We start from the raw sequence: 57,671 nt of genomic DNA on the forward strand, positions 1-57,671 counted from the left end.
CTGGTGATCGGTGTCAAGCGCCGCAGCCCGCTCGGTAAGGCGGTGCTCGGCTCGGTCAGCCAGCGCCTGCTGCTGCACAGCCCGATCCCGGTCCTCGCCGTCAAGCTCGACGACGACGAAGAATAGGTCCGGACGGCCGGGATGGTCGGTACGGGTGCGTCAGTACACGGCGGCGAGGAGCCCGATGCAGCCGATGACGACGCCCGTACCGATCACGCCCGCCGACAACAGGGCCTCGGCGGCGGCGTGCGCGGGCGATCCCTGGCGCGGCCTCGACAGCCGACAGGTGACGGGGAAGGCGACGGCCGCTATCGCGAGTAGGACGAGCGTCCAGAAGACCTGCACCGTCGCCTACTTCAGCCGATCCCGCTCTTCCCGCTCGAGGCGATCCTTCTCCTCCTGGCGGCTCTTCTCCTCATGCTCGATCGCTTCCTCGCGGGCGCTCTTGTTGCTCATCGGATCTCCGTTCCGTCGTGGGTGTCCCCCAGGCTAGCCGTTGCGTCGAAGCGGCCGATGGATCGGGATCGTCGAGGCCGGAATGTCCCGCCGTGCGCCGGATCCGTCCCGACGCGCGGCGGGTCACCGTCACCCGAACGGATTCGGCGTGAGCGTGTACTTGGTCTGCAGGTACTCATGAATGCCCTCGGCACCGCCCTCGCGACCCAGCCCAGACATCTTCCAACCGCCGAACGGCGCGGCAGCGTTGGAGACGACACCCATGTTGAGGCCCATCATCCCCGTCGCCAGGCGCTCGATCATCCGCTGCCCGCGCGCCAGATCCTCGGTGTAGACGTACGACACCAACCCGTACTCGGTGTCGTTCGCCAAAGCCACCGCCTCGTCCTCGGTGTCGAACGTCGCGATCGCGAGCACGGGGCCGAAGATCTCCTCGCGCAGGATGTCGCTGCCCGCCGCCACGCCCGTCAGGACGGTGGGCGCGAAGAACGTGCCGGGTCGGTCGATCCGCGCGCCGCCGAAGGCGACCGTCGCGCCACGCTCGACCGCGTCGCCGACCAGCGTGGTGGCCTTCGCGATCGCGTCCTCGTCGATCAGCGGGCCGATGGTCACGCCGTCCTCGGTGCCACGGCCGATCCCGAAGCCCGCGACGGTCTCTGTCACGCGGCGCGCGAACTCGTCGGCCACCGAGCTGTGCACGATGAACCGGTTGGCCGCGGTGCACGCCTGCCCGATGTTGCGGAACTTCGCGGCCAGTGCGCCCTGCACCGCCTTGTCGAGGTCGGCGTCGTCGAAGACCACGAACGGCGCGTTGCCGCCGAGCTCCATCGAGGTGCGGAGCACGCCCTTGGCCGCCTGCTCGAGCAGGTGCTGTCCCACCGCCGTCGACCCGGTGAACGACAGCTTCCGCAGGCGCGGGTCGGCGATGATCGGGCCGGACAGCGCCGACGACTTCGACGTCGTGACGATGTTGACGACACCGTCGGGCAACCCCGCCTCCTGCAGCACCTGGCCGAGCAGCAGGGTGGTGAGCGGCGTCAGCGCCGCCGGCTTGATCACCACGGTGTTGCCGGCCGCGAGCGCGGGCCCGATCTTGCGGGTCGCCATGGCCAGCGGGAAGTTCCACGGCGTGATGAGGAAGCACGGGCCGACCGGGTGCTGGGACACGATGATCCGGCCGGTGCCCTCGGGGTTCGCTCCGTACCGGCCGTGGATCCGGGTGGTCTCCTCGCTGAACCAACGCAGGAACTCGCCGCCGTACGCGACCTCGCCCCGTGCCTCGGCGAGCGGCTTGCCCATCTCGATCGTCATCAACAGCGCGAAGTCCTCCTTGCGCGCCTGGACGATGTCGAAGGTGCGGCGCAGGATGTCGGCCCGCACGCGTGCGGGCGTCGCGGCCCAGGACGCCGCGGCGTCGACGGCGGCGTCGAGCGCGGCCATGCCGTCGGCGGGCGTGGCGTCGGCGATCGACTTGACGACGGCGCCGGTGGCCGGGTCCGCGACGTCGAACGTCGTTCCGGACGTCGACGATCGCCAGACGCCGCCGATGAGCAGGCCGTCTGGTACAGCGGCGAGCAGGTCGGTCTCGGTCTGTGACCTCGGTGTGGTGTCGGTCATGCCATGGCTCCCGTTCTCGGATCGGTGGTCGTGCTGGAATCGGTGGTACCGGCGGCCTTCCGGCGCAGCGTGTTCCGCGCGAAGAACGCCGCCAGCTCGGCGGTTGCGTCGAGCGGCAGGACGCCGGCGACGTACTGGTCCGGCCGGACGATCACGACTGCGCCGCCGCGATCGATGCCGCGCTCCTCGAAGATATCGGTCCCGGCGTCGGCAGCGTAGACCTTCTCGTAATCGATCAACTGGAACGGGCCTACGCGTGGCAGGAAGATCGCCGGGACCGCGCCGAGGGCGACGTCGGTATGCGGCACCTGGTAGATGACCTTGACGTCGAAGAACTCGTCGGCGTCGGCACCGTCGGGCGTATAGGCAACGACGGGCGACTCGGGCGCCGTTGCGAGCCACTCGGCGAGCGCGGCGACTTGCGAATCCGCGCCCGGTTCCGGCGCGTCGGCGAATGCGTAGACGCGCCACCGGCCGTCGGCGCGATGGTGGTGGCCGAGCTCCATCGGGACACCGTCGCACACCCGCAGGACCGCGGAGGACTTGAACCGCTTGCCGACCGGGAATCCGCTGGCCAGGTGCTGGTGGTCGTCGGAGCCGACGATCATCGACTGCGTGTACTGCGTCATGAAGCCGGCGGGGAACTCGGCGGTCTTGACATAGAAGTCCTCGAGCTCGGACGGCGACTCGAACTCCTCGGGGCGTTTGGCCATCATCGACGACCACTCGCGGTCGAAGTCGATCAGGTTCTGCGCGATCACCTGACGCTCGGCGGTGTAGGTGGCCAGCAGCGACTCGGGCGCCCGGCCCGACAGCACGTGACCGAGCTTCCAGCCGATGTTGAAGCCGTCCTGCATCGAGACGTTCATACCCTGGCCGGCCTTCGCGCTGTGCGTGTGGCAGGCGTCGCCGGTGATGAAGACACGCGGCGTGCGGGTTCCCACCGACTCGGTGGGAACGTCGTCGAACCGGTCCGTGACCCGGTGTCCCACCTCGTACACGCTGTGCCAGGCGACGTCCCGCACGTCGAGGGTGTACGGCGCGAGGATCGCGTTCGCGTGTTCCACGATCTGGTCGATGGTGGTGGATCGGACGTGGCCGTGATCGTTCTCGGGTACCTCGCCGAGGTCGACGTACATGCGGAACAGGTAGCCGCCCTCGCGGGGGATGAGCAGGATGCTGCCACCGGAGCCGGACTGGATGGCGCACTTGGTGCGGATGTCGGGGAAGTCTGTGACGGCCAGGACATCCATCACGCCCCAGGCGTGGAACGCCTTGTCCCCCGACGTGGCGGCGCCGATGGACGCGCGGACCGCGCTGCGGGCACCGTCGGACCCCACGACGTACTTCGCGCGCACCGTACGGGTGGCGCCCTCGTCGGGACCCGACGTGCGGGTCAGGGTGACGGTCACGGGGTACTCGGCGCCGACGTCCCCGGGTGCGACCGCGAGGGCGGTGAACTCGTAGCCGTAGTCGGGCTTCATGCGGGTAGGGGCGTCGGCCATGGATTCGGCGAAGTAGTCGAGCACGCGAGCCTGGTTGACGATCAGATGTGGGAACTCGCTGATGCCGGTCGGGTCGTCGGGGGCCAGGGCGGCCCGGACGATCGTCGACGGGTCGGCGGGATCCGGCTTCCAGAACGCCATCTCGGTGATCTGGTACGCCTCCTCGATGATCCGGTTCGCGAACCCGAACGCCTGGAAGGTCTCGACGCTGCGCGCCTGGATTCCGTCCGCCTGGCCGATCGCGAGGCGCCCGGAGCGTCGTTCGACGATCCGTGTGACGACATCGGGGAACTGCGCGAGCTGTGCCGCGGTGATCATCCCGGCGGGCCCGGTGCCCACGATCAGGACATCGACCTCCGGCGGGAGCTCGTCGGGCCGATCGATGCCGACGCCCGCGGCGGGTTGCACGCGCGGATCGCCGGACACGTAGCCGTAGTGGTGGAACTGCATTCGTTCGGCCCTCGTCTCTCACCATCGAGTACTTCAAAGTCCGCGGGCACCCGCCCCTGCTCGGGACGTTCGGGCTCGGCAGCCTCGACTCTATGCCGCACTGCACAGCCGCGGAATGGTGCGATCCACGTCACGTTGAATGATATATGATCAAAGATACGATGCGCTAGGCCGTGTTATCAGGTGTGCTGTCAAGCGGGGTCGTACCAGGCCGGAAGCGGCTGCGGCTGCAGATCGGTCGGGTCGCCCGGGCGGGTGAGCGTCAACACCGCTCGCGCGATATCGGGCCGGGCGTGGAGGCTGTCCTCGATCTCCGCGAGCCGCAGGGCCACCTCCGATTCCGGCCGGTCACCCACGATGTCCACGGCTGCGACGAGGAAGATCCGGTCGGCGCCCACCCACTCCATGTTCAGGAAGCTCACCCGCGCGATCTCCGAATACGACAGGAGCGCACGCAAGGCCGTGTTCCGGGACAGCGGAGTGACCGCCTGCCCGGTGAGGAAGTCCATGTTGCGGCGGATCAGGAACAGGGCCACGAATGCCAGAAGAGCGCCCACGACGATCGATCCGACGGCGTCCCACATCGGGTCGCCGGTCGCCTGGTGGAGTGCCATCGCGACCGCGGCGATGACGATGCCGATCAGAGCCGAGAAGTCCTCGGCGAACACCGCGCGCAACATGGGGTTGGACGTCAGATGGACGTAGCGGAGCGGATGGATGCGGCGCTTGATCGCGCCGGTCCGCGCCTGGCGGAGCGCCTGCAGAAACGACGTGCCCTCCAGCACGAACGAGAGGGCGAGCACGCCGTACCCCCAGATGTAGTCGCCGCCCACCTCGTGGGACGACAGCGAGGTGATGCCGTGCCACACCGACACGGCGGCTCCCACGGAGAACAATCCGAAGGCCGCGAACATCGACCAGATGTAGCCGACCCGCCCGAATCCGAGCGGGTGCTCGGGATCGGCCGGCCGCGCCGCCTGGCGGGTGCCGATCAAGAGGAAGATCTCGTTACCGGTGTCGGCCCACGAATGCGCAGCCTCGGCAAGCATCGCCGCCGATCCGGTCACCGCGGCCGCGGCCGTCTTCGCGACGGCGATCAGGATGTTGGCCGCGAACGCGACCAATACGGTGGTGAGGCTCTCGCCTGAGTGGGCTGCGGGGTCGTCTTTGGGCACATCGGGCATGCTACGGGCGGGCGGCGCGATGCGTAGGCTGACCGAGTGCTTCGCGGGCGTCGGACGGTCTAGAATGCGGCGGTCGGTGCGCCCGCTGCGCCAAGCATCCTCGCCGTGCAGTCGAAGAAGGAGCCGTCATGGACCGCAACCGAATCCACGCCGCGTCACCCCTGGCCGTCGCGGTACCGCTGGTCGCCGCACTCGCACTGAGCGGCTGTTCCTCGGCCGTCACCGACCACCCTGCTCTGAGCTCCGGCGCCGCTGGGATGTCGATGCCGAACGGGATGGCGATGCCCGGTGGTTCGGGCGTGCCGGCGCCCGCCGGCGCCTCGTCGGCCCCGTCGTCGCCCGACCGTCACGACTCTGCCGATATCGCCTTCGCGAGCATGATGTACCCGCATCACGCGCAGGCGATCGAGATGGCGAAGATGGTGGCGGGCAAGGGCGCCCGGCCCGAGGTCGGCGCGCTCGCAGCGTCGATCGAGAAGTCCCAGCAGCCCCAGATGGACGCGTTCACCCGCCTGCTACGCGCGTGGGGCGCACCGGCGCCGTCGGCGACGATGTCCCACCCGATGGACGGGATCATGACCGACGCCCAGATGCAGAACCTGCAGAAGCTGCGTGGCGCAGCCTTCGACCACGAGTGGCTGACCATGATGATCGAGCACCACCAGGGCGCGATCGCCATGTCGGACACCGAACTCGCCCAGGGGGTGAACCCCGAGGCGCTGCGCATCGCCGGTGACATCAAGACCGGGCAGCAGCGCGAGATCGATCAGATGCGGGCGCTCCTCGGCTGAACAGGCGGAGCGCCCGCGCGTCGCGGCCGGAGCGGCGACTCGGCCGAGCGGCGTGGATGGGCGCCCGAAAGCCGTGCGGTTCAACGAACTACTGTGGGCCGGTGAGTCTTCTGGAGCTGGCACTCGTCGCGGTCGCCGGATTCGCCGCCGGGTTGGTGGGATTCGTCACGGGCCTGGCGTCGATCGTGTCCTACCCGGCGTTGCTCGCGGTCGGGATCCCGCCGGTGGCCGCGAACGTGACCAACACCGTGGCGATGGTCGCGGCGGGCGCCGGCTCGGTGACGAACTCCGCATCGGCGCTCGCGAAGGATCGGCGCGCGCTGGTGCCGCAGGCGGCGATCTGCGTAGCGGGCGGCGCCGTCGGCGCGGCGATCCTGCTGGCCGCCCCCGCCGCGAGCTTCGCCGCCGTGGTGCCGGTGCTGATCGTGATCGCCTCCGTGGCGCTACTGCTCCAGCCGCGGCTGCGAGAACACGCCGGCGACCGGACCTTTCCCGTCCTCTACCCGATCGGGCTGTTCCTCGTCTCGGTGTACGGCGGCTATTTCGGCGCCGGCGCGGGGGTGATGGTCCTCGCGCTCAACCTGATCTGCACCAGCCAGAGCTTCTGGCGCGCCAGCATTCTCAAGAGCTTTCTGCTGGGGCTTGCCAACCTCGTCGCCGCGATCGGCTTCGCGTTCTTCGGGCCGGTGCACTGGATCGCCGGCCTGGTGATGGGCGTCGGAGCCTTCGCCGGGGGCTGGTGCGGGCCGCCGGTCGTCCGCCGCGTCGACCAGCGTTACCTGCGAATCGCGGTGGCACTGTGTGGTTTCGGATTGGCGGCCTGGCTCGCGATACGGTGAGGCCATGGACCGCACACGCCGACCGCTGATCCTGATCGCCGCCGTGCCCCGCCTGCTGATCTCGGTGATCGTCGGCGTGGCGGTCGGATTCGGCGTGGGACTCGCCGCCCGCCCGAGCCTCGGGCCGCTGGTGGGGGTCGCCGTGACCGCAGGCCTGTTCGTCGCGCTGGGCTGGGCGACGCTCTGGTCGTTCGACGCCGACCAGACGCGCCGCAACGTCCACCGCGAGGACTTCCGCCCGCTCGTCGACGAGACTGTGGTGGTGGTCGCCGCGCTGGGTGGGGTCGCCACTCTCGGCGCGCTATTGGCGCTCGGCGGCTCGAAGGCGGGCACCGTGGACGCCGCGATCACCCTGGTCGGGGTGTTCCTGTCGTGGGCCGCGGTCCACCTGATGTACGCCACCCGCTACGCCTCGGAGTATTACGCCACCGACGGTGGGTCGGGCATCGACTTCAATTCCGATGTCCCGCCGAGCTATCGGGACTTCTTCTACTTCAGCTACAACCTGGGCATGACCTACCAGGTGTCGGACACCAGCGTCGGCAGCACCGCGATCAGGTCCGTCGTCCTGCGGCATTGCCTGATCAGCTACATGTTCGGTGCGGTGATCCTGGCGAGCACCGTGAACCTCGTGGCGGGGATCATCTCGGGCTGAGTATCAGGCTGCGGTCCTGCGCCCGGGTCGCCTGCTCGGAGCGGATCGGTCACCGTCAGCGCCCGACCCGGGAGAGGATCGCCGCCATCGCGGCGCGCACACCGGTGGCGAGCGTCGGCTCGATGACCGGCGCGAAGAACGGCGAGTGGTTCCCGGGTACCGGCTCGCCGTTCGCCAGGCGCTCGGCGGGGTGTCCGCCGAACATCCAGAACACCGACGGGACGCCGATCGCCTCCGCGAGGAGCCCGAAGTCCTCCGATCCCATCATCGGCGGCGCCCACACCACGTCGTCCTCACCCAGCACGCCGCGCAGCGCCTCGGCGGCGGCCTCGGTGGCGTGCGGGTCGTTGTAGTTGCGCGGGAACGTGTACAACTCCTCGATCAGCGGCTCGGGAGCCCCCGACGCGGCCGCCTCGGCGTTGATGATCCGGCGCAGTGACGTGTTGACGAGCTTGCGCACGCCGGGATCCAGGGTGCGGATATTGACGGTGAACTCCGCCGAGTCGGCGATGATGTTCTCCTTGAGTCCCGCATGGAAGGTGGCGACGGTGACGACGGCCGGCTGCAGCGGTGGTACCTCCCGCGACACGATGGTCTGGATCCGGTTGATCATGTTCACGCCCAAGATGATCGGGTCGATCGAGTCCTGCGGCGAGGAGCCGTGCGCGCCGCGCCCGCGGACGGTGACCTTCAGCGAGTCCGCCATCGCCATCGCATCGCCCTTGGTCAGCTCCACCGTGCCGGTGCGCATCGGCCCCACGTGCTGCCCGAACACCACCTCGGGGCGAGGCGCGCGATCCCACAGGCCGTCGGCGAGCATCGCCCGGGCACCCGCCGCGGTCTCCTCCCCCGGCTGGAAGATCAGGACGACGGTGCCGGCCCATGCGTCGCGCGCACCCACGAGCAGCTCCGCGACGGCGAGGAGCACCGCGACGTGCGAATCGTGCCCGCAGCCGTGCATGACGGGTACGTCGGTCCCGTCGGCCAGGGTGCCGCGTGCGCTGCTCGCGTATTCGACGCCGCTGGCCTCGGCGATCGGGAGGCCGTCGTGGTCGGCGCGGAACGCCACCGTCGGGCCCGCACCGTTCGCCAGCACGCCCACCACTCCGGTTCCGCCGCAAACGAACGTCTCGATCCTCAACGCGTGCAGGCGTTCTCCGATCAGCTCCGCCGTCGCGTGCTCCTGCATCGACAGCTCGGGGTGTGCGTGCAGGTGACGGTAGGTGTCCTCCATGGTGGCGCGGACGGCGTCGGTCAGCGTGATGGCGAGGTCGGTCATGGTTGCCTCCTCCGACGGGATGGGTTCGCTGCGGACCGAGGATATTCCTGCGCTCGATGCGGTGGTCGGGTGACCTCGTGCGCCGGCTCGATCGAACGACCCGCCGTGATGCGACGCGGTACGCAGCGTAGAGTTCGCGCCCGGCGCCGAGGACTCCGAGGCCAGCAGCAGATGTCGGGCGCCGTCGCATCCTGCAGATGACCCAGACGACGCGGACGGGGTACACCACATGAACAGCAGCCTGTTTCTCTCCCGCCGTCGGCTGTTCGGCGTCGCGGGGCTCCTGGCCGCGTCCGGCCTCGCCGCCGCGTGCGGCGCCAGTGGTACCGGGTCGAGCGCCGGTTCCTCCGCCTCCTCCGCGCGCGCGAGCGAGGCCGATGATCCGACTGCCATCGCCACCGACGCGTACGTGTTCGGGTATCCCCTGGTCTTGATGGACGCAACCCGCGCCGCCGCGGCGCCGGCCAACACGCTGTTGCGGTACACGACGACGCCCAGCCCCGACGACAAGATCGTGGTCACGCCCAACGTCGACACCCTCTATTGCCAGACCTGGTTGGATCTCTCCCACGAGCCGCAGGTCATCCAGATCCCGGACGTCAAGGATCGGTATTGGTTGGCGCAGGTGATGGACATGTGGACCAACACGGTCCATGACCCGAGCAGCGTATCGCCACAGCTGGCCGCGGGCGCTCCCGCCGGGCCGTTCACGTACGCGGTGACGGGCCCGCGATGGAGCGGCGACCTGCCGGCCGGCGTCACTCGACTCTCGGTACCGACCGATAGCGCCTGGATCATCGTGCGGGTCGCGCTCAACGGCGCCAACGACGTTCCGGCCGTGGTCGACATCGAGAATCAGATCCGGTTGATGCCGCTCAGCCGCTACCGCACCGACCCGACCGCTCAGACCCCGTCATCGGTACCGCAGAACCTCACCGCGGCACCGGCGAGGATCGTCGCCGGGATGGACGGCACGGCGTTCTTCACCAAGTTGGCTGCCCTGCTCACCCGGTACCCGGCCACGCAGGCCGACGGGGCAGCGATGACCCGGTTCGCGTCGATCGGCATCAAGCCGGGGGCGAACGTCGCGGCGCTGACTGCCTCGGTACTCGATGCGGGCGCCACGGCGGGCAAGCGAGCCATCGCCGCATACCAGAATCCCGGTGCGAAGAACCTGAACGGGTGGGTATACGCGACCAACCTCGGCACCTACGACACCGATTACCAGCTGCGAGCCAACACCGCACTCACGACGCTCGCCGCGAACCTTCCGGGCGACTCGCTCTACCCGATGCTCAACGATGTGCCGGCGAAGCCGAACGGATACCGCCTCCACTTTCCGGCGGGCCTGCTTCCGCCTGCGGGGGCCTTCTGGTCGATCACGGCCTACACCGCAGACCACTTCCTCGTGCCCAACCCGGACCGGATCTACGCGATCGGCCATTCACCGGATCCGGTAGCCAATCCGGACGGCTCGGTCGATCTCACGCTGGCGCCGAACAAGCCCGGCCCCCAGGTCCCCGAAGGGAACTGGCTGCCCGTCCCGGGTAACGGCACGTTCAATCTCGCGATGCGGATCTACGCCCCGAAGCCGGCCGCAGTGTCGGGCGGATGGAAGCCGCCGGCGCTGACACCGATCGGCTGAACCCCACCCACAGCGGTCGGGACGTCCGCCTATCATTTCCGAGTGCCCTCGAATCACTCGGTCCACCGCCGCACGATGCTGATCGGGATGAGCGCCGCCGCGGTCGGCGCGGCCGCCGCAGCGTGCGGGACCTCGTCGAACTCCGCGGCGGGAGGCTCCTCTGCCTCGCCGTCGTCCGGGTCGAGCGGTCCCGACGGAATCGCCTCCGATGCCTACGTCTTCGGCTACCCGCTGGTACTCATGGACGCCACCCGGGCCGCGGCGGCACCCGCGAATCGCTTCAGCCACGCCCCCACCATCCCCGGCTCCGCCGACCGTACCGTGGTCCGGCTCAACCAGGACACGCTGTACTCGCAGGCCTGGCTGGATCTGTCCGCCGAGCCCGTCGTGGTTCAGGTGCCCGACATGGGAAGCCGCTACTGGCTGCTGCCCGTTCTGGATGCCTGGACCAACGTTGTGCACAATCCGTCCAGCGTGCGCCCGCAGCTGCAGTCGGGCGCCACCCGGGGGCCGTTCACCTACGCGTTCACCGGACCGTCCTGGAAGGGCACGCTGCCCGTCGACGTGACCCCGATGCCGGTTCCGACGAACATGGCGTGGATTCTCGGCCGCGTGCAGGTCGACGGCGAACACGATCTGTCGGCGGTCCATGCTGTCCAGGCGCAGATCACGATCGCCCCACTGAGCGCGTGGACCCGTACGCCCGGCACCTCGAACCCGCCCGCGAGTGCTTCTGCCGGCGCAGAGCCGGTCAAGACGGTTGCCGACATGTCCGGCACGGCGTACTTCGAGAAGCTCAATGCCCTCATGGTGGCGAACCCGGCGGCCGCAGCGGCCGCGCCCGCGCTCGCGCGGTTCGCCACCGTCGGTATCAAGCCCGGTAGCCCCGGGGCGGCCCTTCCGGCCGATCGGCTCGACACCGCCGTCGAGGCCGCGCAGAAGCGTTTCGTCGGCTACAAGAGTCCCACCGCGAAGTTCGAGAACGGGTGGAGATTCGATCTCGAGACCGGCCGATACGGCACCGACTACCTGCAGCGGGCATTCATAGCGAGGATCGGTCTGGGGGCCAACCTCCCGGAGGACTCCCTGTATCCGACGTACTTCGGTCAGGCCGACTCCGGCGGCACGCCCAGGAGGTTCCTGATTCGGTTCGCCCCGGGGCAATTGCCGCCGGTGGACGCTTTCTGGTCGATCACGGCCTACGACGCACAGAGCTTCTTCTACCCGAACCCGGACGAGATCTTCTCCGTCGGCCACCAGACGCCGCCGCTGAAGAATCCCGACGGAAGCGTCGACATCTACATCCAGAATGCTCGACCAGAGCAGAAGTACGTCGCCGGGAACTGGCTACCGATCCCACCCGCAGGGGCGTTCAGCCTGACGCTGCGGCTGTACGCCCCGAAGACTTCCGCGTCGACCGGGAGATGGCAGCCTCCTGCGGTGCAGCCTCAGGCGTGAGTCCCGGACGGCGCTGGAGTTCGATCCCGCAGTATTCAGGAACGGTCGGTCATGGCCCGGTAGGTCTGGATGAGCGCGGACTTCTGTGCCTCCGACAGGGCGTCGTCCCCGATGATCGCGTCGATGACGCCGCCGAATGAGGGCTGCGCGGTGGGCGGGAGCCAGCCGAGGCGGCGGAAGATCTGATCCGGCGCCAAGCCGAGACCATCGGCGATCGCGCGGAGAACCTCAGGGGACGGTTGATAGAGCCCACGCTCGACCTGACTGAGGTAGGAGTCGGACACGTTCGTCATGCGCGCCAGCGCTCGCAACGAGACCTGAGCGATCTGCCGCTGCGCCCGGAGATAGGTGCCCAGGTCGTCGAGCGGGCTGTCGTCGGCGTCGGTCATGCCCTCGTCCTCTGACGTGCGTGTTCCTTCACGTGGGGAAGCATCGCTGGGTCTGCTTGGTTCGTCAAGCCGGAGCGTGGTGGCCGGCCCGGTGGTCCGATGTGCGGCTCGACCGCGTCTGTGATGCATCCATCGAACTCGATGGTGCACGTATCGAGCTTAGTCGTGCAAAGCATGGAGGGGCCGAAGGACGTCGGTCCTTCGGCCCCTCCATGCATTGCCTACGGCGTTGCTATCAGGCGTCTGCTGCGGCCTTGTCCGCCTGAGTGGCGGCATCGTTCAGCAGTCGCAGCGCCAGGTCGCGCTGGGCGGTCAGCAGGCGGTTGGTGAACTCGTAGTTCGCCTCGACGATCTCGATGGGCTTCGGCAGGTTGTCGACCACGATCTCGGCGAACTTCTCCGCCGGGCCGAAGGTGGGGATGGCGGCGGTGATCCGCTGCGTTCCGTCGGCGACGCTGCGAACGGCCTTCTCGGCTGCCTCCATCGCGGCGATGTACTGGTCAGCGACCTGCGCGGTGAGCTCTCGGTAGGTAGTCATCGACTGTTCCTTTCACGGGGGTCTGGGCACGTGGTTCCGGAGTGTTGTCCTCGCGATGCCCGTTGCCTTGCTTGGCACACCAAGCATGACTCAGTCTGCTTGGTATGTCAAGCGGATGGAGTGTGTGCCATGCATCGACGTGTGGGATGTCGTGGCCGGCGGGCGGATTCGCGACGCTCCGGCCGCCGTACGGTGCGCCCATCTCATCGCTGGATGAATGATCGTCGTCGCACACGCCGGTCTTACTGGTCCAGCCGGCCGGCCGCCAGTCGAGGCCGCTGTACTGCACCCGGGCGAACGACGCAGACGCCTACCGAACGGGGGAAGCGGAAACGCCACGCGGACAAGGGAAGGACGCAGGACCCCGACGCGCCGTGACGACGGCACCTCGGGATCCTGCGTCTACCGGTGGAGCAGGCGCTGCCTGCGAGGCCTAGTGTCCCTCGGCCGGCGGCGGGTACACGTCACGGACATACTGGTCGACCTTCGCGGGCGAGATCCGCGTCCGCAGGGCGGCGTAGTAGATCACCACGCTGAACACGGCCAGTACCAGCATGTCCCAGCCGAAGGGGAGATCGCCGTTGCCTCCGACGAGCACCTTGCCGAACGGTCCGACTCCGCCGATGATGCCGCCCTGGCCGAACCCGCCCAGGTAGGAGATGATGCCCATGCCCACGAGGTACGGCACCACCCAGACCGCCGCGGTCCAATCCATCTGGGGCGTGTTCGGATTGAGCTTGAACACTATCGAGATGCCCATCAGCAGCGCGCCGATCACCATCACCACCATCAGCGTCGAGTAGGTCTGCCAGCCCGCCCAGAACACGATGAAGTTGGCGAAGATGAACGACACCGGCGCCAGCACGGGACCTGCGGGCAGCCTGAACGCGCGCGGCAGTTCGGGCTTCTGGTACCGCAGCGCGCCGAGCGCGAGCGGTGCGCCCGCGTACATGAGTACCGATGCGCTGGTGACCACGCCGACGAGCTTGCCCCAGCTGGGGAACGGCAGCAGGAACAGCAGCCCGATCAGAGCGGTGACGATGATTCCGATCGCCGGTACGCGGGCGCGGCCCGCGGTGCGCTCGAAGGCCTGCGGAATGTAGCCGTTGCGGGACAGGCCGAAGCTGAGGCGGGACGATGAGGTGAGATAGATCAGGCCGGTGCCGCCGGGGGACACGACCGCGTCGATGCGGAGGATGATGGCCAGCCAGCCGAGCCCCGCGAGAGTCGCCACTTCGTAGAACGGTGCCTTGTTCAATGCCAGAAGATCAGCGTTCTTGCCCGGCGTCGCGATGTCGACCCAGGTGTGCGCCTCGGTGAGCAGCTTGGGGTCGAGGGCACCGATGAACGCCACCTGGACCAGGGTGTAGATCAACGCGCCCAACAAGATCGAGGAGATCACGGCGAGCGGCAGGTCGCGCTTGGGATTCTTGCTCTCGCCGCCCAGCTGCACGGCCTGCTCGAAGCCGAGGAGCGCGAACACGATCCCGCCGCTGGGGATGGCGATCAGGATCGACTTGAACTCGGCGCCGTGGATGAAGAAGCCGCCCGCGGCGCTGAAGTTGCCCGAGTGGAAGTGGGTCGCCATCAGCACCACGATCGCGAGTACCGGGACAAGCACTTTCCAGGTGGTCAGCGCGTTGTTGACGCGCGCCAGCCAGCGCACGCCCACGAGGTTGACGCAGACGAAGACGACCATCAGGATCACGGCGACGATGATGCCCGAGCCGCTCAATTTGACCGAGCCGTCGGGCGACGAGATCACGTAGCCCTTGGCCCAGGAAGCGGACGACAGGTACTGGATCGCTGCCAGCACCTCGATCGGTGCCACCGTCGCCGCCTGGATGTACGAGAACCAGCCGAACGTCGCGCCGGCGAAGCTACCGAAGGCGTAGTGCGGATACCGGCTCGTGCCGCCGCTCACGGGGAACAGCCCGCCCAGCTCCGCGTGTACAAGCGCCAGCAGGATCACGATGACCGACGCGATGATCCACGCGATGATCGCGGAGGGCCCGGCGATGGATGCGGCGGTCAGTGCGCCGAACAGCCAGCCGGACCCGATGATCGATCCCTCCGAGGCCCACAGCAGCCCCCAGAAGCCGACGCCGCGGTCCAACCCCTCGGCGTCCAATTGCATCTCGCCCGGGGGCGGATTCCCGATTCCCGTAGTCATATCGCGAGTGTGGGCGTAGCGCGTTGCGCGCGTCCGCTGTTCGGATGTCAAACAGATCATCGTTAGGTAACGCGATCCGACATTATGGGGTGAAGTGGCGGATATCCCCCGACCGAAAGGTCTGCCCAGTCCAAGTATAGACATCAGGACATGCGGCGTGCAGACTTCCAACCGACAAGCCCGGTCGACAGCGCCGGGCAAGGTCCGGTACGGGAGGGTCACAGGCGATGGTCGACGATGGCGGGCAGTGGGATCCGACCCGGCTCGAGAGGTTCGGGCGCAGGCTGCGGATCGCGATGGTGGGTGGCGGCCTCGGGTCGTTCATCGGTGAGGCGCACCGGATCGCGTTCCGGGTCGACGGTATGTGGGAGCTGGTCGCGGGGGCGTTCTCTCGGAACCCGGCGACGTCGGCCGCCACCGGTCGCGCCCTGCTTCTCGACCCCGAGCGCGTGTACCCGGACTACCGCGCCCTCATCGCCGCCGAGGCGAGCCGGCCCGACCGGCCCGACGCGGTGCTGGTCGCGACACTCCCCGATACCCACGAGGAGATCTGCTCGGCGCTGCTCGAGGCCGGCTTCCACGTGATCGCGGAGAAGCCACTGACGTCGACGGTCGACCAGGCCGAGCGAGTGGTCGACGCGGTCGGGCGGACGGGGCGGCGCCTGCTGCTGACGCACTGTGACAGCGGCTATCCCATGGTCCGGCAAGCGCGGGACATGGTTGCCGACGGAAGCCTGGGGCGCGTCACCGTCGTCGACACGGAGTTCAGCAACGGCTCCCAGACCGTCCCCGGCGCCGGCGGAGCGTGGCGCGTCGACGCCACGCAGGTCGGTGAGGCGGGGATGCTGCTCGATGTCGGGACGCATGCCCTGCACCTCGTGACCTATGTGACGGGCGTACGGATCGACACGGTGTCCGCACGGCTGCACCGACTCGATCCGCGGCACACCGTCTTCGACAACGCCTTCCTCGACCTCGGTCTGGCGGGCGGCGCCGTGGGACGGTGCTGGAGCACGTTCCAGGCGGCCGGTTCGGTCCACGGCCTCCGGATATCCGTCGTCGGCGAGCTCGGCTCGGTGCACTGGGTCCAGACCGACCCGGAGGTGCTCTGGTGGCGCCCCGCGAACGAACCCGCCCAGCTGCTCACCCGGGCCGGCACAGGCGCGACGGCGGGCGCGGTCGAGGCGAGCCGCTTCGCGCCCGGCCACCCGGACGGCTACGGTCTGGCGTTCGCGAACCTCTACCGAGACTTCGGCGAGGCGCTCCTGGCCGAGGCACTGGGCGAGGACCCCACACCGCTGTTGGCCGGCGTCCCGGACCAGTTCGACGGTCTGCACACCCTGGAGGTGGTGGACGCGGCGCTGCGCTCCGCCGCCGCGGAGGGCCGATCGGTCACGGTGCGGGATCCGGCTCTCCGCGCTCGTCGATGACGAACAAGACCAGGCTCAGTACCAGAGCCGCCGCCGGCACCCACACCGCACGGCCGCCGAGCCACTCGGTGACCACGGCGCCGACCACCGCTCCCCCGGCGAACATCCCGACCACCGCGCCGTAGGTGCGGAACGCGCGCCGCGCCCCGGTCTCGCGGTCGATGAGCACGCGATACCCGGCCTCGACGAGACGCATCAGGTTGCCGGTGGTGGCGATCGCCATGTAGTTGAGGTCGCCGATGCTGCGGAACAGTTCCATCTGGACCGATGCGAGGAATGCGATCGGGATGGTGGACGCCGCGTACGGCCACGACGGCGGGATGAAGCCGATCGCCAGCAGGATGGCGGCCTGGATCAGCAGGGTCCACCGGATCGGGTGCGAGAACACCGTGTCCAACCGGCCGATCTTGACGTGCATCGCGAAGGCGATCCCCACCACGAACGCGAGGATGGGGTACGCGCGGGTCGATGCGAGCGCCCAGTGTAGGTGGGCCACGTCGAGTGCGCACAGGATCACGTTGCCGGTCTGTGCGTTGGCGAACACCCTGCCCTTCGCCACATAGGTGTAGGCGTCGAGGAACCCACTCGACGCGGTGACGAGCAGCGCGAACGGCAACGACGACGACGTGGATCGCACGCGAGGATCCTCGCACGCGCGCCGGCTCAGCGCGGTGTGAACACGACCTCGCGTCGGGCGGGCCGCAGTGTGGCGCGCTCCACCAGTTCCAGTGGCCCGCCGTCGGGGTCGGTGATGTCGAACGCCGACGTCAGCCGGGCCAGCGCGAAGGTCGCCTCGTGGGTGGCGAACGCCCGCCCGATGCAGTCGCGTGGTCCGGTGCCGAACGGCCGGTAGAAGCCCAGCCGGCGGCCGCGCGCGAAGTGCTCGGGGTCGAACACGTCTGCGTCGTCACCCCACGCGGCCCGGTCGCGCTGCGCGGCCAGGGCCAACACGAAGGCGACGGTGCCGCGGCGGATCGCGTAGTCGCCCAGGCGGGTGTCGGCCGTTGCGATCCGGAAGAAGCCCGGCAGCGACGGGACCAGGCGCAGGCATTCGCGCAGGAACCGGCCGGTGGCGCGGTGCCGGGCGATGTCCTCGTATCGCGACTGCGCCGGGGCACCGTCGGGCGCGTCGGCGCGCAGCGGCCCCTGCCGTGCCGGGTCCTCGGTGGCGTAGAACAATGCCACCTCGAGCAGTGCGGCCGTCGTCTCGTGGCCGGCGATGATGAATGTCACCGCCTGGTCCACGAGGACCGCGTCGGGCAGGTCGGTGGGGATCAGCGCGGAGAGCAGGTCCGGCGTATCGGTGTCGCCGTCGCGCCGGCGTCGGGCGACCAGCTCGATCAGTGGCGCCTGCACGGCATCCAGCGCCGCGAACGCGTCGGCGCGCCGGGCACCGGCGCCGATCCGCCCGACCAGCGGGAGGCGGTTCGGCTCCTTCGAGGACCACTCGAGCACGGTCGCGATCGCCCTCAGGTACTGGTCGGCGTCGACGGGTACATCGAATCCCGCTGAGCGGTAACCGAACCCGGCGATCGCGATGATCTCGAGGGTGAGCCGCGTCATCAGGTCGTGCGTCGAGACGCGCTCCCCTGCGCGGCCGCGGAGGTGCTCCACCATCTCGTCGATCACCGTGGCCATACCGGCGTGGTAGCGGCGCATCGCCTCCTGTGTGAACGCCGGCTGCAGCGCCGTGCGCACCTGTGACCACGCCGGGTCGGACGACCGCACGGTGAACAGGCCCGTCGGCGCCAGCTCCCGCAGGTACAGCCCCGGTCCCGGGAGGATGCGGCTGAATGTGGTCTCGTCGCAGGCCTGTTCGGCGGCGTCGGCGGCTCCGACCACGACCATCGAACTGCCGCCCAACCGTCGCTCGTAAACGCCGCCGAGTTCCCGCGCCACCCGGGCCTCGTGTTGCGTCGGCGTCGTCCAGTCGAGCCCGATCACGTCCCCGAGCACGGGGATCCGAAAGCGCGGGTGCGGGATCGTCGTCACGGCCTGCCTCCGGAGCTCAGCCCAGTGCGGCGCGCTCGGCGCCGATGGTCGTGTCGTCACCGTGACCGGTGTGGACGACGGTGTCGTCGGGCAGCACGAACAGCTTCTCCCGGATCGACGCCTCGATCGTGGGCCGGTCCGAGAAGGAGCGACCCGTGGCGCCTGGACCGCCGTGGAACAGGGTGTCGCCCGAGAACACGGCCCCGAGGTCGGGCACGTACAGGCACACCGCGCCCGGCGCGTGGCCGGGCGTGTGCAGCACGGTGAGGGTGGTGCCGCCGACGGTGATCTCCTGCCCGTCGGCGAGGTCTGCGTCCCACGTCGCGTCCGCGTGCGTGAGCTCCCACAGCGGCCGATCGTCGGGGTGCAGCAGAATCGGCGCGCCGGTCGCCTGGCGCAGCGCGGGGGCGAACCGACTGTGGTCGTCGTGCGCATGGGTGAGCACGATCGCCTTCACCGTGCGGCCGTCGACCAGTGTCAGGATGTCGTCGACGGAGTGCGGGGCGTCGAGCACGATCACCTCGGCGTCGTCGCCGATCACCCAGACGTTGTTGTCGACGTCGTAGGTCTGTCCGTCGAGGGTGAATGTTCCGGACGTCACGGTGTGATCGATGCGTGCGCTCATAGACGTCGATCGTGCCATTCCCGACTGCGCGGCGGGCTCACAGTCCGCATCCAGAATCCGAACTCAGGATGGCCTCATGACCAGTACGCTCACGGTCGGCCCCGTCGCCGACGCCATCGCCCGCCTCTACCACGACGCGCAGCGGCAGTCCGCAGCCGCTCCCAGGGCGGACGCCGAGGTACGTCGGCGCCGCCGTGCAGAGGAGAGCGCCATGTCGGCGCAGGAGCGGGCAGACGCCAGTGCCGAGCGGTACATGCCGGTCAGCCCGGACACGGGCCGGCTGCTGTACGCGCTGGTCCGCGCAGCGCGCCCCGCCGTGGTCGTCGAATTCGGCACGTCCTACGGCATCTCGACCCTGCACCTCGCAGCGGCGGTGCGGGACAACGGAATCGGACACATCTATACCAGCGAGCTGAGCGTCACCAAGATCGCGGCCGCCCGAGCCACGTTCGTCGAGGCCGGCGTCGCCGACCTGGTCACCGTCCTCGCGGGCGACGCATGCGAGACGCTGGCCGGCGTGTCCGGCCCCGTCGGACTCGTGCTGCTGGACGGCTGGAAGGACCTGTATGTCCCGGTTCTGCAGGTGCTGCAGGACAAGCTCGCGCCGGGCGCGACCGTCGTCGCCGACAACGCCTCGAAGGCCGATGCTCGGCCCTACCTCGATCACGTGCGGGACGGCGCCAACGGCTACGTCTCGGTGAACTTTCCCGCGAAGCATGACGACAGCATCGAGATCAGCTGCCGGGTGTGACGCGTCAGCGCGGCCGATCGCGGACGACGGTGGCGGGCGGCAGGCCCCACTCCGTGCGGCCGAGGCGGCTCGGCGGGGCGAGGCGCGCGAAATCGGGCAGGCCATCGTCGGCGAGCACCGATGCCGCGATCGAGACGTGCTGCACCGCACCGAGGATCACCGCGCAGTTGCCGACGTCGAGGATGAGGTGGCGGGTGCACTCGATGGAGATCGGGGCCTCGAGCACCCGTGGCGGCGCCACCGTGGCGCTCGGCTGCGCGGTGAGCCCGGCCAGGTCGAACTCGTCGACCGATGCCTCCACGGACGCGGACGTGTGGTTCATCTCGTCGATCAGCGTCTCGGTGCCGATGTTGATCACGAACTCGCCCGTGTCGAGGATGTTGCGCCACGAGTCCTTGTGGCCGACCGACGTGAACTGCACGATCGGCGGCGCAGTGGACGCGACCGTGAAGAAGCTGTACGGCGCCAGGTTCAGGGTGCCGTCCGCGGCCCGCGTCGACACCCAGGCGATGGGGCGCGGCACGATCGACGCGGTGAGCAGCTGGTAGAACCGGCCTGCGCTGATGTCAGCGGGCTCGAACGGTGTGGGATCGGTGGGCACCCGGCCACGGTAGCCAATCCCGTACTCAGTCGACGGGTCGCCGCCCGGCGAGCAGGCGGAGCTCCTCGAGGTCGAGCGCCGACAGCCTCCTCCGGTACACGGCGTCGTCGATCCGGCGCTCGCTGCGCATCCGGGTCAGGGTCGCCCGCTTGTGGGCCAGCGCGGCCTTCCGCAGGCGTGCAGCCTGCGTGTACTGCGACATGTCGGCGGGACCGCTCGCGTCGCCGCCGGCGGCTCGGTCGGCGTTGTCGTCGAGGTCCTGCAGGTGCCGCTCGTACTCGCGTCGGAAGCGCTCCACGGTCTCGGTCTCGGCGCCCGCCTTGTCGGCGAGTTCGTCGAGGGCCGCGAGCACGGCCTCGGTGGCCTCGTGGTCGGCGAGCCGGGACTGCTCCCGCAGCGTGGTGTCGCGCGGCAGGTGGGCCCAGCGCACGAGCGCGGGCAGGAACAGGCCCTGGGCCAGCGACACCACGATCACGCCCGCGGTCACGAAGACGATCACGTCGCGGTACGGGAAGTGCGCCCCGGACCCGGTCGTCTCGGGGATGGACAGCGCGATCGCCAGGGAGACCGCGCCGCGGAAGCCCGCGAACCCGCTGACGATCCGGTAGCGGTTGCCGACCAGCCGGCCGCGTTGCGACGGCCTGCGATCGAGCAGCCGGATCGTGTACGCCGACGCGAGCAGGAACCCGATCCGGCTGGCGACCAGGGTGGCCGCGGCAGCCGCCACCAGCCCGAGTGCCGGCCCGAGCCGGCTGGACGTCAGCCCCGACACCGTCGCCGGCAGCTGCAGGCCGACCAGCACGAACAGGGCGCCGTTGAGCCAGAACGTCAGCAGGCCCCACACCACCTCGGTCTGGTGCCGGGTCACCGCGCGGCCGCGCCACGGGCTGGCCTGGCTGATCCACAGGCCGGCCGTCACGACGGCCAGCACCCCGGACGCGCCGGCCGACTCCGCGAGCAGGTACGCCGCGAACGGGATCAGCGCGGTGGCGGTGGACGACAGCATCGGGTCCGCGATGCGCCGGCGCAGTTGCAGGCCTGGGTAGGCGATCACGATGCCCGCCGCGACGCCGCCGCCGTACGAGCGCAGCAGGTCGAGGCCCACATCGAGTGGTCCCACGTGGCGGCCGAGCGAGTACGCGAGCGCCACGCCGTACACGACCAGCGCCGTGCCGTCGTTGACGAGGCTCTCCGCGCGCAGCACCGTCATGTTGCGATACGGCAGGAGCCGCCCGAGGATCCCGATCGCCGTAGCGTCGGTCGGCGCGAGCGCGGCGCCGAGCACCCACGCCGGCCCCCACGGCACCCCGAACCCGTGGGCGACCGCCGCGACCGCGCCGGCGGTGATGACCACGAGCAGGGTGCTGGCCAGCACGATGCCCCGCAGGTTGCGCCGGATCTCCTGCAGCGAGGTGGTGAGGCTGTCCCAGAACAGCAGCGCCGGCAGGAACAGCAGCAGCACGGTCTCGGGCGGCATCTTCGCGCCGTGCAGCGGCGGCAGGAATCCGAGGAGCAGGCCGGCCCCGAGCAGCGCCAGCGGCGGCGTGAGGTGAAGCCGCCGAGCCGCGAGCGAACCGAACAGCAGCGCGGCCCCGACGGCGACCACGATCTCGAGCCCGTACATGTGCGCAGATTCTGCCCGCGTTCACGCAGGCGTGCTCCGGCACGCAGGTGAATCCCAGGCGTGCGGTGGGAGGCGGGGGCAGGGCTTGCGGTCGATGGGGATCACATTTATTGTTTGTTGTACAACAACTTGGAGGTGGCGGTGCCGACATCGGTTCCCGCGCGGCGTGCATCGCGTGCGGCGGGACAGCAGACCCGCTCCGCGCTGCTGCACGCGGCGACCGAGCTGTTCGTGTCCGACGGTGACGCCGTGCCCCTGAGTCGCATCTGTGCGCAGGCGGGCGCCCACCCGAACCAGGTGACCTATTACTTCGGGTCCAAGGAGGCGCTGTTCGTCGAGGTCGCGTGCGCCGCGGTCCTCCGCGCCGGGCGGCACGCCGAGGAGGCGGCCCTGCGTGCCGACACCGTCCGCGCCTATACACACGCGCTGGTCGCCACACTGTTCGACCGCGAGGTGGACGGGGTGCGGCTGTTCGTCGAGGCGATGCTGCTCGCCGGGCGCCGGCCCGAGCATCAGCCCGCGATCGACGCCGCGCTCGGGACGCTCTACGCCGCGGGCGAGCGTGCCCTGATGGACACCCTGGTCCGCACCGGCTGGGAGCTGCGGGCCCACGCGGCGATTGAGGCCCGCGCGTTCTGGTCGGCGGTGTTCGGCGTCGTCGTGCAGAAGCACGCGACCGCCGGCGCGATCGGCACCTCGCTCGAGGACGCCGTCACCGTCGTCTTCACCAGCCTGCAGATCCCGGAATCCGTCCTCGACGCACCCGTCCCCCACGCCTGAACCCGTCCGACCGGAGAGAACATGACCACCATCGAGCAGACCGTCCATCCCGCGTCCCACGTCACCCATCAGGTGATGAACCAGGCCGCCCCGCGCGAGGACGTCAACGAGTACACCCTCAACACGGTTCTCGACGAGGCCGTCCGCCGGCACGATGCGGCCTGGGCCACCGACTCCCTCACGGAGATCGGCGCGCTGGTCGGCACCGCCGAGTTCCAGCACGATGCGGAGCTGGCGAACACCGTGACACCGGTGCTGCACGCGTTCGACCGCTGGGGACGCCGGATCGACGAGGTCGAGTACCACCCCGCCTACCACCGGATCATGTCCGCCGCGATCGCGCACGGCGTGCACACCTCGGCGTGGGCCGACCCGCGGCCCGGGGCCACGGTCGCCCGCGCCGCCGGGTTCATGCTGTTCGGACAGATCGAGCCCGGCCACGCCTGCCCGGTCTCGATGACCAACGCCGTCATCCCCTCCCTCGATCTGCAGCCCGATGTCGCCGCGGTCTGGCGGCCGCGTGCACTGTCCCGCTCGTACTCCCCCGACCTCGGCGGCCCCGACAAGGTCTCGGCGATCTTCGGCATGTCCATGACGGAGAAGCAGGGCGGCTCGGACGTGCGTGCGAACACGACCGTCGCGGTGCCCGCGGGCCGCGGCGGCCCGGGCACCGAGTACCTGCTCACGGGGCACAAGTGGTTCTGCTCGGCGCCGATGTCGGACGCGTTCCTAGTGCTGGCGCAGGCGACCGGGGCGGCCGGTGAGGGACTCTCGTGCTTCCTGCTCCCCCGCGTGTTGCCCGACGGCGAGCGCAACGTGTTCCGCATCCAGCGCCTCAAGGACAAGCTGGGCAACAAGTCGAACGCGTCGTCGGAGATCGAGCTCGACGGCACCGTCGGCGTCATGATCGGCGAGCCCGGACGCGGCGTCCGCACCATCATCGAGATGGTGGCCCGCACACGTCTCGACTGCATCCTCGGCTCCGCCGCGGGCATGCGCCAGTCCGTCGCCGAGGCGCTCTGGCACGCCCGCCACCGTGCGGCTTTCGGCGCCGCGCTGATCGACCAGCCGGCGATGACGTCGGTGCTGGCCGACCTCGCCCTCGAGTCCGAGGCGGCGACGGTGACGGCGATGCGGCTGGCGCGGGCCCACGACGACGACGCCGACGAGACCGAGCGCGCGTTCCGGCGACTCGCCACCGCCGTCGCCAAGTACTGGATCTGCAAGCGTGGCCCGCACCACGCCTACGAGGCGCTCGAATGTCTCGGCGGCAACGGCTACACCGAGGCGTTCCCGCTCGCGCGGCGATACCGGGAACAGCCGGTCATGGCGGTGTGGGAGGGCTCCGGCAACGTCATCGCGCTGGACGTGCTGCGCGCCATGACCCGCGAGCCCGAGTCGGTGGCCGCGTTCGACGCCGAGGTGAACCTGGCGCGCGGCGCGAACTCGACGCTCGACGCCCACCTCGACGCGGTGCGTCGGGGCCTGGCCGCCCTGGCGACGGCCGACGCGAACACAGCGCAGCTGCGGGCCCGCGGCGTCGTCGAGGCCATGGCCCTCGCGCTCGAGGCGTCGCTGCTGGTGCGGTTCTCCCCAGCGCCGGTCGCCGACGCGTTCGTCGCCGCCCGGCTCGGCGCCGACCGCGGCTTCGAATACGGGAGCCTGCCCGTCGGCGCCGATCTGGGCGCGATCCTGGCCCGCCACTGAGGCCCTGTAGTGCTGCGCCCACGCCCGCACCGACGCCCTGCGCACGCCCCGAGCCGATGTCGAGGCGGAGTAGTGCATCGTGCGACGCGCCGGCGCGATAGTGTTCTCGCACAGGGGTGAAACATGTTCTGCCCCGTGACCTGCGAGACGGAGGCGACCATGGCATCAGCCGACCCGGCGGGCGCCGCGGCGGTGACCCGCGAGGAACTGGACTCGACCGCGCAGCGCGAACGACGCCGCCGGATCGTCGACGCAACCCTGTCTCTGGCGCGCAAGGGTGGATACGACGCGGTGCAGATGCGGGCCGTCGCGAAGAAGGCCGATGTGGCGCTGGGGACCTTGTATCGCTACTTCCCCTCCAAGATCCACCTGCTGGTCGCGGGGCTGGTCCGCGAGTTCGAGCGCGCCGAGGAACGCCTGGACAAGGCGCCGATCCCGGGTGACACGGCCAAGGAGCGCCTGCTGTTCGTGCTCGAGCGCAACACGCAGATGATGCAGCGTGCGCCGCTGCTCACGGAGGCGATGGTGCGCGCGTTCATGTTCGCCGACGCGACGGCCGCCAGCGAGGTCGAAACCGTCGGGCGCCTGCTCGAGTCGATGTTCGCGCGCGCGATCGGCGACGCCGAGCCGACACCGCGGCAGCGCGACGCCTTCCACCTGATCGCCGATGTGTGGATGGCGAACCTGGTCGCGTGGGTGACCCATCGCGCCTCCGCCGCGGACGTACAGAAGCGGCTGGCCATCACCGTCGACCTGGTGATCGACGATTGACGTTGCCGCGCAGCGCGATCCCGGTGACCTCTCCGGGCGCACCGCGACTGGGGTGACACGGCGCTGATCTGCGAAAATCAGCCAATCCGGCGTCGCCCAACCAAACCCTTGCTAGGCTCCGTTCGCGCCCTGAAAGGAGGCCCACGGTGCCGGTGAGCGATTCTTCTACCACAGGTTGCAGTGCGGGGCGGCCCCGCGCGTGAGCTCCGCGGTCGTCTATTACGGTACGCGAATGGTGACGTCGAGTCTGTCGACCATCGGCCGGTCCGTCCTGCTGATGCGCGCGGTGACGGTGGCGATCGTCCGCGGCATCCTGCGACGCGACTTCGCGGTCGGCGAGATGGTCGGCCAGGCGGTCGCCCTGCTGCGCGTCACCACCATCCCCGCGCTGCTCGTGGCCGTCCCGTTCGGCGCCGTGGTCTCGGTCCAGGTCGGCGCGCTGGTCGACCAGGTCGGTGCCAACTCACTGGTGGGCGCCGCGAGCGGTATGGGCATCATCCGGCAGGGCGCCCCGCTGGCCACCGGCGTGCTGATCGGCGGCGTGTGCGCGTCGGCCATCGCCGCCGACCTCGGTTCGCGGGCGATCCGCGAGGAGCTCGACGCGATGCGCGTCATGGGCGTCGACCCCGTCGCCCGGCTGATCGCGCCGCGCCTGCTGGCCCTCGTGCTGATCGCGCCGATGCTGCTGATCGCGATCGTCGCGGTCGCCATGCTCATCGCGCTGGTCGTGTCGCTGGCGAAGTTCGGCGTCTCGGCGGGCGGTTTCTGGTCGTCGTTCGGCGCCTTCAGCTCCACCGCCGACCTCGCCTTCGCGGTGCTCAAGGCCGAGTCGGGCGCGGTCATCGTCGCCGTCGTCGCCGGGCTGCGCGGGCTCGAGGCCCGCGGCGGCCCCCGCGGCGTCGCCGACGCGGTGAACTCGTCGGTCGTCCTGTCGATCACCCTGATCTTCCTGTCCACGCTCGCCCTCACCCAGGTCGAGACCATGTTCTTCCCGAGCAACGTCGCATGACCGCAGTGCCCGCGTCCGGGGCGCCGGTGCCCGCCGAACCCGAACCGCACGGGCTCGCGGAGCCCGGCGCGCCGGTCCGTGCCGTCGCGCACTTCGGCGAGGCGCTCGTATTCGTCGCGCAGGCCTTCTACCTGCTGCCGGTCACCGTCCGTAAGTACCGCGGCGAGACGATGCGCGTGCTCAACGGCCTCGCGTGGGGCAGCCGCTCGCTGATCGTCGACGGCGGCGTGGTGATGATGATGCTGGTGCTGGGAGCGGCCGGTGGTGCAGCCGTCGCGATCGAGGCGTACGCCGGCCTCGACCTGATCGGTTTCGGCCCGCTCACCGGCGTCGTCGGCGGCCTGGCGAACATCCGCGAGATGATCCCCATCTCGGCCGGGATCGGGTTCGCCGCCCAGGCCGGGTGCCGCATGACCGCACAGATCGGATCCATGCGCATCGCCGAGGAGATCGACGCCATCGAGGCGCTCGGCATCCGGTCGGTGCCGTACGTCGTGGGCACCCGGCTCATCGCCGGCATGCTGTGCGTGATCCCCGCGTATCTGGTGACGATGCTGGTCAGCTTCGTCACCTGCCGGCTCATCGTCACCGTCTTCCACTCCCAGGCGGCGGGCACCTACAACCACTACTTCGACCAGTTCCTCGACCCCACCGACATCGTGCTGTCCACGCTCAAGGTCGTCGTGTTCTGCGCCGCGGTGACGTTGATCCACTGCTACTACGGCTTCTACGCCTCCGGCGGCCCCGAGGGCGTCGGCCTGGCCAGCGGTCGAGCCGTGCGCGCGAGCCTCGTCACCGTGCTCACCCTGGATTTCATCCTCACCGTCGCGATGTGGGGCATCACTCCCACGATCAGATTCGTCGGGTAGCGGCCGTGTCGTCACTCCTGATCGGAACACCGCAGCGGCAGCGCCGGATCTTCGTCACCGTCGGCCTGGTCGCGCTCGCGGTCATCGTGGTCGTCGCGGCGGTGCTGACGACCCTGTCCTCGATCCACCGCGACAACCGGCTGCATCTGACGCTGTCCGCCCCGGACATCGGCGCCGGCGTGCAGGCCGGCACCGTCGTCACCATGCGGGGCGTGCCCGTAGGCACGGTCGCCTCCGTCGCGCCCGACGGTGCCGGGCGCGTCCTGGTGGGCATCGGGCTCGACCGCGGCGACATCGATGGGCTCACCGACTCGTTCGGCATCCGGTATCAGCCGGGCAACTACTTCGGTGTCACCGAGCTCGCGATCCTGCCTGCGGCGGGCGGCAACCCGTTGCGGGCCGGGCAGCTGCTGACGCCGGCGCAGAGCACCGACACGATCTCCGACCTGCTGAACAACAGCTCGGTGCTGGTGAACGGGATCATCACGCAGCACATGGTGGACGTGGTCCGCAAGGCGACGTCGTACGCTCAGGCCCTGACCCCGCTGCTGCAGCTCGGCTTCTCGGTGGAGCAGCAGGTGGCGCTCACTCAGAAGATGCCGATCGGGCCGCAGATCGCGCTGCTGCGTCGGACGGTCGACGGCGTGCCCGGCGTCATCGACGCCGCGTTCGGGTCGATGGTCGAGCTGCTGCACATCCCGTTGTCGTCGGACACCGTCTACGACTTCACCCCGATCGACCAGACGACGCAGCTGCTCGGCAGCGGCTTCTTCGGGCCGCTCGGGGCGATGCTCGGCTCGCACCGTGACGACTTCACGCCGGGGACGCTGATCATCCGGTCCATCACCGACACCGCCACGTCCGTGTTCGGCACGGTGAGCATCCGGCGGCAGGTGCTGCCGCTCATCGACCGCCTGAACGGCTCCTTCACCACCCGCGGCGGCCATCAAGCCCTCAACGTGCGACTGATCGTGGACCGGCTTCCGGTGACCGCATCGGTGCTGGGGACGGGGAGGTAGCCGTGCGGCGTGCACAGATCAAGAACACGGTGATCCTCGCGGTGGCCGTGCTCGTCGCCATCGCGATCACCGTGGGGGTACTCGCGGCGCTGCACAACCCGGTGTCGGGCAGCACGCGCAGCTACACCGCGAGCTTCTCCGACGCCTCCGGTCTGCACTCCGGCAGCGACGTGCGGCTGCGCGGCGTGCTCGTCGGGAAGGTCTCCAAGGTGCAGGTGCAGCGGGTCGGTGACGGCAACGACGCCGATGTCGCGTTCACGGTCGCCGCCGCGCATCCGCTGACCTCGACGACCAGGCTCGCCATCAAGTATCTGAACCTCACCGGCGAGCGATTCGTCGAGATCGAGCCCGGCACCGGGGCCGACGGTTCCGGTGGCACGCCCGTGTCCCACGTCCCGATGTCGCACACCACCCCGTCGTTCGACATCACGTCGCTGTTCAACGGGCTAGGCCCCGTGCTCACCGCGATGAATCCGGAGGACGTCAACCAGCTCACGCGGAACCTGGTGTCGCTACTGCAGGGCGGCGGCGTGGGGGCCGACGACATGTTCCGCGACCTCGACCGCGTCACCGCGAACCTGCAGAACCGCCAGCAGGTGATCTCCACCCTGATCGACAACGTGGCCAGCGTCGCGAACACGATCGACGACTACAACCCCCAGGTCGTCGAGTTCATCACCAACTTCAACCTGCTCCTCGACAAGACCCTGGCCAGCCTGAACAACTTCCGCCTCACCGCCCAGTACGGCCCAGGCTTCGTCGATGCCACGAACCGACTGCTGCAGGACTTCGGGCTCGCGCCCAACATGAACCTGGACTCGATGCTCGACTCGGTGCTGAAGAACCCCGCATCCGCTGCCGACGCGCTGCGCAGACTGCCCGGCGTGTTCTCCGCTCTCGCGGCGCTCATCGGCAACCCCGGCCCGTCGGCCTGCTCGAAGGGCCCGGCGGCGCTGCCGGCCTCCACGAAGGTGTTCTTCGGCGGCGCCGACCTGGTGGTCTGCGCACGATGACCGAGGGAAGGCAGCGCCGTATGGTCCCGTGGGGCCGACACTGGCAGCAGCTCGGCGACCGCACGACCTGGATCGGCCTCGTCGCCGTGATCGTGGCGGTGATCATCGGGATGGTTCTCGCCGGCCTCTACCTGCGCCCCATCGGCCAACGCGAGGTGGTCTTCCTGACCACCGACGCCGCGCTGGTGAAGCCGGGCAACGAGGTCCGGGTCTCCGGGATCGACGTCGGCACCGTCCACAAGGTGGCGCTCGGATCGCAGAACGTCGCCGTCACCCTCAAGGTCGACGACGGTGTCTACCTCGGCGATCGCACCTCCGTCGCCGTCCGCATGCTGACGGTGGCGGGCGGCTTCTATGTGGCACTCACCTCAGCCGGCGCGAACGCGCTCGGGCACTCCGTCATCCCGACCGACCGGGTGAACCTGCCGTACACGATCTCCGACATGATGCAGCAGCTCCCGACCAAGATCCAGCCGCTCGACGAGAACCAGCTGTCCGATTCCCTCGCGCAGCTCACCCACGGCCTCGACGCGAACCCCACCAGCCTCATCACGCTGGCGCGCGGCGTCGACTCCCTGGTCGGCCAGCTCACCGAGCAGCGCGAGATGGTGGGCAAGATCGCGAAGGTCGCCTCCGACTACTCGCAGAGCTTCGACCACAGCCGGCTACTGCTGTTCGACATGCTGCGCAAGGCCTCGATCGCCGTGACCGTGCTCGACGAGACCCACGTCGGCTTCGCCAACGCCTACAGCGGCCTCGGCGAGCTGTTCGGCCGGATCTCCACGATCACGACGTTCTACAACAACCACCGCGACCAGATCTACGCGGCGGTGCAGCAGCTCGAGGCCGCGATGAAGAAGATGAACGTCACGTTTCCCGGCATGATCGACCAGTTCCACGGCCTCGTCGACACCCTGCAGAAGATGGTCGACAAGGCGGGCCGGCCGGCCGGCGCGAACGAGGTGCTCGCCAAGGATCTCTGCTTCCCGTCCGCGGGGGTGACCTGCTGATGCGCATCTCCAGAGGTCCCCGGGGCCGGACGTTCACGGCGGCGGCGGTCGGGGTCGCGGCCGCGGTGACGGTCGCGGCGTCGGGATGCTCGCTGCTCGGTGGCTCCGGTGGCGGCGACCTGTGCGCGATCATGCCGGACGCGATCGGTCTGTATCCCGGCAACGACGTCACCCAGATGGGCGTGCGGATCGGCCGGGTCACCTCGGTCGCGCCCCGCGGCGACTCCGTCAAGGTCTCGTTCTCGGTGTCCGACCGCCGCCTGCCCGCCTCGGTCAAGGCGGTCACCCGCTCCACGAGCATCCTCGCCGACCGTGCGCTCGAACTGGTCGGCAACTACACGTCCGGCCCGACGCTGAACCCTGGGACATGCATCGCGCGCGCCGACACGGCCACACCCCGCTCCATCACCCAGACCACCGAGGCCGCCACCAAGCTGGTCGACAGCCTCACCCGCGGCGGTGCGTCCGGCGACATCGCCCAACTCACCAGGATCCTCGACGCCCAGACCACGCCGGCCGTCTCGACGCACGCGAACTCCGCCCTCACCGACACGTCGACGCTGCTGTCCGACCCGGCCGGGTTCGTCGGGGACGTGTCGTCGATCCTCGCCGACCTGCGGCCCCTCCTCGGGAGCACCGCGGCGCAGTGGGGACAGCTGCTCACGTCGCTGGATCACGGGCCGGCGGTCCTGCAGGCGTACGGCCAGACGGTGTTCCCGGCGGTCACCGCGATCTACACGGGACTGCCCGGTGCGATCAACATGTCGGCCGACATGGTGCTGCGCTACGGCGACATCCTCTCGCCTACGCTCGACACCGCCGCTGCGGCGATTCATCTCGCCGCCACGTCGGTGCACTCCATCGACGGTCTCGTGAAGATGCTGCCGGTGTTCGGCGACTCCCTCGCGGCCCTCGCCGGCCGCGGCGGCGCGGCCGGTGGCTACCAGATCACGATGCCGCAGGTGCAGGTGCCGGTAGCTGATCCGCAGGCGCTGTGCGGTCGGTTGAACGGACGCCGGCCGGGCAGCTGCACCGTGGCCGGCGCCGGAGCGCAGCTGGCGACGATCGACCTCCTGCAGTCCGTGTATCAGGGGGCACAGCGATGATGTGGAACCCGCTCGCGCGCCTGCCCCGCCTGGTCACCGGGGCGGCGCTCGCCACCGTCGCCGCCACCGCGACGGCGTGCTCGGTCAGCCCCGCCACTATGGACTTCTCCAACCCGCTGTCGTCCCGCCACGACTACCGCGTGGAGTTGCAGTTCGCGGACGCCCTCAACCTGCCCATCGGTGCCCAGGTGACCTACACCGGACTGCGCGTGGGCCGGGTCGCCGCGGTGACGCTGACGCCGAACGCCGCCACCGTCACCGCCCGCATCCAGCAGGGCACGCAGCTGCCCGCGGCGGTACAGGCGTCGATCGTCCAGGACACCCTCCTCGGTGAGTCGTACGTGCGGCTGGCCCGGCCCGCCGGAGCGCCCGAGTCGCCGCTGCTGCACGCGGGATCGGTGCTGCCGGTCTCGCAGACCACGCCGCCGCGATCCGTCGAGGGCACCCTCACGGTGCTCGCCAACTACTTCGGCACCGGGTCGCTGCAGCAGGTGAGCGCCACCATCGCCAAGGTCGACACGGCGCTGCCGCCGGACACCGCCCGCCTCGGGCGGCTCAGCACGCAGATCGGCCGGGACGTGAGCGGCGTCGCGGGTGCTGCTACCGAGGTCGACCGGCTGCTCGACTCGCTGAACACCACCGCACGAACGATGCGGAGCCACAACGCCGACTTCCAGTGGGTGCTCACGCCCTACCACATGCGGTACTGGCACAACCAGGGCGAGTTGATGTCCAACGTCGGCAGCCTGCTGCCCGCGGTGCAGTCCCTGTTCACCGGCGGCTACTGGATGATCCCCATGATGGACTCGATCTCGGACCTGCTGGACCTGGTCACCGTGGACGGCGTCACGCTGGGCGATGCGATCCACGGCGGGTCCACACTGCTGACCGACCACGTCGCGCCGATGGCGGCGGACCCCCAGGTCGTGGTCCAGTCGATCGTGTCCGACGACGGCCGCGACCTCGGCGCCGGGCTGACGGACATCCTGCGGATGCTGGGGGGGACGCGATGAGACGCCCGACGCTCGCGACCCGCCGGAACACCGTGTCGCTGGTCGGTCTCGTCGCCCTCGCCGTGGTGTCCGCGATCCTGCTGGGCGGCCAGGGGGTGCAGTGGATCGGCGCCCACGGACAGAAGACGGCGACGGTGGCGGTCACCGACGCCAACGGACTCATCGTGGGCTCGCGAGTGCTCGATCGGGGCGTCCAGATCGGCCGCGTGACCGGCATCGGCGTCGACGCGCAGCAGGTGGAGCTCAGCCTGAGCTACGACCCCGGCATCGAGATCCCGCAGGACGCGACCATGCGGATCGAGAACCTGTCCGGCCTCGGTGAGGCATATCTGGCGATCCTGCCGACCGCGTCCACCGGCCCGTATCTCGCCGACGGTGCCCGCGTGACCGGCGTCCTCGACACCTCCGACTCGACGGTCGGCGCGCTGAGCGCCGCGCTGTCGACGCTCATGCGCCGCCTCGACCCCGATGCTGTCAACCGCATCCTCGACCGCGTCGATGCTGCGTTGCCCGGCGGCGACACCGGGACCGGCGCGAGCACGGTCGCCACCATCGAGTCCGGCGCGAACCTCGTCTCCGTCGCGCTGCTGCGACAGATGCCCGACGTCGAGGCGATCCTCGCGTCGACCCAGACGATCGCACCGCAGGCCGACACCGTCGGGCCCCAGCTGAAGGCGATGGCCGCGCCGCTGCGACTCGCCGGGCACACGTACTCGGTGATGGCCGAGTCGACCCTGGCCCTGATGCACACCAACACCTTCCCGGCCATCATCCAGAAGGGCCCGCTGGCGCTGTTCAAGCTGATCCAGACCTTCGAGGACAGGGTCGGATCGGATGTCAAGTACATGAGCGTCCTGTTCCTGCCCGGCATACAGGCCGCGGCGGCACCGATCGCGACGATCAACCTCGGCAACCTCCTCGACACCGCCCTCGGCGTGACCCGCGGCAGCCGCGGCGGGGCCGTCACACTGCACCTAGCCCCGCCCGCCCCGGCCCCGGCACCCGTCCAGTCCTCCGCGGCGGTGGCCCCGTCCGCGCCACGCTGATCGAGAGGTGTGCCCGTGCCGATCGCGCTGAACGACGCGCAACGGATGCTCGTCGACTCGCTCACCGCCTGGGCCGAGCGCGCGCGGCCGATCGATGAGGTGCGCCGGGCCGCCGACGCGGGTGTACCCGTGTCCCCCGCCGCCTCCCCCGCGTGGCGCGGCGCTGCGGAGATCGGCGTCCCCGGCATCTGCGTCCCCGAGAGATTCGGTGGCGCGGACGGTCTCGTCGCCGACGTGGTGGTCGGCGTCGCCACCCTCGCCGGGGCGCTGACCCCGGGGCCGGTGGCATCCACCGCCGCGGTCACAGCGCTCCTGGCGTGCTGTCCCGGCCCCGTCGCCGAGGCCGTACTGCCGGTCCTGGCGGAGGGGCGCGCCTACGCGGCGATCGCACTGGGTGGCGCCGGGGTCTACGGCTCCGACGCGTCGGCGGGTGATCTGCGCGCCGACGGTGGCGCGGGGCTCGCCGCCGGCGCCGACAAGTCGGATCGTAGCCATGTCGTTCTGTGAGCCAAGGAGTTGGGACTAGTGGTTGTCTTCCTAAGACCGCTTGGCCTCCGACTTCGCGGCGCCCTCGTCGTCGTCCTGGCCCGAATCGTCCTGTGCAGACTGCTCGGTCCCGCCCTCCGCCGGCGCGGGTACCTCGGCGGTGGGCCGGGCGGGCTCGGTGGTCTGCCGGGCGGGCTCAGTGGCAGCGCGGGCGGGACGGTCCGGCTCGGCAGCCGGCCGCGCGGGGCGTTCCGGCTCGACAGCCGGCTCCCGGCGCCGTGCGGGCTCCTTCGGGAGCACCACCTGTTCGGGCTGTAGAAACAGCGGGACAGCGGCTGCCGACCCCGACGGCTCGACCGGCGGGGCCACGGGCTGCGCCACATCGAGTGCCGAGAAGAGCCCCGCTGCCGCCTGCGGCGCGGTGGCCTCGACTGCGGCAGGCTCGGGCTCGGCGGCGGTCTCAGTAGACGGGGGCGCCGCACCCTCCGCGCCCGCGGCGCCGTCGTCACCCGCGTCGGACGGGCGCACCGCGTCGCGCACCCGCTCGGCCGCGCTGCGGTCGATGCTGGAATGCGCGCTGCGCGCGACGAATCCGAGGTCCGCGAGGTGCGCCAGCGCCTGTTTGCTGGTGATCCCGAGCAGTCTCGCGAGCGCATGCACCCGCAGCTTCTGCGGGAACTCCTCCGCGCTCTCCCCGCCTGCGGCGGGTGCATTCAGTTCTCTATCAGGCGACTTGTTGTCGGCCACTCACATCTCCTACCGGCAACCGGGCGCGATCGATATCGCGGCCACACGGGCACCGTCTTCTGTTATGTGGTGGTGCGGATGCTCCGCCCACCTCTGTCAAGGTCTCACGCCTGACGCCCACTCGCCGCCATGGCGAGGACGTCCTCCCGGTAGGGAGCGCTTCCTCGTCAGGCGCCGCGCGGACACGGCGGCTGCACGGGGCCGAGGGTCTGGCCGCGTGGGCTGCGCCGTCTCCGGCGCCAGCCCAGCCAGTATCCCACACCCCCGTGATGATTCGGGCCCGTGTCCGCGCGATGAGCGCGGGCACGGGCCCTGCTGTGGTGGAGCGCCGGATCGCGGCGCAGGTCGAAGCGGTCGGCTACCGGTCGAGGCCGGGGAACCAGAGGGCGATCTCGCGGGCGGCGGACTCGGGCGAGTCGGACCCGTGCACGAGGTTCTCCTGCGTCTCGAGCCCGTAATCGCCGCGGATGGTGCCGGGCACAGCCTTCGCAACGGGGTCGGTGCCGCCGGCGAGCTGCCGCCAAGCGGCGACGGCGCGCGGCCCCTCGATGACGGCCGCGACCACCGGGCCGGACGTGATGAACTCGAGCAGCGAGCCGAAGAACGGCTTGTCCGCGTGCTCGGCGTAGTGGCCCTCGGCCAGCTCGGTGGTCACCGTCTTCAGCTCGAGCGCGACCAGGGACAGACCCTTGTCCTCGATCCGCTTGATGATGTCGCCGATGAGGCCGCGGCGCACGCCGTCGGGCTTGATCAGAACCAGAGTCCGCTCAGTCACGCGTACAGGGTAGCGGCACCGCCGCGAGCTCCGTGGCCGCCCCGGCGACACCCGATAGGGGGCCTGCATCGCGACACGGACATGCTCACGGGGGGTCGAGCGGCTCCTGCCCCGGCAGACGTCCCTCTTCCATCCGCTTCCGCACGTCCCGCTCGAGGTAGTAGATGTAGGCCCACACCACGCCGAACACGATGCCCACCATGCCGATACCGGGGTGCACGAACCACCCCGCGATCAGCAGCAGCTGCAGCCCGCAGAACGCCGGCAGCGCCCACGGCCGCTTGACCACCATGCAGCCGAGGAACAGCAGCACCGCGATCACCAGCACATACAGCGCCTTCAGCAGCGTGAGGCCGTGCGTCAGCTTGAACACCACCGGCAGCGCCAGCAGCACCACGATCACCTCGAGGATCAGCGTGCCGGAGAGGATCCCGCGGAAGCTGCGCCACGGGTCCTTGGTGGGCGGGGTGAACCGCACCGCATGCGAATCGGTCACTGTGGTTCCTTTCCGAACAGGGAACGGGCGACCCCGGCGGTCACCACAGACCCGGTGATCACCACGCCGGTGCCCGACAGCGCGCCCGGGTCGGCGGAGTCGGCGTCCTCGTCGGCCATCGCGACAGCGGTCTCGACGGCGTCCAACATCGTGGGGGCGGTGGCGACCCGGTCCTCGCCGAACACCTCCTCGGCCAGCGGCCCGAGCACATCGATCTCGAGCGCACGGGGCGAGCCGTTGTGCGTCACCACTACGGCGTCGAGGACGGGCTCGAGCGCGGCGAGGATGCCGGCGGCATCCTTCTCCGCCAGAACCGACACCACGCCGATGAGCCGGCGGAAGCCGAACTCGTCTGTGAGGGTCTGCGCGAGCGCCCGTGCCCCGTGCGGATTGTGAGCCGCGTCGATCAGCACCGTGGGCGCGCTGCGCACCCGCTCCAGGCGCCCGGGCGACGCGGCGTCCGCGAAGCCCGCGCGCACGGTGTCCAGGTCGAGCTGCCGGTCGGCGCCGGCGCCGAAGAACGCCTCGACCGCGGCCAGCGCGACCGCCGCGTTGTGCGCCTGGTGTTCGCCGTGCAGTGGGAGGAAGATCTCGTCGTACACCCCGCCTAGGCCCTGCAGCGTCAGCTGCTGACCGCCGACGGCCACCCGCCGCTCGAGGACCGCGAACTCTGCGCCTTCGCGGGCCACCGCGGCGTCGGCCTCGACCGCCTGCCGTAGCAGCACATCCATCGCGGCCGGCTCCTGCGCGGCGATCACGGCGACGGTGTCGTGCGGCACCAGCCGCTCCCGGGCCCGCTTGATGATCCCCGCCTTCTCACTCGCGATCGACGCCAGGTCGGTGCCCAGGTACTCCGTGTGGTCCAGGCCGATCGGGGTCACCACGGCGACGTCGGCAGTGATCACGTTGGTCGCGTCCCAGCGGCCGCCGAGCCCCACCTCGATCACCGCGACGTCCACCGGCGCCTCCGCGAACGCGGCGTACGCCATGGCCGTGAGCACCTCGAACTTGCTCATGCGCGGCCCGCCCGCGGCGCTCGACTGCTGGTCCACCAGGTCGATGAACGGCTCGAGCTCCCGGTACACCTCGACGTACCGAGCCGCGCTGATCGGCCGGCCGTCGATCGCGATCCGCTCGGTCGCGAGCTGCAGGTGCGGGCTGGTGACTCGGCCGGTCCGGCGGGAGAAGGCGATCAGCAGGGCGTCGATCATCCGGGTGGTGGACGACTTGCCGTTGGTACCCGCCACGTGGATCGCCGGGTACGCGTCCTGGGGCGAGCCGAGCAGCTGCATGAGCGCCGCGATGCGGGTCAGCGACGGCTCGATCTTGGTCTCGGGCCAGCGCTCGTCGAGGGCGGCCTCGACCGCCCGCAGTTCCTCGAGGTCGTCCGGGTCTGCGGCGAAGGCCGGCAGGATCGACCCCCCATCGCTCTCGTCGGCCGTCAGCCGCCTGTCGGCCACTACTGCGCCGCGCCGCTCAGCGCCGCGATCCGTCCGGAGATCCGCTCGACCTCGGTCTGCGCCAACTCGCGCCGGGCGCGGATCTTCGCCACCACTGGTTCGGGCGCCTTCGCGAGGAACGCCTCGTTGCCCAGCTTGGCACCCGTCTGCTCGAGCTCCTTCTGCGCGGCCTTGAGGTCCTTCTCGAGCCGCGCCCGCTCCGCCGCGAGGTCGACGGTGCCGGAGGTGTCGATCTCGACGTGCACGGTGCCACCGGCCAGCGGGATCTCCAGCGCGGCCGTCGCCGCGAAGCCGTCCTCGTCAGGGGTCAGACGCGCGAGACTGCGGACCGCGCCGGCCAACGGGGCGAGCCCGGCACCGTCGACGCCCACGAGCCGCGCGGCCACGCGCTGGCCCGGTTTCAGCTGCTGATCGCTGCGGAACCGGCGGATCTCGGTGACCAGCCGCTGGAAGTCCGCGAACTGGACGCCGGCCTCCTCGTCCACCGAGCACGGTGCCCACCCGCTGGACGGCCACGACGCCACCACCAGCGACTCCCCGCCGGTGAGCGCCTTCCACAGCACCTCGGTGACGAACGGCATCGCCGGGTGCAGCAGGCGCAACACGATGTCCAGGCAGTGGCCGAGCACCAGCCGAGTGTCGTCGGCCCGCTCGGAGTCCGGGTCGGCGAGCTGCAATTTGGCGACCTCGAGGTACCAGTCACACAGTTCGTCCCACGCGAAGTGGTACAGCGCCTCGCACGCCCGGCCGAGCTCGTGCGCCTCGAACGCGGCGTCCGCCTCGCGCTGCACCTGCGCGAGGCGATCCAGGATCCACCGGTCTGAGACGGTGAGGCGCGCACGGCCGGGCAGATCACCGACACGGGCGTGGTTCATCAGCGCCAGCTTGGTGGCATTGAACAGTTTGGTGGCGAACTTCCGGCTGCTCGCGGCGGCGTCGGCGCCCACGTTGAGGTCGCTGCCGGGGATCGTGCCACGGGCCAGCGTGAACCGCAGTGCGTCGGCACCGTATTCGTCGACCCACTCCAGCGGGTCGATGCCGTTGCCCTTGGACTTGCTCATCTTGCGCCCGAACTCGTCGCGCACGAGGCCGTGCAGAAGCACCTCACGGAACGGCACCTCACCGGGAGCGTTCTCACCGTGGGCGACGAACGTGCCGAACATCATCATCCGGGCCACCCAGAAGAAGATGATGTCGTAGCCGGTGACCAGGGTGGACGTGGGATAGAACGCGTCCAGGTCGGGCGTCTTGTCCGGCCAGCCCATCGTCGAGAACGGGAACAGCCCCGAGCTGAACCAGGTGTCGAGAACGTCCGGGTCCTGCTCGTAGCCGGCGGGCGGGGCATCGTCGGGGCCGCAGCACACCACGTCCCGGTTGCCGTCGGCGTCCTCGGGGCCATACCAGACCGGGATCCGGTGGCCCCACCACAGCTGCCGCGAGATGCACCAGTCGTGCATGTCATCGACCCAGGCGAAGTACCGCGGCGACATCGACTCCGGGACGATCCGGGTGTCGCCGCTGCGGACGGCGTCACCCGCCGTACGCGCGATGTCCTCGACCTTGACCCACCACTGCATCGACAGTCGCGGCTCGATCGGCTCGCCGCTGCGCTCGCTATGGCCGACGCTGTGCCGGTACGGGCGGACCTCACCGGCGATGCGCCCCTCCTCGGCGAGGGCGTCGCGGATCGCCTTACGCGCCTCGAACCGGTCGAGGCCGTCGAAAACGGTTCCGGTACCCGCGATATGGGCGGTCTCGTCCATGATCGTCGGCATCGGCAGCGAGTGTCGCTGCCCCAGCGCGAAGTCGTTGGGGTCGTGGGCGGGAGTGATCTTGACTGCGCCGGAACCGAATTCGGGGTCCACGTAATCGTCGGCCACGATCGGGATGTCCCGGTCGACGAACGGGTGCCGGATCGTGGTACCCACCAGGTGTCGATAGCGCTCGTCGTCCGGGTGCACGGCGATCGCCGTGTCGCCCAGCATCGTCTCCAGACGCGTTGTCGCACAGACGATGTGCGGCTCGTCGTCGTTGAGGCTGCCGTACCGGAACGAGACCAGCTCGCCGTCGATCTCCTCGTGGTTGACCTCGATGTCGCTGATCGCGGTCTGCAGCACCGGGGACCAGTTGACCAGCCGTTCGGCGCGGTAGATGAGGCCCTCGTCGTACATCCGCTTGAAGATGGTCTGGACGGCCCGGGACATTCCCTCGTCCATCGTGAATCGCTCGCGGGACCAGTCGACGCCCGCGCCGATGCGGCGCATCTGACCCGTGATGTTCTCGTGCGAGGCGTCCTTGAAGGCCCAGGCGCGCTCGAGGAACCGCTCACGCCCGATCTCCCGGCGCGATGTACCCTCCTTCACCAGTTCCTTCTCGACGAGCGACTGCGTGGCGATGCCGGCGTGGTCGGTGCCGGGCAGCCAGAGCACCTCGTAGCCCTGCATCCTGCGGCGGCGGCAGAGGGCGTCCGAGATCGTCTGGTCCAGCGCGTGCCCGAGGTGCAGGCTTCCCGTCACGTTGGGTGGGGGCAGGACGATCGAGAACGGAGGCTTCGCGCCGGTCGCGACGACGGCGGCGTCGGCGGTGAAGTAACCGGCGTCTACCCACCCCTGGTAGATCTCCGCCTCGACCGCGGCCGGGTCCCAGGACTTGGGGAGGCGGTCGGCGGGTGTGGGTGGGGTCAGGGGGGACGGGGCAGAAGTCACCAGCCGATTCTACTGACCGGCCCTCGCCGCCCCGCTCCCCCGCCCAGCCCGGCTCCCGCCGCCCCATGATCGAGCCGAAGAGCGGCGCGTCCACGCGGCGACGTCGCGCTCACGGGCGGACTACCCTATGAGGTATGGGAGGAGCCGCGCGAATCATCCGGCCAGGAGGTGCCGAATGGGCCGGTTGACCGACCGCCGGCGGATCGTCCGGATCCGGCCGGACGGGACGAGCGCCCCACGCGAGGACACCTTGATCGTCGAGGAGCCGCTCGAGCTGCGGGTCGGTGGCGAGGTACTGACGGTCACGATGCGCACCCCAGGCCACGACGTGGAGCTGGCGCACGGGTTGCTGCTGTCCGAGGGGCTGATCGGCGGCCGCGACGATGTCGCGGGCGCGCGGTTCTGCTCGGACGATCCGGTCAACCTGTACAACACCCTCGATGTGACGCTGCGGAACGTGCTCGCACGCCCCGCGATCGCGCTCCGCCGCAACCTCGCCGCGAGCAGTTCGTGCGGCCTCTGCGGCAAGGAGTCCGCGGACGCTGTGCGCACGTCCACACGGTTCCCACTCGATCCGGGCGACGGGGTGCGGGCGCCGGCCGCGCTGGTCGCCGGGTTGCCCGATGAACTGCGGCGCCGGCAGCGCCTGTTCGACCGCACCGGAGGCGTGCACGCGGCGGGCCTCTTCGACACCGACGGCACGTTCCGAGTCGCGATGGAGGACATCGGCCGGCACAACGCGGTCGACAAGGTGCTCGGCTGGGCGCTGATGAACGACTCTGTGCCGCTGCGCGAGTCTGTCCTGGTCCTGTCGGGGCGCGTCTCGTTCGAGCTCGCCCAGAAGGCCGTCATGGCGGGTGTGCCGATGATCGCGGCGGTGTCGGCCCCCTCCGCGCTGGCCGTGACGCTCGCCGACGATGCGGGCCTGACGGTGGCGGGCTTCGTTCGTGGTGGCGGCATGAACGTCTACACGCATCCCCAGCGAATCACCTTGTAGGACCGAGCTTCAGGGCAGACCGCGGCGGGCCGCGACGAGATCTTCGCACCCTGGACGATAGACCGAAACGCCGGTTATGCCGACTACTGCGTGGATCCTCCTGGAATGCAAGCCGATCCGCGATGCATCGGGCAATACGCGGGTAATTTAGGCCCGCTACGACCCGGCGGTCAGCCTGCCGAGGTCGCCCGCTCGTCTGCCGAGGAGGCCACTCTTGACTGCCGCTCAAAGCCTTTCGCTTGTCCTGCTGGTGCTGTGTCTCGTGCTCGCGATCTGGCAGCGGATGAATATCGGGGTGCTCGCGCTGGCCGCCGCGCTACCGGTACTCGCGCTGTCGCACCTCGATCCGACCGTGATGTACGACACGTTCCCGGGCAGCATCTTCGTACTCATCGCCGGGGTGTCACTGCTGTTCGCCCACCTGGAGCGCAGCGGCGCGCTGGGCCTGTTCGTCGACAAGGTCTACGCGGCGATCGGCCCTCGACACTGGCTGCTGCCATGGGCGGGGTTCCTGATCGGCGGCGCCCTCACCACGGCCGGCGCGTTCTCGACCGCACCCATCGCGTTTCTGGTGCCGATCGTCGCGCACGTGGGCGTGCGCTCGCGCAAGACCTTCCTGCTCTGTGAACTCGCCGTTATCATCGGCGCCAACACCGCCGGTCTGTCGCCACTCAATCCCACCGGTGCCGTCGTCCGCTCGGCAGCAGCGAAGTTCGGCGTCACGTACTCCGGCTGGGGGCTCTGGGCGGTGTCGGTCGCGGTCGCAGTCGTGGTGGTCGCACTCCTGCAGATCCTGTCCGCTGTCACGGCGCGACGGGGCCATCCGTTCGAGGTGACGCCCGCGCCGGCCGCCGCGCACGACGACGCCGGCCCGCCGAACGTCAAGTACATGGTGTGCTCAGGCCTCGCGCTGCTCGCGTTCCTGCTGCTCGTCGTGATCGCGAAGACCGACGTCGGCGTCACCGCGATGTGTCTCGCGGCGCTGCTGCAGATCACCTTCCGCCCGGTCGAACGCCAGCTCCTCTCCCGGATCCCATGGCATTCGATCCTGCTGCTCTGCGGGTTGCTGACCTACCTGGGGCTGATGCAGAAGATCGGGACCATGGACTCGATCGCCCACATCCTCCGACACCTCGGGGCCGGCGCGCTGCTCATCCTGGTCATCGCGTACCTGACGGCCCTGCTCTGCAACATCGAGAGCTCCACGTTGGGCGTCCTCGGACTGGTCATGCCGATCGCGTTCGGCACGTTCGGCCACACCGGGATCGCGTTCTGGGTCGCTGCCGCGGTGTGCGTGCCAGCCGCGCTGATGGTGATGAATCCGATCCACGTGGCGGGCGTCTTGATCATCGGCAACAGCTCGGTGGAGAACCAGGACGTGCTGTTCCGGTGGCTGCTCGGCCTCGCCGCCTGCCTCGCGGTGATCGCCCCGGGCCTGATGGCGATCATCCCGATCGCCCTGCAGTAGGTGCGGCTGAAGCGCGCTCACCACCGCTGCAGCCCCCTACCGGAAGTGCCGACGCGTACCGACCGTTCGGACGCTCATCGAGGAGCGCCTCCTCGGTGAGCGTCCGGGCCGGACAGACGAACGCCGCCGGGCGTCCACATCGGGACGCCCGGCGGCGGAATGCTGAGCCCCTCAGGGGCGGATCAGGCGCTCCTGTCACGCCGCTCGTCGCGAGACCGCTTGCGCGGCACCACCGTCGGGAGAACGTTGTCGCGCACCGTCTCCCCCGTGACGACCACCTTCGCGACGTCGTCGCGCGACGGGATGTCGAACATCACGGGGTTGAGGACCTCTTCCATGATGGCGCGTAGGCCGCGTGCGCCGGTGCCGCGGAGGATCGCCTGGTCAGCGACGGCCTCAAGCGCGTCCTCGCTGAATTCGAGCTCCACGCCGTCCATCTCGAACAACCGCGCGTACTGCTTGACGAGTGCGTTCTTCGGCTCGGAGAGGATCGAGACCAGCGACTCCTTGTCCAGGTTCGAGACCGACGCGATGACCGGCAGGCGGCCGATGAACTCGGGAATCAGGCCGAACTTGATCAGATCCTCGGGCAGCACGTCGGCGAAGTGGTCGGCTGTGTCGAGGTCCTTCTTCGACCGCACCTCTGTACCGAAACCGATGCCACGCTTGCCGATCCGGTCGGAGACGATCTTCTCGAGCCCCGCGAACGCGCCGGCCACGATGAACAGCACGTTGGTGGTGTCGATCTGGATGAACTCCTGGTGCGGGTGCTTGCGGCCACCCTGCGGCGGCACCGACGCCTGCGTGCCCTCCAGGATCTTCAGCAACGCCTGCTGCACGCCCTCACCCGACACGTCGCGCGTGATCGACGGGTTCTCGCTCTTGCGGGCGATCTTGTCGACCTCGTCGATGTAGATGATGCCGGTCTCGGCGCGCTTGACGTCGTAGTCGGCGGCCTGGATCAGCTTGAGCAGGATGTTCTCGACGTCCTCACCCACGTACCCGGCCTCGGTGAGGGCGGTGGCGTCGGCGATGGCGAACGGCACGTTGAGCATCTTGGCGAGCGTCTGCGCCAGGTAGGTCTTGCCGCAACCGGTGGGTCCGAGCATCAGGATGTTGGACTTGGCCAACTCGACGCTCTCTCCACGGGCATCCTTGCGCTCCCCGGCCTGGATGCGCTTGTAGTGGTTGTACACCGCAACGGCCAACGTCCGCTTCGCGTTGTCCTGACCGATGACGTAGTTCTCCAGGAAGTCCCGGATCTCCGTCGGCTTGGGCAACTCGTCGAGCTTGACCTCGGAGGACTCGGCGAGTTCCTCCTCGATGATCTCGTTGCAGAGGTCGATGCACTCGTCGCAGATATACACGCCAGGACCAGCGATGAGCTTCTTGACCTGCTTCTGGCTCTTCCCGCAGAACGAGCATTTCAGCAGGTCCGCGCCGTCACCGATCCGTGCCATAGTCCTGGAGTCCCACTTCCTTGCGTGTGCGCGCCGCGCCCGGGGGCCGCGATGCCTGCTTACGACGGTACCCGTACAGCGGAGTCCCGGCGACCGATATGGATAGCTTGCGATAGCCCCCTCCGGGCGCCGCGTATCCCGCTCGCGCGGCGTGTCGCGGCTGCCCCGGGGGCGTCCGGCGCGGGCGTCGAACGCCACGCCGGACCGATGTGTCAGCGTCTGGCCGAAGCCTTGCGGTAGGGGAACACCGTGTCGATGATCCCGTACTCCTTGGCCTCCTGGGCCGTGAGGATCTTGTCCCGATCGGTGTCCTTGCGCACCTGCTCCGGGTCCTTGCCGGTGTGCCGCGCAAGCACCTCGTCCATCAGCCGGCGCATGCGCTCGACCTCTTTGGCCTGGATCTCGAGGTCCGAGACCTGACCCTGCATCGAGCCTCCGGTGCGCGGCTGGTGGATCAGGATCCGCGAGTTGGGCAGCGCGGCCCGCTTGCCCGGCGTACCACCTGCGAGCAGCACCGCAGCCGCCGAAGCCGCCTCACCGAGGCAGACGGTGGCGATGTCCGAGTGCACGTACTGCATCGTGTCGTAGATCGCCATCAGCGAGGTGAACGAACCACCGGGCGAGTTGATGTACATCGTGATGTCGCGGTCGGGGTCCTGCGACTCGAGCACCAGCAGCTGTGCCATCACATCGTTCGCGGACGCGTCGTCGATCTGCGTGCCGAGGAAGACGATGCGCTCCTCGAACAGCTTGGCGTACGGGTTGTACTCACGGACGCCGTTGGGCGTGTGCTCGATGAACGAGGGCAGGATGTACCGCGATTGCGGTGGGGTGTACGACATGAGGTCTCCAGTTCGAGGTTCGTAGGTCAGTTCGTGGTCACGGACACCGGCCGCGTGATCACGTGGTCGACGAACCCGTACTCGAGGGCCTCCTGGGCGGTGAACCAGTTGTCCCGATCGGCGTCGGTCTCGATCTTCTCGAGCGACTGACCGGTGAACTCGGCGTTCAGCCGGTTCATCTCCTTCTTGGTGGCGGCGAACTGCTCGGCCTGGATGGCGATGTCCGACGCGGTACCGCCGATGCCCGCCGAGGGCTGGTGCATCATGATCCGCGCGTGCGGCAGGGCGTAGCGCTTGCCCTTGGTGCCGGCAGCGAGCAGGAACTGGCCCATCGAGGCGGCCAGGCCCATGGCGTACGTGGCGATGTCGCACTCCGAGAACTGCATCGTGTCGAAGATCGCCATGCCCGCCGTGACCGAGCCACCGGGCGAGTTGATGTAGAGGTTGATGTCCCGGGTCGGATCCTCCGCCGACAGCAGCAGGATCTGGGCGCACAGCTTATTGGCGATATCGTCGTCGACCTGGCTGCCCAGGAAGATGATCCGCTCCTGCAGCAGGCGCTCGTACACCGAATCGGTGAGGTTCAGACCGGGCGTGTTCGCCCGCATCGCGGGGGTCTGGATGGTCAAAGCTTCCTACCCTTTCGTACCTGACAGCTTGTCACTGACACCGACACTAACCAATGGCGCACCGCCGAACGTCCCGCCACGGCGTACATACGCTGACAGCAGAAGCGGCACGGCCCTGTGTCGAAGACACCGCGCGCCCCGTAGCCGGTCGGCTGCGGGGCGCGCGGTGGTGTGAACTACTTCTCCGCGTCGCTCTGCTCTGCGTCGCCCTGCTCTACGACGTCCCCCTCGGGTGCGTCCGCTGCAGCCTCGACGTCCGCTGCAGCCTCGACCGCCGCGGAGTCCTCGGCGTCCTCACGGTCGAACATCGCCTTGGTATCGACGACGTTGCCCTCCGAGTCGGTCACCGTGGCCTCGAGCACCACGTTGGCGAGGCCCTTGCCTCGACGGACCTCCTGGAACAGGGCCGGAAGCTGGTTGGCCTGCTGCACCTGCTGGATGAACTCGCCGGGGTTCATGCCGTAGCGCTGCGCCTGGAACAGGATGTGCTCCTGCAGCTCCTGCTGGTCCACCGAGACCTCCTCGGCGTCCGCGATCGCGTCGAGCAGCAGCTGCACGCGCACCTGCTTCTCGGCCGACTCGCGGGCCTGGGCCTCGAACTCCTCGCGCGTGGTGCCCTGCGCCTCGAGCGCCTTGGCGAGCAGGTCGTCGTCGTGGCCCAGCTGGTGCACCACCTCGTGGATCTGCTCGTCGGCCTGTGCCTGTACGAGCTGCTCCGGGACCGGGATCTCGGTCAACTCGAGCAGCCGCTCGAGGACGCCGTCGCGGATCTCCGACGCCTGACCCATCTTCTTGCTCGTCTCGACGCGGGTGCGAAGGTCGGCCTTCAGCTCGTCCACGGTGTCGAACTCGCTCGCCAGCTGCGCGAAGTCGTCGTCCAGCTCGGGGAGCTCCCGCTCCTTCACGGATCCGACGGTGACGGTGACGACCGCCTCCTCACCCGCGTGCTCGCCGGCGAGCAGCGTGGTCGTGAAGTCCTTGGTCTCGCCCGACGCCATGCCGACGAGGGCCTCGTCCAGACCGTCGATGAGCTCACCGTTGCCCACCTCGTGCGACAGGCCCGTGGTCTTGGCGTCCTCGACGTCCTCACCGTTCACGGTGGCGGACAGGTCGACGGTGACGAAGTCGCCGTTCTGTACCGCGCGCTCGACGCCCTTGAGGGTGCCGAACCGCTCGCGCAGGCTCTTCAGCTGCTCGTCGACGTCCTCGTCGGTCACCGTCAGGGGCTCGACGGTGACGTCGATGTCGCCGTACGGCGGCAGGGCGATCTCGGGGCGGACATCAACCTCGGCGGTGAACGCGAAGGTCTCGCCGTACTCGAGCTTGGTGATGTCGATCTCCGGCTGACCGAGGGCCTTGACATCGTTCTCCGTCACGGCCTGCGAGTACTTGCCCGGCAGGGTGTCGTTGACCACCTCGGACAGCACCGCGTCGCGGCCCACACGGGCCTCGATCAGCTTCGCGGGCGCCTTGCCCTTACGGAAACCGGGGATGTTGACCTGCTGCGCCAGCGACTTGTATGCGCGATCGAAGTCCGGGGTGAGCTCGTCGAAGGGAACCTCGACGCTCAGACGGACGCGTGTCGGGCTCAGCTGCTCGACGGTGCTCTTCACTCAACTTCTCCTCGGGTAGACATGGCGGAATCCCTACTTCGCATGCGACGGAATCCTGCTGCAGGCGCGGGGCCGGGTGGGCCCACGAGCGTCCGAGCCAGCGTACCGAACCCCGCAAGCGCGGTGTCGCGCGGGCGGGGCGCCGCGGCTGGCCGCTGTCGCCGGGACCCGACGATCTCGGGCGGCAGTGCACGACAATGACCCACATGATCATCGTGGGCCTCGTGTTCGCCGCCGTCGCGGCTGTCATCCATTGCTACATCTTCTATATGGAGTCGATCGCGTGGACGAGCGCGCGGGTACGCGCCACGTTCGGCACCACACTCGACGAGGCCGAGACGACGAAGCCGTTGGCGTTGAACCAGGGCTTCTACAACCTGTTCCTCGCGATCTCGATCGCCGTCGGCATCGTGGTCGCGGCTGCCGGCGACCGGGCCGTCGGCGCCACGCTGGTGTTCGCCGGCGCCGGCTCCGTGGTCGCCGCGGGGCTGGTACTGCTGCTGTCGGACCGCAGCAAGGCCCGCCCCGCCCTCATCCAGCTCGTGCCGCCGCTGATCGGTGTCGTGGCGCTCGCCGTCGGCGTCGCCTGACCGAGCGGTCAGAGGACCTGCGACAAGAACGTGCGCAGACGCTCGGACTCGGCCGCCTCGAACACCTTCTCCGGCTTGCCGGTCTCCACGACCACGCCGCGGTCCATGAACAGCACATTGTCGGACACGGTGCGCGCATAGCCCATCTCGTGGGTCACGACCACCATCGTCATGCCCTCAGACGCGAGGTCCGTCATCAGCGCCAGAACGCCCTTGACCAGCTCCGGATCCAGCGCCGACGTCGCCTCGTCGAAGAACATCACCTCGGGTTTCATCGCCAGCGCCCGCGCGATCGCGACCCGCTGCTGCTGGCCGCCGGACAGGCTGCCGGGCCGTGCGTCGGCCTTCTGCGCCAGCCCCACCACCTCGAGCTGCTCGACCGCGAGCGTCCGTGCCGCGTCCTTGTCGAGCCCACGTAACTTCCGCGGGCCGAGTGCGATGTTCTGCGCCACGGTCATGTGGGGAAACAGGTTGAACTGCTGGAACACCATCCCGATGCGCCGGCGGAGCTGATCGGGGTTGTCCTCGAGGACCGACCGACCATCGAGCGCGATGTCGCCGCTGTCCGGCTCGTGCAGCCGGTTGAGGACACGCAGGAGCGTCGACTTCCCGGAGCCGGACGGGCCGATCACCGTCGTCGTGGTGCCCGCGTCGACCTGGATGCCGACGCCTCGCAGCACGTGGTGCTTGCCGAACGACAGGTGCAGGTCGGTCCCGGTCAGCGAGACCGCGCGCTGGGTGTCTGCAGTGGGTGCGGACATTCTCGTCATCCCCTCTCGGACTTGTCGATCGACGGGCCCGACGGTGCCGGATCCGCGGGCAGCGGAGGCAGCGTGGGTTCGGTCTCCGCCTCCGACTGTCTGCCGGTGCGCAGGCGCACGTCGATGTAGTTGACCAGGTGGGTCAGCGGGATCGTCAAGACCAGGTAGACGATGCCGGCGGCGACCAGCGGCGACAGATTGCCGGTCTGGGCGTTGAGGTCGCGCCCCACCGCGAACAACTCGCGCTGCGTGGCCAATAGGCCGAGGAAGTAGATCAGCGAGCTGTCCTTGATCAAGGTGATGAACTGGTTCATCAGTGCCGGCAGCACACGCCGCACCCCCTGCGGCACCACCACCAGCGACATCGACTGGCGGTAGCTGAAGCCCACGGCGCGCGCGGCCTCCAGCTGGCCGGTCTCGACGCTCTGGATCCCCGAGCGGAAGATCTCGCCGATGTATGCGGCGGCGAGCAGGCCCAGGGCGATGGCACCCAGCCAGTACGGGTTGTTGTCGGTGATGTCTTTGACCACCGGACCGATGCCGAGGCCGATGACGAGGATCACCACCACCGCGGGCAGCCCACGGAAGATGTCGGTGTACACCCGCGCCGGCCAGCGCAGCCAGCGGGACCGGGAGATCCCGGCCACCGCCAGCACCAGGCCCACGACGGTGCCGATCACGCCGGACACGATCGCGAGGATCAGGGTGTTCGGCAGGCCCGTCTCGATCAGGTCGGGGAAGGCGCGCTTGTACAGATCCCAGTTGAAGAACGTGTCACCGAGCTGCGCGAGCGTGCCCTTGCGTGCGACCGGCGCCGACGCGCCCTGCGTCTTCGCAGCGTTCGCCCTGGCGATCGCCGCGAAGTCCGGGAACTTCGGCAGCGGCGCAGCCTTGCTACCCGGCTTCCAGCCCTTCGGCAGCTCGCGCGGCTCCCAGTCGCTGTAGATCTTCGCGTAGGTGCCGTCCGCGATGATCGCGTCCAGGCCCGAGTTGAGTGCCTCGACCAGCTTGGGGTTGTCCTTCGCGACAGCCCATGCAACGAAGTTGTTGACGCTGAACGTGTTCTCTAGGATCGACGTACCGTCGCCGGGCTTGACTGCGCCCTCCGCCTGCGCGGACGGTGCCACCCAGGCGTCGATCTGGCCGGTCTTGAGGTTCGCATATGCGGTTGCGTAGTCGGGGAAGTCCACGGCGTCCAGGTGCAGCGTGTTACGCACGTAGTCGTCCTGGACCGTGCCCTGGACCACGCCGATGCGCGTGTTCTTGTTCAGATCCCCGAACGTCTTGATCTTCCCGCCGGTCTGCGCGACCAGGGAGAAGTAGCCGAAGTCGTAGCCGTTGGTGAACGCGACGGTCTTGCGACGGTCATCGGTCGTGGTGATCGACGACGAGCCGACGTCGAATCGATGGTTGGCGACCTGCGAGAGCAGTCCCGAGAACTCCGTACCCGAGAACTGGATCTGCAGCCCGAGCTTCGCAGCGATCGCCTTCAGCAGCTCGTTGTCGAAACCGGTGAACACGCCCTTGCTGTTCACGCAGATGCTGGGCCCGGCGTCGGACAGGGTCCCGACGGAGATGGTGCCCGGCTTGAGCAGCCCGAGCGCATTCCGGTCGATCTGCGCGAGCGGGGTCACGTTCGCCGTCGTGTACCTGTCCTCATCCCCGCCCTTGTCGGCTGCGCCGAGGTTGGTCGGCGCGGCCGACGCCGACTCGATACCCGGAGGCGAGCAGTTGTCGGTGGGCGCAGCCGCGGCGCGGCTACCCACGCCGACCAATGAGAGGCCACCCGCCACCAGCATCAGCCCGGTCACGGCCACCACCAGCAGCAGCGCCAGGCCGCGCGCCTGTCTGATTCGTTTCACGTGCCGAGACACTACTGAGAATCGCTCGCGGCGACCTGATTCGAATCAATACCGCACAAAACCCGTCGACTCGCCCACAGGTGGGCTGTGCCGGGTGCACCCTCGTCACAGGGCGCACCCGGCACCGTCACTCCGCGGCGGCCCCGACCTGCCCGTTCGGCTCGGCAGGCTCGGCGGCACGCGCCTTCCTACGGCCTCGTGCGGACTCGCCCGACGGTGTCGGTACATCCCCGGAGTCCGCCAGGGCGGCGCTCGCCGGCGTGGCCGCCGCGTGCACCGTCGCGCGCGCCGCCGGTGCGGACACGAACTCGCTCCGGGCCGCCGCGGCTCGGCGGCGGTTGTCCGCCAACGCGATCTCGATCGCCTTGTCCGTGTACACGCGGTAGCCGAGCTCCGGGTTGTACCCGTGCACCTCCAGGGTGTCCAGGTTTCGGATGAACGACAGGATCTCCCGGCTGAACACCTGACCGGGCACCAGCACCGGGAATCCCGGCGGATAGGGCGTCACGAACGTCGCAGACACCACGTCGCCGCCCGCGTCGATCCGCTCCTCGATCTGGGCATCCGTGAGGTACTCGCAGGCGACGTCGTCGTACGAGAGATAGAACGCGCGCCGCACGTCGCCCTCGGGGGTCTGCTCGATCCCCTCGGTCGGGTCGAGGAACGCGGAATGGAAGCCGCTGAAGTCTGGCTGCGTCGCCGTCGGGGTGGTCAGCCGGTGCACGTTCTGCTCGAACCGCGCCCGCTCCGACAGGCTCATGTCCTCGACATCGTTGTGGATCTCACGCGCGAGCTTCACCAGCACCTCGACCAGGAAGGCGACGGAGCTGCGGGTGGTGCCGATGTTGGTCATGAACAGCACCGTGTTGCGCGAGGTCTTGTTGATCTGGACGCCGTACCGGTCCATGAGCAGGTCGCGCTTGAACGTGTCACCGTCGTAGCCCGTCCGCCCGATGGACAGCGTGACGCGCGACGGGTCCAGCACGAATTCGTCAGTACCCCAGGCGGTGATCATGTTCCGGAGGCCGGAGCGCAGCGGCTGCCCGATGCCCGACGGGCGATACTCCTCGGGGATCATGTCCGACGTGCGCAGGCAGCGCATGTAGGTCTGCAGCAGCGGGTGGGTGTCGATCGCGTCGCGCAGCTGCATGGCGTTCTCGATCTGCCGCACCACCATCTCGGTGCCCTCGAGCGCCACCTGTCTCCGCCCCAGGTCGAGCGAGGCCAGGATCTGGTAGTTCGGCGAGGTCGACGTGTGGGCCATGTAGGCCTCGTGGAAGGCCTCCGAGGTCTTCTGCCCGAAGTCCTGGTCGTAGACGTGGATCATCGAGCCCTGGCGCAGCGCAGTCAGCGTCTTGTGCGTCGACTGCGTCGCGTACACCCGCACCCGTGCCTTCGCGGGGTCGGGCCGCAGTCGGCGACTCAGCAGGTCCTCGTCCGACGCGGTAGCGACGTCATCGATCGAGGCCTGGTAGTCGGCGAGGTACTGCGGGTCCTGCAGTTTCTCTCGAAGCGCCGCGGCCGCCGCCATCGCCGTGCGCGCCCGGAAGTCCGGGTGGAACCTCGCGAACGCGAACCAGGCTTCGTCCCAGAGGAATACGAGGTCGGGTTTGATCGCGAGACATTCCTCCATCACCCGGAGCGGGTCGTAGACGACACCGTCGAACGTACAGTTGGTCAGCGACAGCAGCCGCACGCGGTCGAGCTTGCCGGCGCGCTTGAGGGCGAGCAGCTTCGACTTGATCTCGCGCAGCGGCACCGCGCCGTACATGGAGTACTCGGGGAGCGGGAAGGCCTCGAGGTATACCACCTGCGCGCCCGCCATAAGCATCCCGTAGTGGTGACTCTGGTGGCAGTTGCGATCAAGCAGCACGATGTCGCCGGGCGCCACCAGCGACTGGGTGACGATCTTGTTGGCGGTCGAGGTGCCGTTGGTGACGAAATAGGTGTGCCGCGAACCGTAGGTCTCGGACGCCAGCTTCTGGGCGTCGCGCAGCGGCCCGGTCGGCTCGAGCAGCGAATCGAGACCGCCGCAGGTCGCGGACGTCTCGGCCATGAACACATCGAGCCCATAGAAGGTCAGCATGTCTTTGATCCAGTGCGAGCCGACGATCGACTTGCCCTGCGAGATCGGCAGTGCATGGAACACGCCGGTGGGTCGCTGACTGTACTGCTTGAGCGCGGAGAAGAACGGCGTGCGGTAACGGTCGGCGACCCCCTGGAGAATGCTCAGGTGCAGCTCGAGCATGCCCTCCCGGGCATGGAAGACGCGCCGGAAGTTCTCCCCCAGGCGCCCCGCGATCGATTCGACGTCGATCTCCGTCATCAGGTAGAGGTCCAGCTCGGGCCGCAGATGCGCGATCGACTCGGCCAGGATCGACGCCCGCTCGTCGGGGGTCTCGTTGCCGGTCAGGTCGTCTTCGAGCTGCAGGTCGATGAAGTCGGAGAGCGTCGACACGTCGCGGGTGGCGTGGTGGGTGAAGTGCCGCCGGATCACCACCGCCTGCAGGTTCACGTTGAGGCGTGCAGCAATCAACGCCTCTTCCGCGCTGCCGACGAATACCAGCTCGTACACGAAGTCGGCGTCGGCCCGGCGCCAGTTGCGCAGCTCCTGCCGCAGCGTGCGCTCCTGCTCCTCGGTCAGGGAGTCGACGACGAGTACCTCGAAGTACAGCCGATCCGGCGCGGCGGGTGCGTCCGGATCGCCGGTCGCGAAGTCACCGATGCCGCGCTGGCCGGAGTCTTCCTGCGAAAGGTCGTCGACGTCGCCGCGGCGGTACGAGTCGGTGGTCAGTGCACGGTTGACGCGGGCGACGGCGCGGGCGAACTTCGAGTAGTCGCCGGCCGCGAACCTGCGGGCGATCTTCGCGAACTGGAGGGTGCCGGGGAAAGCCCAGTACGGCTCGACCGGAGTCAGGTGGCGCAGCAACTCGGCCACCGCCTCGACCTGTCGCTCGCGCTCTTGCGGTTCCGCGGGCGCGGTCAGCACCTCGGCCGCCTCTTCGAGCCGGCACCAGGCGTCTGAGCGCATCTGCCAGACGGTGTTGTACGCGCGAGGTCCTTCGACAGTCATGTAACGACTCCTTCATCGGCGCCCGACGATGGTGGTCGGGGCGTTCTGCGGCAGAGCGGGGCAGTCTCGTTCGCAGTGCCCACCCCGCCGTTCACCGCTGTCGATGATCCGCTCAGACACCGACGATGACAGCCGTTTTCGTAGGTTTCCCAGACTCCGATCCGGGCGGACGCCGAGCGGATCGTCGGGGCGTTCACCGCGCTGACACGACGGACGCCCAGATAGTTCGTACCCGCCACATCGCTGGACCGCGGATGCACTACAACGAACACCCGTGATGTTCCGTATATGCCGCTTTGTCGCTCGCCTCGGATATCGCTCGGGGAACCCGGCGAGCAGGCACTCGGACTCCGATCCCCCGACCGATCATCCTGCGTCGCAGGCATTCCCATCGGTCGGCGAGCGCCGCCCACCCGGGCGGCGCGGCGCCGAGCACGCTCCGTGGGTGGTTGCGACACGACGCATGGTCGTTACCGTCGGAAGCGACACCGGCCCGCCATCGAGTACGAGTTTCACGGTGTACGTGCGGATTCCGCCCGGTTGGGTGTCCGCCCGGTTCGGTGTCACAGGCCGAAGAACGAGATTTCGAGAGGAAGTGAGTGAGACTCATGACTGACGCACGAGGACTCGACATCGTTGCACGTTCGATCGTATTCGACCGCGACGGAACAAAAGTCGGCAAGGTCGACCAGATCTACATCGATGAGAACACGAAGTCACCCACGTGGGTGGCGGTCAAGACAGGGTGGTTCGGAACCGCCACATCGCTCGTCCCGCTGGCGGGCGCACACCGCGAGGGTGACCGCATCACCGTCGCGGTCACCAAGGATGCCGTCAAAGACGCCCCGCACCTCGACACCGACGGCGGGATCACGCAGGCCCAGTACGGTGAGCTACTCCGACACTACGGCCTCACGCCCGGTCGTGCCGGGCGGGACAGCCGCGGGACGCATGCCGACGTCCCCGGCACGCCGGCGGCCGACGGTGCTGCGGCTGGCGCCCCACGTACCCAATCGGCCCCCGGCCACGACGCGACCGTGGTCCGCTCGGAGGAGCGTCTCGACGTGGCTACGGAACGGGTCACGTCCGGCAGAGCACGACTGCGGAAACACGTCGTGACCGAGCAGCAGACGGTGACCGTTCCGGTGACACACGAGGAGGTCGAGGTGGTGCGCGAGCCGATCAGCGGCGAACGTGCACCCGACGGCTCGCTCGGCGACGAGGTCGCCGAGGTGACTCTGCACGAGGATCGGGTGATCGCCGACAAGAAGACGGTGCCCGTCGAGCGGGTGGGACTGTCGGTGAACGAGGTCGCCGACGAGAAGACGGTCACCGACTCGGTGCGCAAGGAGCGGGTGGACACCGAGCGCGTCCCGGTGTCGGGCGGTTCGCGCACGGGCGGCCGCTGATTCCAATCCGCCACTAGGACAGCCACTTCGAGGGTGGACACCGGACCCGGTGTCCACCCTGCATCGCAGCCCGTGCGACGCCGTTCGCACCGATGGATTCTTCGGCTCCGTCCGATCTGTTGCCGACGAGTGCCACCACGCAGCCTTGCCATCGAACGCATGGAGCACCGCAGCCGAGAGATGACCGAACGGTCGGTCACACCGACGTCGCAGGCGGGAACGGTGTCGGGTCGTGGGCCGCGAAGATCTCGATCTCAGGATGTTCAGCGGCCAATGCGCGGAGTCGGCACTGATTGGCCAGACGTTGGATCTTGTCGGTGGTGACGATCTTCTCGAACACGCCGACGCGTCGTCCTATCTGAGGTCGCACCTGTAGTTGACGGTGGTCGAAGATGGCGTCACCGGCGTCGAGGAGCCATCCGGACTCGCTGTCGACGGCGACGCCGCAGTGACCGTGGGTATGGCCACGCAGTGGGATGAGCAGGATCTGCTCAGGTAGTCCGGCGAGCGCGCGCACGGCCGAGAATCCGAACCACGCTTCGCCGTCCTCCTCGGCGTAGGTGGTGAAGTCCGGGCCGTGGGCCCACATGGCCGGGCGGTACCGGCCCCGGGCCTTCACTCCTCTGCGGTCGGTTGCTGCAGCCAACTCATCGGCGTGCACATGTACCGCGGCCCAGGGGAAGTCGGACAGGCCACCGACGTGGTCGAGATCCAGATGGGTCTGCACTATGTGCCGGACGTCCTCGGGCCGGTGACCGAGTGCGCGGACCTGGTGGATGGCCGCCAAGGCGGGGGCGACCGTGGGGCGCGCGTAGAGCCGCGCGAAAGCGAAGCCCAGGCGAGAAGCGATCGCGGCGTAGTCGGCCGTCCCGAGTCCGCTGTCGACCAGCACCAACCCGTCGCTCGGAGTCTCGATCAGCAGCACGTGGCAGGCGAGGGGGAGACCGCCTATCGACATTGCGGTGACGTGGGCGCAGTTGAGGTGGTGGACCCGCAGATCAGACATCGAATCGTCTCCAAACGAGAATAAACATTCGCAATGGCAGGTGCCAGTAGAGCAGCCCGATGTCGCACCCGTCAAGGTCAAACAAGAAGAAACATTCGCTACAGTGGCCTGGTGCCGCGACTCTCCTCAGCAACCCGGGACCAGCGCCGCCTGCGGATCCTCGACGCGGCACGCGCCTGCGTCGACGAGTACGGCCTCGAGGCGGTCTCGATGGAGATGATCGTCGCGCGGACCGGGATGTCCACCGGCGCTGTCTACCGGTATTTCGCCGGAAAGGAGGACATCATCCGAGCGGCCGTCATCGACGGTACGACGGGCGCGATCGACGCGATCGAGCCGATCCTCACCCAGGCCCCTCCGCTCCCCCCGGGCCCGTTCCTGACCGCGGTACTGACCGCGGTGCTCGGCTACAGCACCAGCGGCGACACCGACCTGACCGGCGTGGCGGTGCACGGCTGGAGCCACTCCCGCTCCGACGACACTCTCCGGGCAGAGATGTGTCGCGCTCAGCGACGGCTGCGTACCGGGTACTCCGCGGTCGCCCGCCACTGGCAGGCCGCCGGAATCATCGACCCCTCAGTCGATCCCGCAGAAATCGGGCAGCTCCTGCTGTCGCTCACCTTGGGCTACGTCGCCCAGCTCGCGCTCACCGGTGACGCGAGTGTCCAGGCTCACGCGGCGGCCCTCGACGCCTTTACATCCGTTTCCGGCAACTCACGCCGGCGATAAGGGAGTCGACAGCGGTTCGTCACCGTCATCGCCGCGTTCCCGACGCTCGACGAGGCCGAGACAGAGCCACCCGGTTGAATCGGGCGTGGAGCCCGAGTCCGGCGACACCCCCAGCGGCGGCAGCTGCGGGCAGGCTCACCGCGGCGGATCACCGCCGGCTCCCGTCGGTGCCCGCATCGATCGCTGCGGTCCGCAGACTCCCGGGTCGCGAACACACGATCTCCCCCGGCCGCCACGTCGCGAATCCGACCACCGACACCGACCGTAGAATCAGCCGCACCGCCGGCCTGCGGCGATGAGTGCGACCGCGCGCATCGAGTGACCGCGGTCTCGACGTGGGCGAACCTCAGGCCGTCAGAGCCATCCCGGGGATACGAGCTCGGATCGCATCGAGTTCGGCCTCATCCGACACACCTTGGAAGTCGTACCGGGGGGTGTACGACGCCTCGAGCGCACTGATCTCGTCGTCCGTCAGATCGAGGTCGAGTGATGCTGCAGCATCGTCTATCTGTCGGATCGTACCTGCACCGACCAGCGGTGCGGTGACGACCCGCTGGTGGCGCAGCCATGCGAGTGCCACCTGGGCACGGCTGACCCCGTGGGCATCGGCGACTCGTCCGACCGTATCCACGATCGCGCGGTTCGACGCGTTCTCCGCGGGTGTGTAGAGCAGGTCGGCGTAGGCACCGTCGGCCTCGGCCCGTGCGGTGCCTTTCGCGTCGTCCCACGCTCGTGCGAGTCGGCCGCGGGCCAGCGGGCTCCAGACGATGGTGCCGATCCCCTCATCGAGGCACAGCGGGATCATCTCGCGTTCCTCCTCGCGAGCCAGCAGGTTGTAGTGGTTCTGCATCGAGACGAATCGCGCCCAGCCGTGCTGCTTTTGAATGTGCAAGGCCTTCGCGAGCTCCCAGGCATGCATCGAAGATGCGCCGAGATACCGGACCTTGCCCGCCTTCACAAGATCGTGCAGGGCTTCGAGAGTCTCCTCCAGCGGCGTCGCGTGGTCGTTCCGGTGGACCTGGTATAGGTCGATGTAGTCGGTCCCGAGCCTCGTGAGGCTGTGGTCGACCTCGCTCATGATCGCCTTGCGGGAGAGGCCCCTGCCGTTCGGCCCTGGACGCATCGGGTGGCGGAGCTTGGTGGCGATCACTACATCGTCACGATCGGCGAAGTCTGTCAGAGCGCGGCCGAGGATCTCTTCACTGGACCCGTTCGAGT

The 57,671-nt window shown here is 69.2% G+C and carries 50 protein-coding genes (1 of these 50 running past the window's edge); 24 read left to right on the forward strand and 26 right to left on the reverse strand.

The genetic code is table 11. From position 1 onward, the window contains the following. Positions 1-126, forward strand: a 126-nt coding sequence (locus ABD908_RS09645) for a universal stress protein (protein WP_344994490.1), incomplete at its 5' end; no start/stop codon positions are given. A 33-nt stretch (positions 127-159) separates the two neighbouring features. Here ABD908_RS09645 and ABD908_RS09650 read toward each other — a convergent pair. The 4 genes from ABD908_RS09650 to ABD908_RS09665 form a co-directional block, all read right to left on the reverse strand. Then, positions 160-345 carry a hypothetical protein gene (locus ABD908_RS09650; protein ID WP_344994363.1) on the reverse strand — a complete coding sequence of 62 codons (186 nt, stop codon included), beginning with the start codon at positions 343-345 and terminating at the stop codon, positions 160-162. Positions 346-585: 240 nt separating this feature from the next. Then, a complete protein-coding gene (locus tag ABD908_RS09655) occupies positions 586-2,073 on the reverse strand; it encodes an NAD-dependent succinate-semialdehyde dehydrogenase (RefSeq protein ID WP_344994365.1) in 1,488 nt (495 codons plus the stop codon). Then, positions 2,070-4,028 carry an FAD-binding monooxygenase gene (locus ABD908_RS09660; RefSeq protein ID WP_344994369.1) on the reverse strand — a complete coding sequence of 653 codons (1,959 nt, stop codon included), beginning with the start codon at positions 4,026-4,028 and terminating at the stop codon, positions 2,070-2,072. Before ABD908_RS09660 ends, ABD908_RS09655 begins: the two co-directional genes overlap by 4 nt. Positions 4,029-4,219: 191 nt before the next feature. Next, the gene (locus ABD908_RS09665) at positions 4,220-5,212 is read right to left on the reverse strand and encodes a cation diffusion facilitator family transporter (protein WP_344994372.1); all 993 of its coding nucleotides are present in this window, start codon (positions 5,210-5,212) and stop codon (positions 4,220-4,222) included. Positions 5,213-5,340: 128 nt separating this feature from the next. Here ABD908_RS09665 and ABD908_RS09670 point away from each other — a divergent pair, with 128 nt between their 5' ends. From ABD908_RS09670 to ABD908_RS09680, 3 genes are all read left to right on the forward strand, one after another. Beyond that, positions 5,341-6,003 carry a DUF305 domain-containing protein gene (locus tag ABD908_RS09670; protein ID WP_344994374.1) on the forward strand — a complete coding sequence of 221 codons (663 nt, stop codon included), beginning with the start codon at positions 5,341-5,343 and terminating at the stop codon, positions 6,001-6,003. Between the two features lie 101 nt (positions 6,004-6,104). After that, entirely contained in the window at positions 6,105-6,842 is a 738-nt protein-coding gene (locus ABD908_RS09675) for a sulfite exporter TauE/SafE family protein (RefSeq protein ID WP_344994376.1), read from the forward strand. 4 nt (positions 6,843-6,846) lie between these two features. Further along, positions 6,847-7,497, forward strand: coding sequence for a DUF1345 domain-containing protein (locus ABD908_RS09680; RefSeq protein ID WP_344994378.1), 651 nt, complete (start codon positions 6,847-6,849; stop codon positions 7,495-7,497). Positions 7,498-7,552: 55 nt separating this feature from the next. Here ABD908_RS09680 and ABD908_RS09685 read toward each other — a convergent pair whose 3' ends face one another. Then, the gene (locus ABD908_RS09685; protein ID WP_344994380.1) at positions 7,553-8,776 is read right to left on the reverse strand and encodes an amidohydrolase; all 1,224 of its coding nucleotides are present in this window, start codon (positions 8,774-8,776) and stop codon (positions 7,553-7,555) included. Positions 8,777-9,005: 229 nt separating this feature from the next. Between ABD908_RS09685 and ABD908_RS09690 the strand changes: the two genes are divergently transcribed. Together ABD908_RS09690 and ABD908_RS09695 are read left to right on the forward strand one after the other, a co-directional pair. After that, a complete protein-coding gene (locus tag ABD908_RS09690; protein ID WP_344994383.1) occupies positions 9,006-10,421 on the forward strand; it encodes a DUF1254 domain-containing protein in 1,416 nt (471 codons plus the stop codon). A gap of 42 nt (positions 10,422-10,463) precedes the next feature. Further along, entirely contained in the window at positions 10,464-11,879 is a 1,416-nt protein-coding gene (locus ABD908_RS09695) for a DUF1254 domain-containing protein (RefSeq protein WP_344994386.1), read from the forward strand. 35 nt (positions 11,880-11,914) lie between these two features. On the opposite strand, the gene ABD908_RS09700 is transcribed toward ABD908_RS09695, so the two are convergent. From ABD908_RS09700 to ABD908_RS09710, 3 genes are all read right to left on the reverse strand, one after another. Beyond that, positions 11,915-12,268: a helix-turn-helix domain-containing protein gene (locus ABD908_RS09700; RefSeq protein ID WP_344994389.1), complete on the reverse strand. Its 354-nt coding sequence runs from the start codon at positions 12,266-12,268 to the stop codon at positions 11,915-11,917. A gap of 235 nt (positions 12,269-12,503) precedes the next feature. After that, positions 12,504-12,806, reverse strand: a complete 303-nt coding sequence (locus tag ABD908_RS09705; protein ID WP_344994392.1) for a hypothetical protein — start codon at positions 12,804-12,806, stop codon at positions 12,504-12,506. 433 nt (positions 12,807-13,239) lie between these two features. After that, entirely contained in the window at positions 13,240-14,979 is a 1,740-nt protein-coding gene (locus ABD908_RS09710; protein ID WP_344994396.1) for an APC family permease, read from the reverse strand. Positions 14,980-15,206: 227 nt separating this feature from the next. On the opposite strand from ABD908_RS09710, the gene ABD908_RS09715 reads away from it, so the two are divergent. Then, positions 15,207-16,409: a Gfo/Idh/MocA family protein gene (locus ABD908_RS09715; RefSeq protein WP_344994399.1), complete on the forward strand. Its 1,203-nt coding sequence runs from the start codon at positions 15,207-15,209 to the stop codon at positions 16,407-16,409. On the opposite strand, the gene ABD908_RS09720 is transcribed toward ABD908_RS09715, so the two are convergent. Genes ABD908_RS09720 through ABD908_RS09730 form a run of 3 tightly spaced genes read right to left on the reverse strand, consistent with a single transcriptional unit; the run spans position 16,372 to position 19,026 of the window. Beyond that, positions 16,372-17,046, reverse strand: a complete 675-nt coding sequence (locus ABD908_RS09720) for a YoaK family protein (RefSeq protein ID WP_344994402.1) — start codon at positions 17,044-17,046, stop codon at positions 16,372-16,374. The genes ABD908_RS09715 and ABD908_RS09720 overlap by 38 nt on opposite strands. A 26-nt stretch (positions 17,047-17,072) precedes the next feature. After that, on the reverse strand, positions 17,073-18,401 hold the full coding sequence (locus ABD908_RS09725) for a cytochrome P450 (protein ID WP_344994404.1): 1,329 nt from the start codon (positions 18,399-18,401) through the stop codon (positions 17,073-17,075). A 16-nt stretch (positions 18,402-18,417) separates the two neighbouring features. Further along, positions 18,418-19,026: an MBL fold metallo-hydrolase gene (locus tag ABD908_RS09730; RefSeq protein WP_344994406.1), complete on the reverse strand. Its 609-nt coding sequence runs from the start codon at positions 19,024-19,026 to the stop codon at positions 18,418-18,420. A gap of 76 nt (positions 19,027-19,102) precedes the next feature. On the opposite strand from ABD908_RS09730, the gene ABD908_RS09735 reads away from it, so the two are divergent. Continuing rightward, a complete protein-coding gene (locus ABD908_RS09735) occupies positions 19,103-19,777 on the forward strand; it encodes an O-methyltransferase (RefSeq protein ID WP_344994408.1) in 675 nt (224 codons plus the stop codon). Positions 19,778-19,781: 4 nt separating this feature from the next. Here ABD908_RS09735 and ABD908_RS09740 read toward each other — a convergent pair whose 3' ends face one another. Further along, positions 19,782-20,378 carry a flavin reductase family protein gene (locus ABD908_RS09740; protein WP_344994410.1) on the reverse strand — a complete coding sequence of 199 codons (597 nt, stop codon included), beginning with the start codon at positions 20,376-20,378 and terminating at the stop codon, positions 19,782-19,784. A gap of 25 nt (positions 20,379-20,403) precedes the next feature. Beyond that, complete coding sequence (locus ABD908_RS09745; protein WP_344994412.1) at positions 20,404-22,002, reverse strand: Na+/H+ antiporter; 1,599 nt, start codon at positions 22,000-22,002, stop codon at positions 20,404-20,406. A gap of 114 nt (positions 22,003-22,116) precedes the next feature. On the opposite strand from ABD908_RS09745, the gene ABD908_RS09750 reads away from it, so the two are divergent. The 11 genes from ABD908_RS09750 to ABD908_RS09800 all read left to right on the forward strand — a co-directional run bounded on the left by ABD908_RS09750 (position 22,117) and on the right by ABD908_RS09800 (position 33,345). Then, positions 22,117-22,782, forward strand: a complete 666-nt coding sequence (locus ABD908_RS09750) for a TetR/AcrR family transcriptional regulator C-terminal domain-containing protein (RefSeq protein WP_344994414.1) — start codon at positions 22,117-22,119, stop codon at positions 22,780-22,782. A gap of 21 nt (positions 22,783-22,803) precedes the next feature. Further along, positions 22,804-24,489: an acyl-CoA dehydrogenase family protein gene (locus ABD908_RS09755; RefSeq protein WP_344994416.1), complete on the forward strand. Its 1,686-nt coding sequence runs from the start codon at positions 22,804-22,806 to the stop codon at positions 24,487-24,489. 159 nt (positions 24,490-24,648) lie between these two features. Further along, the gene (gene kstR / locus ABD908_RS09760; RefSeq protein WP_344994418.1) at positions 24,649-25,260 is read left to right on the forward strand and encodes a cholesterol catabolism transcriptional regulator KstR; all 612 of its coding nucleotides are present in this window, start codon (positions 24,649-24,651) and stop codon (positions 25,258-25,260) included. 232 nt (positions 25,261-25,492) lie between these two features. Beyond that, positions 25,493-26,269, forward strand: coding sequence for an MlaE family ABC transporter permease (locus ABD908_RS09765; protein WP_344994420.1), 777 nt, complete (start codon positions 25,493-25,495; stop codon positions 26,267-26,269). Next, positions 26,266-27,138 (forward strand): MlaE family ABC transporter permease, encoded by an 873-nt coding sequence (locus ABD908_RS09770; protein ID WP_344994423.1) that lies wholly within the window; start codon positions 26,266-26,268, stop codon positions 27,136-27,138. Before ABD908_RS09765 ends, ABD908_RS09770 begins: the two co-directional genes overlap by 4 nt. A gap of 5 nt (positions 27,139-27,143) precedes the next feature. After that, positions 27,144-28,157 (forward strand): MlaD family protein, encoded by a 1,014-nt coding sequence (locus ABD908_RS09775; RefSeq protein ID WP_344994425.1) that lies wholly within the window; start codon positions 27,144-27,146, stop codon positions 28,155-28,157. A gap of 2 nt (positions 28,158-28,159) precedes the next feature. Continuing rightward, positions 28,160-29,170 (forward strand): MlaD family protein, encoded by a 1,011-nt coding sequence (locus ABD908_RS09780; protein WP_344994427.1) that lies wholly within the window; start codon positions 28,160-28,162, stop codon positions 29,168-29,170. Beyond that, positions 29,167-30,180 carry an MlaD family protein gene (locus ABD908_RS09785; protein WP_344994429.1) on the forward strand — a complete coding sequence of 338 codons (1,014 nt, stop codon included), beginning with the start codon at positions 29,167-29,169 and terminating at the stop codon, positions 30,178-30,180. Before ABD908_RS09780 ends, ABD908_RS09785 begins: the two co-directional genes overlap by 4 nt. Beyond that, positions 30,180-31,286: an MlaD family protein gene (locus ABD908_RS09790; RefSeq protein WP_344994431.1), complete on the forward strand. Its 1,107-nt coding sequence runs from the start codon at positions 30,180-30,182 to the stop codon at positions 31,284-31,286. The genes ABD908_RS09785 and ABD908_RS09790 overlap by 1 nt, the downstream gene beginning before the upstream one ends. Further along, entirely contained in the window at positions 31,283-32,299 is a 1,017-nt protein-coding gene (locus ABD908_RS09795; RefSeq protein ID WP_344994434.1) for an MlaD family protein, read from the forward strand. Before ABD908_RS09790 ends, ABD908_RS09795 begins: the two co-directional genes overlap by 4 nt. Continuing rightward, on the forward strand, positions 32,296-33,345 hold the full coding sequence (locus tag ABD908_RS09800; protein WP_344994436.1) for an MlaD family protein: 1,050 nt from the start codon (positions 32,296-32,298) through the stop codon (positions 33,343-33,345). Before ABD908_RS09795 ends, ABD908_RS09800 begins: the two co-directional genes overlap by 4 nt. A gap of 1,591 nt (positions 33,346-34,936) precedes the next feature. On the opposite strand, the gene ndk is transcribed toward ABD908_RS09800, so the two are convergent. The 4 genes from ndk to ABD908_RS09830 form a co-directional block, all read right to left on the reverse strand. Continuing rightward, positions 34,937-35,353: a nucleoside-diphosphate kinase gene (gene ndk / locus ABD908_RS09815; protein ID WP_344994443.1), complete on the reverse strand. Its 417-nt coding sequence runs from the start codon at positions 35,351-35,353 to the stop codon at positions 34,937-34,939. 85 nt (positions 35,354-35,438) lie between these two features. Next, positions 35,439-35,849, reverse strand: a complete 411-nt coding sequence (locus tag ABD908_RS09820) for a DUF4233 domain-containing protein (RefSeq protein ID WP_344994445.1) — start codon at positions 35,847-35,849, stop codon at positions 35,439-35,441. Further along, a complete protein-coding gene (gene folC / locus ABD908_RS09825; protein ID WP_344994493.1) occupies positions 35,846-37,264 on the reverse strand; it encodes a bifunctional tetrahydrofolate synthase/dihydrofolate synthase in 1,419 nt (472 codons plus the stop codon). The genes ABD908_RS09820 and folC overlap by 4 nt, the downstream gene beginning before the upstream one ends. Before the next feature lie 44 nt (positions 37,265-37,308). After that, a complete protein-coding gene (locus tag ABD908_RS09830; protein WP_344994448.1) occupies positions 37,309-40,014 on the reverse strand; it encodes a valine--tRNA ligase in 2,706 nt (901 codons plus the stop codon). 175 nt (positions 40,015-40,189) lie between these two features. On the opposite strand from ABD908_RS09830, the gene fdhD reads away from it, so the two are divergent. Both fdhD and ABD908_RS09840 read left to right on the forward strand, forming a co-directional pair. Further along, positions 40,190-41,011 carry a formate dehydrogenase accessory sulfurtransferase FdhD gene (gene fdhD, locus ABD908_RS09835; protein WP_344994451.1) on the forward strand — a complete coding sequence of 274 codons (822 nt, stop codon included), beginning with the start codon at positions 40,190-40,192 and terminating at the stop codon, positions 41,009-41,011. A gap of 214 nt (positions 41,012-41,225) precedes the next feature. Then, entirely contained in the window at positions 41,226-42,479 is a 1,254-nt protein-coding gene (locus ABD908_RS09840; protein ID WP_344994453.1) for an SLC13 family permease, read from the forward strand. A gap of 182 nt (positions 42,480-42,661) precedes the next feature. Here the strand turns inward: ABD908_RS09840 and clpX are convergent, their stop codons facing one another. The 4 genes from clpX to tig form a co-directional block, all read right to left on the reverse strand. Then, positions 42,662-43,939 (reverse strand): ATP-dependent Clp protease ATP-binding subunit ClpX, encoded by a 1,278-nt coding sequence (gene clpX / locus ABD908_RS09845; protein ID WP_344994455.1) that lies wholly within the window; start codon positions 43,937-43,939, stop codon positions 42,662-42,664. 212 nt (positions 43,940-44,151) lie between these two features. Further along, entirely contained in the window at positions 44,152-44,781 is a 630-nt protein-coding gene (locus tag ABD908_RS09850; protein ID WP_344994458.1) for an ATP-dependent Clp protease proteolytic subunit, read from the reverse strand. Positions 44,782-44,807: 26 nt separating this feature from the next. Then, positions 44,808-45,389 carry an ATP-dependent Clp protease proteolytic subunit gene (locus tag ABD908_RS09855; protein ID WP_344994496.1) on the reverse strand — a complete coding sequence of 194 codons (582 nt, stop codon included), beginning with the start codon at positions 45,387-45,389 and terminating at the stop codon, positions 44,808-44,810. A 197-nt stretch (positions 45,390-45,586) separates the two neighbouring features. Next, positions 45,587-47,023, reverse strand: a complete 1,437-nt coding sequence (gene tig / locus ABD908_RS09860; protein WP_344994460.1) for a trigger factor — start codon at positions 47,021-47,023, stop codon at positions 45,587-45,589. 206 nt (positions 47,024-47,229) lie between these two features. On the opposite strand from tig, the gene ABD908_RS09865 reads away from it, so the two are divergent. Next, entirely contained in the window at positions 47,230-47,613 is a 384-nt protein-coding gene (locus tag ABD908_RS09865; protein ID WP_344994462.1) for a DUF1304 domain-containing protein, read from the forward strand. Between the two features lie 8 nt (positions 47,614-47,621). Here ABD908_RS09865 and ABD908_RS09870 read toward each other — a convergent pair whose 3' ends face one another. The 3 genes from ABD908_RS09870 to ABD908_RS09880 all read right to left on the reverse strand — a co-directional run bounded on the left by ABD908_RS09870 (position 47,622) and on the right by ABD908_RS09880 (position 53,309). Further along, entirely contained in the window at positions 47,622-48,374 is a 753-nt protein-coding gene (locus ABD908_RS09870; RefSeq protein ID WP_344994464.1) for an amino acid ABC transporter ATP-binding protein, read from the reverse strand. A 5-nt stretch (positions 48,375-48,379) separates the two neighbouring features. Then, on the reverse strand, positions 48,380-50,173 hold the full coding sequence (locus ABD908_RS09875; protein ID WP_344994499.1) for an ABC transporter substrate-binding protein/permease: 1,794 nt from the start codon (positions 50,171-50,173) through the stop codon (positions 48,380-48,382). 190 nt (positions 50,174-50,363) lie between these two features. Then, on the reverse strand, positions 50,364-53,309 hold the full coding sequence (locus ABD908_RS09880; RefSeq protein ID WP_344994466.1) for an aminotransferase class I/II-fold pyridoxal phosphate-dependent enzyme: 2,946 nt from the start codon (positions 53,307-53,309) through the stop codon (positions 50,364-50,366). 608 nt (positions 53,310-53,917) lie between these two features. Here ABD908_RS09880 and ABD908_RS09885 point away from each other — a divergent pair. Further along, on the forward strand, positions 53,918-54,718 hold the full coding sequence (locus ABD908_RS09885) for a DUF2382 domain-containing protein (RefSeq protein ID WP_344994469.1): 801 nt from the start codon (positions 53,918-53,920) through the stop codon (positions 54,716-54,718). A gap of 196 nt (positions 54,719-54,914) precedes the next feature. On the opposite strand, the gene ABD908_RS09890 is transcribed toward ABD908_RS09885, so the two are convergent. Beyond that, entirely contained in the window at positions 54,915-55,724 is an 810-nt protein-coding gene (locus ABD908_RS09890) for an MBL fold metallo-hydrolase (RefSeq protein WP_344994472.1), read from the reverse strand. Between the two features lie 111 nt (positions 55,725-55,835). Between ABD908_RS09890 and ABD908_RS09895 the strand changes: the two genes are divergently transcribed. Continuing rightward, positions 55,836-56,453 carry a TetR/AcrR family transcriptional regulator gene (locus ABD908_RS09895; RefSeq protein ID WP_344994475.1) on the forward strand — a complete coding sequence of 206 codons (618 nt, stop codon included), beginning with the start codon at positions 55,836-55,838 and terminating at the stop codon, positions 56,451-56,453. Between the two features lie 346 nt (positions 56,454-56,799). Here the strand turns inward: ABD908_RS09895 and ABD908_RS09900 are convergent, their stop codons facing one another. Next, positions 56,800-57,671, reverse strand: the 3' portion of a protein-coding gene (locus ABD908_RS09900; protein WP_344994478.1) for an aldo/keto reductase. The gene runs 181 nt beyond the window's last position; 872 of the gene's 1,053 nt are visible here — the last part of the coding sequence; its start codon lies beyond the right edge, outside the window; its stop codon occupies positions 56,800-56,802.

Source organism: Tsukamurella soli, assembly GCF_039541155.1.
In the GTDB taxonomy this organism is placed as follows: domain Bacteria; phylum Actinomycetota; class Actinomycetes; order Mycobacteriales; family Mycobacteriaceae; genus Tsukamurella; species Tsukamurella soli.

Coding starts and splice junctions, on each gene's coding strand:
- ABD908_RS09655 (WP_344994365.1), bottom strand. CDS start 2,073: ATGACCGACACCACACCGAGGTCACAGACCGAGACCGACCTGCTCGCC.
- ABD908_RS09660 (WP_344994369.1), bottom strand. CDS start 4,028: ATGCAGTTCCACCACTACGGCTACGTGTCCGGCGATCCGCGCGTGCAA.
- ABD908_RS09665 (WP_344994372.1), bottom strand. CDS start 5,212: ATGCCCGATGTGCCCAAAGACGACCCCGCAGCCCACTCAGGCGAGAGC.
- ABD908_RS09670 (WP_344994374.1), top strand. CDS start 5,341: ATGGACCGCAACCGAATCCACGCCGCGTCACCCCTGGCCGTCGCGGTA.
- ABD908_RS09680 (WP_344994378.1), top strand. CDS start 6,847: ATGGACCGCACACGCCGACCGCTGATCCTGATCGCCGCCGTGCCCCGC.
- ABD908_RS09685 (WP_344994380.1), bottom strand. CDS start 8,776: ATGACCGACCTCGCCATCACGCTGACCGACGCCGTCCGCGCCACCATG.
- ABD908_RS09690 (WP_344994383.1), top strand. CDS start 9,006: ATGAACAGCAGCCTGTTTCTCTCCCGCCGTCGGCTGTTCGGCGTCGCG.
- ABD908_RS09700 (WP_344994389.1), bottom strand. CDS start 12,268: ATGACCGACGCCGACGACAGCCCGCTCGACGACCTGGGCACCTATCTC.
- ABD908_RS09705 (WP_344994392.1), bottom strand. CDS start 12,806: ATGACTACCTACCGAGAGCTCACCGCGCAGGTCGCTGACCAGTACATC.
- ABD908_RS09710 (WP_344994396.1), bottom strand. CDS start 14,979: ATGACTACGGGAATCGGGAATCCGCCCCCGGGCGAGATGCAATTGGAC.
- ABD908_RS09715 (WP_344994399.1), top strand. CDS start 15,207: ATGGTCGACGATGGCGGGCAGTGGGATCCGACCCGGCTCGAGAGGTTC.
- ABD908_RS09730 (WP_344994406.1), bottom strand. CDS start 19,026: ATGAGCGCACGCATCGATCACACCGTGACGTCCGGAACATTCACCCTC.
- ABD908_RS09735 (WP_344994408.1), top strand. CDS start 19,103: ATGACCAGTACGCTCACGGTCGGCCCCGTCGCCGACGCCATCGCCCGC.
- ABD908_RS09745 (WP_344994412.1), bottom strand. CDS start 22,002: ATGTACGGGCTCGAGATCGTGGTCGCCGTCGGGGCCGCGCTGCTGTTC.
- ABD908_RS09755 (WP_344994416.1), top strand. CDS start 22,804: ATGACCACCATCGAGCAGACCGTCCATCCCGCGTCCCACGTCACCCAT.
- kstR (WP_344994418.1), top strand. CDS start 24,649: ATGGCATCAGCCGACCCGGCGGGCGCCGCGGCGGTGACCCGCGAGGAA.
- ABD908_RS09765 (WP_344994420.1), top strand. CDS start 25,493: ATGGTGACGTCGAGTCTGTCGACCATCGGCCGGTCCGTCCTGCTGATG.
- ABD908_RS09770 (WP_344994423.1), top strand. CDS start 26,266: ATGACCGCAGTGCCCGCGTCCGGGGCGCCGGTGCCCGCCGAACCCGAA.
- ABD908_RS09785 (WP_344994429.1), top strand. CDS start 29,167: ATGACCGAGGGAAGGCAGCGCCGTATGGTCCCGTGGGGCCGACACTGG.
- ABD908_RS09790 (WP_344994431.1), top strand. CDS start 30,180: ATGCGCATCTCCAGAGGTCCCCGGGGCCGGACGTTCACGGCGGCGGCG.
- ABD908_RS09795 (WP_344994434.1), top strand. CDS start 31,283: ATGATGTGGAACCCGCTCGCGCGCCTGCCCCGCCTGGTCACCGGGGCG.
- ABD908_RS09800 (WP_344994436.1), top strand. CDS start 32,296: ATGAGACGCCCGACGCTCGCGACCCGCCGGAACACCGTGTCGCTGGTC.
- fdhD (WP_344994451.1), top strand. CDS start 40,190: ATGGGCCGGTTGACCGACCGCCGGCGGATCGTCCGGATCCGGCCGGAC.
- clpX (WP_344994455.1), bottom strand. CDS start 43,939: ATGGCACGGATCGGTGACGGCGCGGACCTGCTGAAATGCTCGTTCTGC.
- ABD908_RS09850 (WP_344994458.1), bottom strand. CDS start 44,781: ATGTCGTACACCCCACCGCAATCGCGGTACATCCTGCCCTCGTTCATC.
- ABD908_RS09855 (WP_344994496.1), bottom strand. CDS start 45,389: ATGCGGGCGAACACGCCCGGTCTGAACCTCACCGATTCGGTGTACGAG.
- ABD908_RS09865 (WP_344994462.1), top strand. CDS start 47,230: ATGATCATCGTGGGCCTCGTGTTCGCCGCCGTCGCGGCTGTCATCCAT.
- ABD908_RS09870 (WP_344994464.1), bottom strand. CDS start 48,374: ATGTCCGCACCCACTGCAGACACCCAGCGCGCGGTCTCGCTGACCGGG.
- ABD908_RS09875 (WP_344994499.1), bottom strand. CDS start 50,173: ATGCTGGTGGCGGGTGGCCTCTCATTGGTCGGCGTGGGTAGCCGCGCC.
- ABD908_RS09880 (WP_344994466.1), bottom strand. CDS start 53,309: ATGACTGTCGAAGGACCTCGCGCGTACAACACCGTCTGGCAGATGCGC.
- ABD908_RS09885 (WP_344994469.1), top strand. CDS start 53,918: ATGACTGACGCACGAGGACTCGACATCGTTGCACGTTCGATCGTATTC.
- ABD908_RS09890 (WP_344994472.1), bottom strand. CDS start 55,724: ATGTCTGATCTGCGGGTCCACCACCTCAACTGCGCCCACGTCACCGCA.